The sequence below is a fragment of the Caballeronia sordidicola genome, assembly GCF_001544455.2.
Classification (GTDB): Bacteria; Pseudomonadota; Gammaproteobacteria; order Burkholderiales; family Burkholderiaceae; genus Caballeronia; species Caballeronia sordidicola.
In genome coordinates, this window is the sequence record NZ_FCOC02000002.1 from 401373 (window position 1) to 459043 (window position 57671).

General features: G+C 59.7%; 53 protein-coding genes, 2 tRNA genes and 1 pseudogene (2 of these 56 cut by a window edge). 26 read left to right on the forward strand and 30 right to left on the reverse strand.

Features of this window, described 5'->3' with window-relative positions:
• The 4 genes from AWB64_RS05035 to hslU form a co-directional block, all read left to right on the forward strand.
• Positions 1-961 carry the 3' portion of a CobW family GTP-binding protein gene (locus tag AWB64_RS05035; RefSeq protein WP_060817512.1) on the forward strand. 122 nt of this gene lie to the left of the window's left edge, so 961 of the gene's 1083 nt are visible here — the last part of the coding sequence; its start codon lies beyond the left edge, outside the window; the stop codon is at positions 959-961.
• A gap of 752 nt (positions 962-1713) precedes the next feature.
• Positions 1714-2133, forward strand: a complete 420-nt coding sequence (gene dksA / locus AWB64_RS05040) for an RNA polymerase-binding protein DksA (RefSeq protein WP_060817774.1) — start codon at positions 1714-1716, stop codon at positions 2131-2133.
• A 397-nt stretch (positions 2134-2530) separates the two neighbouring features.
• Positions 2531-3067 (forward strand): ATP-dependent protease subunit HslV, encoded by a 537-nt coding sequence (gene hslV, locus AWB64_RS05050; RefSeq protein WP_060817514.1) that lies wholly within the window; start codon positions 2531-2533, stop codon positions 3065-3067.
• Between the two features lie 16 nt (positions 3068-3083).
• Positions 3084-4421 carry an ATP-dependent protease ATPase subunit HslU gene (hslU, locus tag AWB64_RS05055; protein ID WP_060817515.1) on the forward strand — a complete coding sequence of 446 codons (1338 nt, stop codon included), beginning with the start codon at positions 3084-3086 and terminating at the stop codon, positions 4419-4421.
• A gap of 77 nt (positions 4422-4498) precedes the next feature.
• Here the strand turns inward: hslU and AWB64_RS05060 are convergent, their stop codons facing one another.
• Both AWB64_RS05060 and AWB64_RS05065 read right to left on the reverse strand, forming a co-directional pair.
• Positions 4499-5041 carry a response regulator transcription factor gene (locus AWB64_RS05060; protein ID WP_060817516.1) on the reverse strand — a complete coding sequence of 181 codons (543 nt, stop codon included), beginning with the start codon at positions 5039-5041 and terminating at the stop codon, positions 4499-4501.
• The gene (locus AWB64_RS05065; RefSeq protein WP_060817517.1) at positions 5038-6372 is read right to left on the reverse strand and encodes an ATP-binding protein; all 1335 of its coding nucleotides are present in this window, start codon (positions 6370-6372) and stop codon (positions 5038-5040) included. The genes AWB64_RS05060 and AWB64_RS05065 overlap by 4 nt, the downstream gene beginning before the upstream one ends.
• 108 nt (positions 6373-6480) lie before the next feature.
• On the opposite strand from AWB64_RS05065, the gene AWB64_RS05070 reads away from it, so the two are divergent.
• On the forward strand, positions 6481-8196 hold the full coding sequence (locus tag AWB64_RS05070) for a tetratricopeptide repeat protein (RefSeq protein ID WP_063493158.1): 1716 nt from the start codon (positions 6481-6483) through the stop codon (positions 8194-8196).
• A gap of 65 nt (positions 8197-8261) precedes the next feature.
• Here AWB64_RS05070 and AWB64_RS30775 read toward each other — a convergent pair whose 3' ends face one another.
• On the reverse strand, positions 8262-8456 hold the full coding sequence (locus AWB64_RS30775) for a cysteine-rich CWC family protein (RefSeq protein WP_075643250.1): 195 nt from the start codon (positions 8454-8456) through the stop codon (positions 8262-8264).
• Positions 8457-8670: 214 nt separating this feature from the next.
• Here AWB64_RS30775 and argB point away from each other — a divergent pair, with 214 nt between their 5' ends.
• From argB to AWB64_RS05110, 8 genes are all read left to right on the forward strand, one after another.
• On the forward strand, positions 8671-9570 hold the full coding sequence (gene argB, locus AWB64_RS05075) for an acetylglutamate kinase (RefSeq protein WP_060817518.1): 900 nt from the start codon (positions 8671-8673) through the stop codon (positions 9568-9570).
• A 53-nt stretch (positions 9571-9623) separates the two neighbouring features.
• Complete coding sequence (locus tag AWB64_RS05080) at positions 9624-10325, forward strand: pyrimidine 5'-nucleotidase (protein ID WP_082850384.1); 702 nt, start codon at positions 9624-9626, stop codon at positions 10323-10325.
• A 198-nt stretch (positions 10326-10523) separates the two neighbouring features.
• Positions 10524-11669 (forward strand): homoserine O-succinyltransferase MetX, encoded by a 1146-nt coding sequence (metX, locus tag AWB64_RS05085; protein WP_060817520.1) that lies wholly within the window; start codon positions 10524-10526, stop codon positions 11667-11669.
• Positions 11666-12274: a methionine biosynthesis protein MetW gene (gene metW / locus AWB64_RS05090; protein WP_060817521.1), complete on the forward strand. Its 609-nt coding sequence runs from the start codon at positions 11666-11668 to the stop codon at positions 12272-12274. The genes metX and metW overlap by 4 nt, the downstream gene beginning before the upstream one ends.
• A gap of 54 nt (positions 12275-12328) precedes the next feature.
• Positions 12329-13615, forward strand: coding sequence for an AmpG family muropeptide MFS transporter (locus AWB64_RS05095; RefSeq protein ID WP_060817522.1), 1287 nt, complete (start codon positions 12329-12331; stop codon positions 13613-13615).
• Between the two features lie 35 nt (positions 13616-13650).
• Positions 13651-14538 (forward strand): M48 family metalloprotease, encoded by an 888-nt coding sequence (locus AWB64_RS05100; RefSeq protein ID WP_099050491.1) that lies wholly within the window; start codon positions 13651-13653, stop codon positions 14536-14538.
• Positions 14539-14583: 45 nt separating this feature from the next.
• Positions 14584-15093 carry a hypothetical protein gene (locus tag AWB64_RS31485; RefSeq protein ID WP_157766589.1) on the forward strand — a complete coding sequence of 170 codons (510 nt, stop codon included), beginning with the start codon at positions 14584-14586 and terminating at the stop codon, positions 15091-15093.
• The gene (locus AWB64_RS05110; protein WP_075643239.1) at positions 15090-16622 is read left to right on the forward strand and encodes an ATP-binding protein; all 1533 of its coding nucleotides are present in this window, start codon (positions 15090-15092) and stop codon (positions 16620-16622) included. The genes AWB64_RS31485 and AWB64_RS05110 overlap by 4 nt, the downstream gene beginning before the upstream one ends.
• A 20-nt stretch (positions 16623-16642) precedes the next feature.
• Here AWB64_RS05110 and AWB64_RS05115 read toward each other — a convergent pair whose 3' ends face one another.
• The 5 genes and pseudogenes from AWB64_RS05115 to gatC all read right to left on the reverse strand — a co-directional run bounded on the left by AWB64_RS05115 (position 16643) and on the right by gatC (position 21832).
• Positions 16643-17422 (reverse strand): exodeoxyribonuclease III, encoded by a 780-nt coding sequence (locus AWB64_RS05115; RefSeq protein WP_060817526.1) that lies wholly within the window; start codon positions 17420-17422, stop codon positions 16643-16645.
• 24 nt (positions 17423-17446) lie between these two features.
• The gene (locus tag AWB64_RS05120) at positions 17447-18283 is read right to left on the reverse strand and encodes a PPK2 family polyphosphate kinase (RefSeq protein ID WP_060817527.1); all 837 of its coding nucleotides are present in this window, start codon (positions 18281-18283) and stop codon (positions 17447-17449) included.
• Positions 18284-18379: 96 nt separating this feature from the next.
• Positions 18380-19858, reverse strand: coding sequence for an Asp-tRNA(Asn)/Glu-tRNA(Gln) amidotransferase subunit GatB (gene gatB / locus AWB64_RS05125; RefSeq protein ID WP_060817528.1), 1479 nt, complete (start codon positions 19856-19858; stop codon positions 18380-18382).
• An 83-nt stretch (positions 19859-19941) separates the two neighbouring features.
• Positions 19942-21426 (reverse strand): annotated as a pseudogene (gatA, locus tag AWB64_RS05130) (Asp-tRNA(Asn)/Glu-tRNA(Gln) amidotransferase subunit GatA); the annotation flags it as partial.
• Between the two features lie 106 nt (positions 21427-21532).
• A complete protein-coding gene (gene gatC / locus AWB64_RS05135; protein ID WP_060817529.1) occupies positions 21533-21832 on the reverse strand; it encodes an Asp-tRNA(Asn)/Glu-tRNA(Gln) amidotransferase subunit GatC in 300 nt (99 codons plus the stop codon).
• 369 nt (positions 21833-22201) lie between these two features.
• Here gatC and AWB64_RS05140 point away from each other — a divergent pair, with 369 nt between their 5' ends.
• From AWB64_RS05140 to rodA, 5 genes are all read left to right on the forward strand, one after another.
• Positions 22202-23245, forward strand: coding sequence for a rod shape-determining protein (locus AWB64_RS05140; protein WP_017772379.1), 1044 nt, complete (start codon positions 22202-22204; stop codon positions 23243-23245).
• 199 nt (positions 23246-23444) lie between these two features.
• Positions 23445-24563 (forward strand): rod shape-determining protein MreC, encoded by a 1119-nt coding sequence (gene mreC / locus AWB64_RS05145; RefSeq protein WP_060817530.1) that lies wholly within the window; start codon positions 23445-23447, stop codon positions 24561-24563.
• Positions 24560-25072, forward strand: coding sequence for a rod shape-determining protein MreD (mreD, locus tag AWB64_RS05150; protein ID WP_060817531.1), 513 nt, complete (start codon positions 24560-24562; stop codon positions 25070-25072). The genes mreC and mreD overlap by 4 nt, the downstream gene beginning before the upstream one ends.
• Positions 25073-25150: 78 nt before the next feature.
• On the forward strand, positions 25151-27631 hold the full coding sequence (gene mrdA, locus AWB64_RS05155) for a penicillin-binding protein 2 (RefSeq protein WP_060817532.1): 2481 nt from the start codon (positions 25151-25153) through the stop codon (positions 27629-27631).
• A gap of 27 nt (positions 27632-27658) precedes the next feature.
• Positions 27659-28807 (forward strand): rod shape-determining protein RodA, encoded by a 1149-nt coding sequence (gene rodA / locus AWB64_RS05160; protein ID WP_060817777.1) that lies wholly within the window; start codon positions 27659-27661, stop codon positions 28805-28807.
• A gap of 66 nt (positions 28808-28873) precedes the next feature.
• On the opposite strand, the gene AWB64_RS05165 is transcribed toward rodA, so the two are convergent.
• From AWB64_RS05165 to def, 14 genes are all read right to left on the reverse strand, one after another.
• Entirely contained in the window at positions 28874-29548 is a 675-nt protein-coding gene (locus AWB64_RS05165; RefSeq protein ID WP_060817533.1) for a tetratricopeptide repeat protein, read from the reverse strand.
• Positions 29545-30327, reverse strand: coding sequence for an HpcH/HpaI aldolase family protein (locus AWB64_RS05170; RefSeq protein ID WP_060817534.1), 783 nt, complete (start codon positions 30325-30327; stop codon positions 29545-29547). The genes AWB64_RS05165 and AWB64_RS05170 overlap by 4 nt, the downstream gene beginning before the upstream one ends.
• Positions 30328-30503: 176 nt before the next feature.
• Positions 30504-30950 carry a 6-carboxytetrahydropterin synthase QueD gene (queD, locus tag AWB64_RS05175; protein ID WP_060817535.1) on the reverse strand — a complete coding sequence of 149 codons (447 nt, stop codon included), beginning with the start codon at positions 30948-30950 and terminating at the stop codon, positions 30504-30506.
• 25 nt (positions 30951-30975) lie between these two features.
• Complete coding sequence (gene queE, locus AWB64_RS05180; protein ID WP_060817536.1) at positions 30976-31608, reverse strand: 7-carboxy-7-deazaguanine synthase; 633 nt, start codon at positions 31606-31608, stop codon at positions 30976-30978.
• Positions 31609-31610: 2 nt separating this feature from the next.
• Positions 31611-32345 (reverse strand): 7-cyano-7-deazaguanine synthase QueC, encoded by a 735-nt coding sequence (gene queC, locus AWB64_RS05185; RefSeq protein WP_060817537.1) that lies wholly within the window; start codon positions 32343-32345, stop codon positions 31611-31613.
• Between the two features lie 172 nt (positions 32346-32517).
• Positions 32518-32593 (reverse strand) — tRNA-Phe (locus tag AWB64_RS05190).
• Between the two features lie 122 nt (positions 32594-32715).
• Positions 32716-33438: a response regulator transcription factor EsaR gene (gene esaR, locus AWB64_RS05195; protein ID WP_060817538.1), complete on the reverse strand. Its 723-nt coding sequence runs from the start codon at positions 33436-33438 to the stop codon at positions 32716-32718.
• The gene (locus tag AWB64_RS05200; RefSeq protein ID WP_208603243.1) at positions 33439-35868 is read right to left on the reverse strand and encodes a sensor histidine kinase; all 2430 of its coding nucleotides are present in this window, start codon (positions 35866-35868) and stop codon (positions 33439-33441) included.
• Positions 35858-36403 (reverse strand): DUF4390 domain-containing protein, encoded by a 546-nt coding sequence (locus AWB64_RS05205; protein ID WP_099050492.1) that lies wholly within the window; start codon positions 36401-36403, stop codon positions 35858-35860. Before AWB64_RS05205 ends, AWB64_RS05200 begins: the two co-directional genes overlap by 11 nt.
• Positions 36404-36486: 83 nt before the next feature.
• Positions 36487-37971, reverse strand: coding sequence for a 16S rRNA (cytosine(967)-C(5))-methyltransferase RsmB (rsmB, locus tag AWB64_RS05210; protein WP_060817779.1), 1485 nt, complete (start codon positions 37969-37971; stop codon positions 36487-36489).
• A gap of 212 nt (positions 37972-38183) precedes the next feature.
• Positions 38184-39041, reverse strand: coding sequence for a zinc metalloprotease HtpX (gene htpX / locus AWB64_RS05215; protein WP_056358639.1), 858 nt, complete (start codon positions 39039-39041; stop codon positions 38184-38186).
• Positions 39042-39171: 130 nt separating this feature from the next.
• Positions 39172-39825 carry a LysE family translocator gene (locus AWB64_RS05220; RefSeq protein WP_060817540.1) on the reverse strand — a complete coding sequence of 218 codons (654 nt, stop codon included), beginning with the start codon at positions 39823-39825 and terminating at the stop codon, positions 39172-39174.
• A 47-nt stretch (positions 39826-39872) separates the two neighbouring features.
• On the reverse strand, positions 39873-40865 hold the full coding sequence (fmt, locus tag AWB64_RS05225; protein WP_060817541.1) for a methionyl-tRNA formyltransferase: 993 nt from the start codon (positions 40863-40865) through the stop codon (positions 39873-39875).
• A gap of 49 nt (positions 40866-40914) precedes the next feature.
• Complete coding sequence (gene def, locus AWB64_RS05230; protein WP_060817542.1) at positions 40915-41418, reverse strand: peptide deformylase; 504 nt, start codon at positions 41416-41418, stop codon at positions 40915-40917.
• 213 nt (positions 41419-41631) lie between these two features.
• On the opposite strand from def, the gene dprA reads away from it, so the two are divergent.
• The 3 genes from dprA to AWB64_RS05245 all read left to right on the forward strand — a co-directional run bounded on the left by dprA (position 41632) and on the right by AWB64_RS05245 (position 46251).
• Positions 41632-42918, forward strand: coding sequence for a DNA-processing protein DprA (gene dprA, locus AWB64_RS05235; RefSeq protein WP_060817780.1), 1287 nt, complete (start codon positions 41632-41634; stop codon positions 42916-42918).
• 93 nt (positions 42919-43011) lie between these two features.
• On the forward strand, positions 43012-43389 hold the full coding sequence (locus tag AWB64_RS05240) for a thioredoxin family protein (protein WP_060817543.1): 378 nt from the start codon (positions 43012-43014) through the stop codon (positions 43387-43389).
• A gap of 213 nt (positions 43390-43602) precedes the next feature.
• Complete coding sequence (locus AWB64_RS05245) at positions 43603-46251, forward strand: DNA topoisomerase III (RefSeq protein ID WP_060817544.1); 2649 nt, start codon at positions 43603-43605, stop codon at positions 46249-46251.
• Between the two features lie 86 nt (positions 46252-46337).
• Here AWB64_RS05245 and AWB64_RS05250 read toward each other — a convergent pair whose 3' ends face one another.
• Positions 46338-47471, reverse strand: a complete 1134-nt coding sequence (locus tag AWB64_RS05250) for a LysR family transcriptional regulator (protein ID WP_060817545.1) — start codon at positions 47469-47471, stop codon at positions 46338-46340.
• 325 nt (positions 47472-47796) lie between these two features.
• Positions 47797-49647 (reverse strand): phosphoenolpyruvate carboxykinase (GTP), encoded by a 1851-nt coding sequence (locus AWB64_RS05255; protein WP_060817546.1) that lies wholly within the window; start codon positions 49645-49647, stop codon positions 47797-47799.
• Between the two features lie 496 nt (positions 49648-50143).
• Here AWB64_RS05255 and AWB64_RS05260 point away from each other — a divergent pair, with 496 nt between their 5' ends.
• Positions 50144-51157 (forward strand): D-2-hydroxyacid dehydrogenase family protein, encoded by a 1014-nt coding sequence (locus AWB64_RS05260; RefSeq protein WP_060817781.1) that lies wholly within the window; start codon positions 50144-50146, stop codon positions 51155-51157.
• A 1-nt stretch (position 51158) separates the two neighbouring features.
• Here the strand turns inward: AWB64_RS05260 and AWB64_RS05265 are convergent, their stop codons facing one another.
• From AWB64_RS05265 to AWB64_RS05275, 3 genes are read right to left on the reverse strand one after another with little or no spacing between them, the layout of a single operon-like run.
• Entirely contained in the window at positions 51159-51635 is a 477-nt protein-coding gene (locus AWB64_RS05265; protein WP_060817547.1) for an OsmC family protein, read from the reverse strand.
• 16 nt (positions 51636-51651) lie between these two features.
• Positions 51652-52536, reverse strand: coding sequence for a patatin-like phospholipase family protein (locus tag AWB64_RS05270; protein WP_060817548.1), 885 nt, complete (start codon positions 52534-52536; stop codon positions 51652-51654).
• Between the two features lie 6 nt (positions 52537-52542).
• On the reverse strand, positions 52543-52947 hold the full coding sequence (locus tag AWB64_RS05275; RefSeq protein WP_060817782.1) for a PaaI family thioesterase: 405 nt from the start codon (positions 52945-52947) through the stop codon (positions 52543-52545).
• 205 nt (positions 52948-53152) lie between these two features.
• On the opposite strand from AWB64_RS05275, the gene AWB64_RS05280 reads away from it, so the two are divergent.
• Together AWB64_RS05280 and AWB64_RS05285 are read left to right on the forward strand one after the other, a co-directional pair.
• Positions 53153-53228, forward strand: a tRNA-Lys gene (locus AWB64_RS05280).
• A gap of 181 nt (positions 53229-53409) precedes the next feature.
• On the forward strand, positions 53410-53649 hold the full coding sequence (locus AWB64_RS05285) for a hypothetical protein (protein WP_060817549.1): 240 nt from the start codon (positions 53410-53412) through the stop codon (positions 53647-53649).
• Between the two features lie 66 nt (positions 53650-53715).
• On the opposite strand, the gene AWB64_RS31865 is transcribed toward AWB64_RS05285, so the two are convergent.
• Together AWB64_RS31865 and AWB64_RS05290 are read right to left on the reverse strand one after the other, a co-directional pair.
• Positions 53716-53886 (reverse strand): hypothetical protein, encoded by a 171-nt coding sequence (locus AWB64_RS31865; protein WP_167353900.1) that lies wholly within the window; start codon positions 53884-53886, stop codon positions 53716-53718.
• A gap of 218 nt (positions 53887-54104) precedes the next feature.
• The gene (locus AWB64_RS05290; RefSeq protein ID WP_060817783.1) at positions 54105-54422 is read right to left on the reverse strand and encodes a DUF4148 domain-containing protein; all 318 of its coding nucleotides are present in this window, start codon (positions 54420-54422) and stop codon (positions 54105-54107) included.
• 246 nt (positions 54423-54668) lie between these two features.
• On the opposite strand from AWB64_RS05290, the gene AWB64_RS05295 reads away from it, so the two are divergent.
• On the forward strand, positions 54669-55601 hold the full coding sequence (locus AWB64_RS05295; protein ID WP_060817550.1) for a 2-hydroxyacid dehydrogenase: 933 nt from the start codon (positions 54669-54671) through the stop codon (positions 55599-55601).
• A 122-nt stretch (positions 55602-55723) separates the two neighbouring features.
• Positions 55724-57088 (forward strand): MFS transporter, encoded by a 1365-nt coding sequence (locus AWB64_RS05300; protein ID WP_060817551.1) that lies wholly within the window; start codon positions 55724-55726, stop codon positions 57086-57088.
• Positions 57089-57099: 11 nt separating this feature from the next.
• On the opposite strand, the gene AWB64_RS05305 is transcribed toward AWB64_RS05300, so the two are convergent.
• Positions 57100-57671 carry the final stretch of a tetratricopeptide repeat protein gene (locus AWB64_RS05305; protein WP_063493165.1) on the reverse strand. The gene runs 1180 nt beyond the window's last position, so only the last 572 of its 1752 coding nucleotides appear in the window; its start codon lies beyond the right edge, outside the window; the stop codon is at positions 57100-57102.

Consider the following 57671-nt stretch of genomic DNA (forward strand, 5'->3'; position numbering starts at 1 on the left):
AAACATCGACAACGAGATCCTTGTCCAGGAAACGAACGAGCAGATCATCCAGATGAGCAACGGCTGCATCTGCTGCACCATTCGCGGCGATCTGGCGCGCGCTTTGGAAGATCTCGCCGAGCGCAAGAAGGCTGGCACACTGAATTTCGACCGCGTGGTGATCGAGACAACGGGTCTCGCGAATCCGGGTCCGGTCGCGCAGACGTTCTTCATGGACAACACCATCGCCGACGAATTCCTGCTCGACGCCATCATCACACTGGTCGACGCCAAGCACGCCAACCATCAGCTCGACGAACACGAAGTCGTGCAGCGCCAGGTGGGTTTCGCTGACCGCCTGTTCATCACGAAGTCGGATCTCGTCGATGCCACCGCGCTCGAGGCACTCAAGCATCGGCTCGTGCACATGAACCCGCGCGCGGCCATCAAGGTGGTGAATTTCGGCGACGCGGATATCAAGGAAATCTTCGATTTGCGCGGCTTCAACCTGAATTCGAAGCTGGAAATCGATCCGGATTTCCTCGCGGAGGACGACCATGACCATGATCACGGTCACGACCATGCTCATGACGACGACCACGATCACGCAACCTGCGGCCACGACCACAGCCATGATCACGAGCACGGCCACGGGCACACGAACCACCACCACGCGCATCACGACGACAAGATCAAGTCGTTCGTATTTCGCAGTGACCGCGCGTTCGACCCGAACCGGCTCGAGGATTTTCTCGGCGGCATCCTGCAGATCTACGGCGAACGCCTGCTGCGTTACAAGGGCGTGCTCTATATGAAGGGCGTCGATCGCAAGGTCGTCTTCCAGGGCGTGCATCAGATGATGGGCAGTGACCTCGCCGCAAAATGGCAACCCATCGAAAAGAAGAACAGCAAGATGGTGTTTATCGGTATCGAATTGCCGCAGGATCTGATTATCGACGGGCTGACCGCCTGTCTGGTTTAATCCGCGTCAGTCCGGTCTGATTTGACATCGGCGCGAAGCCCTCATCCGGCTTTGCGCATTTTTTACAGATTCAATTCCGAAAACGCACGTTTTTGGCACCTTTCTCGCTATTTCTCGCCCGCAGCGCACCCAATTCACCGCATCGACGCGGCTAAAATCGCTGCGCCTCGGCAGCCACACCTGCGGCCGGCGATTTTTGGCGATGTCCTCGTTGCAATATGTGCTCGCAGCCATCAAGAACCATCGCTTTTTAAACGTCGCCGCGTTATATTTTTGAGATAACGAACGAATCGCCGGAGTGTTTTGCGCGAGCGTAGTGCGCGATTGCGATTCAGTTACAATACAGCCCCCACTGGCCCGGCCGGGGAAACGGTCCAGCATCGGATGTCAAGGGTTTGCCCGCACAAGGCTCACCCAGGCGCACGAAAGTGCCTCCGCTGACTGCACAAGCCGACGGCGATTTGACACGGCCAACCACCTGGCGCCCGGGCAAAAAGGTGGAAGTGCACAGTAGGTGTTGTTCCGAACATCGGACGGCGGGCGATTCGCTTGAAAATCAGTCCCAAGGGAATTGGCCGCAAGGTGCGTTTTGCACCGCAGAAGGTGCAGGCTTTTGGCCTGAGAGGTGACTGGAGTAGTTGTTGGCGAGTATCGCCGGAACCCGGGGAAATCCCGACAACGGCGGCGGCGAGCGCGGCGAGCGACCGCGAAGATGGCGAACGACATCGCCCCACATTGAAGAAGCAAGCCAGATGACGACGAATCGATTGTTGACCGAAGACGAAATCCTGAAGATGAGCGACAAGGATTACATGAACGACGATCAACTCGCGTTCTTCAGGGTCCGACTGGAGCAGTTGCAGGCCGATATTCTCAAGAATGCGGGCCAGACGACGGAAAACCTGCGGGAAACCGTCATTGTCCCGGACCCGGCGGATCGCGCGACGATCGAGGAAGAGCACGCCCTCGAACTGCGTACCCGCGACCGCGAGCGCAAGCTGCTGAAGAAAGTACAGCAGTCGCTGGCGCGCATCGAGTCCGGCGACTACGGCTGGTGCGAGGAAACCGGCGAACCCATCGGCATTCCGCGCCTGATCGCGCGGCCGACAGCAACGCTCTCGCTCGAAGCCCAGGAACGACGCGAATTGCGCCAGAAGTTATTCGGCGACTGAGACGCGAGGCCGGCGCGCGCTGCGGCTTCGACCGCGGCGGGAAACATGTCGGCTGTGAGAGTCGACTGGAAACGCCGACCGCAAGTTGCATCACGCTACCTGGAAGGTGGATAAAAGGCACACGAAAATCGTGTGCCTTTTTGTTTTGTCGCGCGCTTTCTGAGCGCGGCGACGCTTGTTTCGTAAGACATTCCGTTTGTCCAAAGCCATTGAACGCAAGATGCCGTCGGGCACCGCTTGATAATTCCTCCTGCGCCCTAAAATGAACAGGACGCGCTTTTGTAGCGCGGACGTGACGAGAGCGCCGTCGAGCGCAATGCCGCACGCGCCCGGCCTCTCCCGCGCTCCCAAGGATTCCGGCGGCTCCGGCGCCCACTCAGCTTTCAAAGGAATGCACATGGAACAATTTCACGGCACGACCATCGTCTCCGTGCGACGGGACGGCAAGGTCGCACTAGGCGGCGACGGTCAGGTGACGCTGGGCAACATCGTGATGAAAGGCGGCGCCAAGAAAGTGCGCCGTATCTATGGCGGCAAGGTTCTGGTTGGTTTCGCGGGCGGCACGGCCGACGCGTTTTCGCTGCTCGACCGCTTCGAGGCGAAGCTCGAAAAACATCAGGGCAATCTGACGCGCGCTGCCGTCGAACTTGCGAAAGACTGGCGCACGGACCGCATGTTGCGCCGGCTGGAAGCCATGCTGATCACCGCCGACGCACAAACCACGCTTGTCATCACCGGTAACGGCGACGTGCTCGATCCGGAAAACGGCATCTGCGCAATCGGCTCAGGCGGCGCTTACGCACAAGCTGCGGCGCAGGCGTTGACGGAAAACACCGAACTCTCGCCGCGCGATATCGTCGAAAAAGCGCTGACCATTGCCGGCGACATGTGTATTTACACGAACCACAATCGCGTCATCGAGACGATCGAGTAACAGACAAGGACCCACGATGACAACCATGACTCCCGCCGAAATCGTCTCGGAACTCGATAAACACATCATCGGCCAGGGCCGCGCGAAAAAGGCTGTTGCCGTCGCGTTGCGCAACCGGTGGCGCCGCCAGCAAGTCGCCGAGCCGTTGCGCCAGGAAATCACGCCGAAAAACATCCTGATGATTGGACCGACCGGTGTCGGCAAGACGGAAATTGCGCGGCGTCTCGCAAAACTCGCCGATGCCCCGTTCATCAAGATAGAAGCCACGAAGTTCACCGAAGTCGGCTATGTGGGCCGCGACGTGGACAGCATCGTGCGCGACCTGATCGAGATTTCGGTCAAGCAGACGCGTGAAACGGAAATGCGCAAGGTGCGTTCGCGGGCAATCGATCGCGCGGAAGACCGGATTCTCGACATCCTGCTGCCGAGCGCGCGCGCCGTGGGTTTTGGCGCCGGCGAATCGCACGATGACAGCGCGAACAGCACGCGCCAGACTTTCCGCAAACGCCTGCGCGAAGGACTGCTCGACGACAAGGAAGTCGAGGTCGACGTGGAAGCGCCGCAAGCGAGCATGGACATCATGGGGCCGCCGGGCATGGAAGAGATGACGGACCAGATCCGTTCCATGTTTGCGAATATCGGCGGCGGCAAGAAGACGCAGCGCAAGGTGAAGGTCAAGGAAGCGCTGAAACTGCTCACCGACGAGGAAGCCGGCAAGCTGCTCAACGACGAAGAGGTCAAGACGAAGGCGGTTCAGAACGTCGAGCAGAACGGTATTGTGTTTCTGGACGAGATCGACAAGATTGCGTCGCGCAGCGAAGCAGGCGGCGCGGAAGTATCGCGCGCGGGCGTGCAGCGCGATTTGCTGCCGCTGGTGGAAGGAACCACAATCAACACTAAATACGGGATGATCAAGACGGATCACATCTTGTTCATTGCGAGCGGCGCGTTTCATCTGGCCAAGCCGAGCGACCTGATTCCAGAATTGCAAGGACGTTTTCCGATTCGCGTTGAACTGGATTCGCTGTCGGTGGAAGACTTCGAAGCCATCCTCAATACCACCGACGCCAGCTTGGTCAAGCAATACACGGCGCTTTTGGCAACCGAAGATGTCCAGCTCGATTTCAGCCCCGAAGGTATTCGCCGGATGGCCGAAATTGCGTATTCAGTGAACGAGAAGACCGAGAATATCGGTGCACGGCGGCTTTATACCGTAATTGAAAAACTGCTGGAAGAAGTGTCGTTCGCGGCGGGTAATCACGCGGGACAGCCCGTGAAAATCGACGCAGCCTATGTCGATAAAGCCCTGAACGATGTGGCCGAAGACGAGGACCTGTCGCGCTACGTGCTGTAACCGGGCTCAGCAAGCAAAGGGCGGCACGCCATTTCGAAGTATCGAAGAGGCGTGCCGTCTTTTTTCATCACGCGCATTTACTGCCGGACCGGCTTCTTCGCCAACTTCCGCTGCAGCGTGCGCCGATGCATGTTCAGCGCACGGGCCGTCGCCGATATATTGCCGCTGTTTTCAGCCAGCACGCGTTGAATGTGCTCCCACTCCAGCCGCGCCACGGACAACAGCGCGGGGTGCTCGATCGCTTCTTCCGCCGTCTGCTCGCTGGCCTCTTCCTGCAGCGCGGACAGGATCGTCTCGACGTTCGCCGGCTTGGCAAGATAGTTGTCGGCGCCGTCTTTCACGGCCTGAACCGCCGTCGCGATGCTCGCGTATCCGGTCAGCACCAGAATCCGCGCATCGGGTTGCAGATCGCGCAACGGTGCGACGAGCGTCAACCCGGAATCGTTGCCAAGGTGCAGATCGACCGTGATTTGCCCGAATTTCTGCGTGTTCGCCAGACGCAACGCCGTGGCGGCGTCGTGCGCCTGATGCGGCGTATAGCCGCGCCGTGTCAGGCCGCGCGCGAGGATGCCCGAGAAAACTTCATCGTCGTCGATAACCAAAAAATTCTTGTCGCTCATGCTCTTTTCTCCGTGGAGACGGGAGTCGCGACGACGCCGCGATCCGTCCTTGCTGCTGTGTCACGCGATTCCGGGGCGCTTGTGTCGGCGAGACGCAGGATGGCGTGCGTGCCGCGAGGGCTTGCCGCTGTCAGCTCGATCGATCCGCCGAGCCGCGCTGCTGCTGAGAATGCCAGATACAAGCCAACGCCGTGACCGCCTTGCGTGCTGTCGACGGGCGCTGCGCCAAGCGAGCCGCGCAGCCCGGCGGGAATGCCGGGACCCTGGTCGCGTACATTGAATTGAATCACGGGTTCGCCTAGATGCCGCGCCGCCGATGTCGCGAGCGTCACCGAATCGCGGCTGGCCCGGGCCGCATTATCCAGCAGAATGGTCAGGATCTGGCCGACCGCGACTGGATCACTCAGGAATAAGCTGGCGCGCTTGTGTTCCTCGGCTTCAATCAGTTCGAAGCGCACGTGCGGATGCCGCAAGCGCCATTGTTCGACAAACCCATGCAGCCAGTCGTCCAGCGATTGCCGGGGCACGGGCTCGCTCGCGCGGCTGCGCAGGCGCGCGAGCGCGGACGTGCACAAGCTCATTTGCTGCTCGAGCAATTCGATGTCGGCGGCATACGGCGCGAGATGCGGGTCGTGACGCGCCGAATCGCGCAGTTCCTCGCCGAGCATGGCGATGGTGGATAACGGCGTCCCTATCTCGTGCGCGACGGTGGCTGCCTGAACACCCAGCGCCACGGCGCGCTCGTCGCGCAGAAGGCGCTCCTGGGCGTCGGCCAGGGCAAAATCTCGCGCGCGCAACGCCCGCGACATCCGCGCGACGAACCATCCGATCAAGCCCACGCTCACCATGAAGTTCACCCACAGCCCGGTCCGGAAATACTCGAACAGGTTCAGCGGATCTTCCATGTTCAGCGGCACATAACTCACGGTGAGGAGCGCATAACAAACCACGGCGAACAACGCCAGCCAGACCATGAGGTTCCACGGCAGCACAGCGGACGCAATGGCAAGCGACGGCAGATACAGCGTGACGAAGGGGTTTGTCGCGCCGCCGCTCAGGAACAGCAGCGCCGACAACGCCCCGAGATCAACCCAAAGTTGTCCGAACAATTCGAGGTTCGTTTCAGGCTGGGCGCGCATGACGCGAACCCACGTCATTGCGTTGAACATGACTTCGAGCGAAATGATGGTGAGCATTGCCGCCATTGGCAGATGCGCGCCATAAAAAGCCTGTACGACAGCAATCGTCACCAGTTGACCAATGATCGCAAGACTGCGAAGCCAGAAAAGATGACCGAGATTGACGCGTCCCGTGGTCGTGATTCGATGCATTTCAGTAATCGTCGCCCGTAATTTCAGAATAGTCTAATGGCCTCGATGGATGAATTGCCGCACCATCGGACGTTGTCTCGTACAAGGGCGGCTCGGCCGCACACTCATATGAACCGCAGCCAGTCGTCCCGTCCCGATACTCATCCCAAAAGAGCAACGCACGTTCAAGACGCCAATCAGGATTCCATTATCTCGCGTGTTCTGCCCGCGTTCCTGGAGAACGCCAGGATTGCCGATTCGCAGGGTCAGCAGGCCGAGTGCGCCGTCTGGCTGCACGCCGCTGCACTGCTTGAGCCCGCTCGCGTGGAAACCGTGCTGGAGCGTATTGACTCGCTGTTGAAGCAGCACCGCGTTGCCGAGGCCGTCAAGCTTGGCGCACAACTCGTCGATACCCATCCGCAGCATGCACTCGCACTTTGGTATCTGGGGTACGTGCTTCAGTGTGCGGGCCGTCACGCCGATGCAATCCCGTTCTACGAACGCGCGCATCGCATCAATGCAGCCGTCCCGTCGCTGCGCAACAATCTGGCGGTCGCCTACGAGCTGACGGGCCGGGCAACCGACGCGCTGAAGCTGCTGGAAGAAGCCGTAGCCGCAAATTCCGCCGATATTGAAGCGTGGACGAATCTGGCGCGCATGTATCCGCGCCGCTGGGAACTCGAGCATGCGCTCGCCGCGGGCAAGCGCGCCGTGCAGATCGATTCGTCCAATGCACTTGCGCTCTCGAACTACAGCCTGGCGCTCAAAGAGGCTCAGCGCTGGGAGGAATCCACCGCGGTGGCGGAATCAGCCGTGAACGTTGCGCCGCACATGGCGCGCCTTCCCTTCAACCTGTCCATTCTCGATCTCCTGCAAGGCAATTACGCGCGCGGCTGGGCGAACTTCGAATCGCGCTGGGACGGCTCAGGCGAACTGGTCAACTCACATCCCAAATTCAACGTGCCGCGCTGGAACGGCGAGTCGCTGAAAGGCAAGACTTTGCTGTTATGGGGCGAACAGGGTTTTGGCGACGCGCTGCAATTCTCGCGCTTCGTGCCCATGCTGGCGAAAAAGGTCAGCGCGCAGGGCGGCAAGCTCGTTTGGGCGGCGTTCAAGGCCGTGTATCCGCTGATGGCGCGCATGGCGCCGAAGTCCGTCGAATGCATCCCGCATGACGGCCCGTTGCCCGAATTCGACTTCCATTTTCCGATGCTGAGCTTGCCGCTGCACTTCGGCATTGAAGAGGACACCATTCCGTCGAAACGCGCGTATCTGTCCACCGATACCGATCTCGCCGCTGAATGGCGCACCGAATTCGCATCCGACAAACGCCTGCGTGTCGGTCTCGTATGGAGCGGCAGCGAGAGCCATCAACGCAATATGTTCCGCAGCGTAGGCATTGAACGGTATGCGCAGGCGTTCAAGGGCATCGAAAACGTCGCGTTTTTCTCGCTGCAGAAGGAAGCGTCGGGCGCGGTATCGACGGCTCGCGACGGCGGATTCGAAATCGCCGATCGCACGGGCAAGTTCGAAACATTCGATGACACTGCGGCGTTCATCGATTCGCTGGATCTCGTGATTACCGTGTGCACGAGCGTGGCGCATCTGGCGGCCGCGCTCGGCAAGCCGACGTGGATTTTGCTCGATGTCAACCCGCATTGGGTCTGGCAACTGGAGCGCACGGACAGCCCGTGGTATCCGACCGCCAGGTTGTATCGGCAGAAAAACTTCGGGCAGTGGGAGCCGGTCATGACCGACGTTGCGCGCGATCTGGCCATGCTCGCGGCCACGCACACCGGCGCGGCACCGCGCAAGCGTGCCGCAGCGAAGAAAACCGCCGTGTAAGTTAAAGCGTCGCGCGGCTTTGATCCGCGCGCAAACGGCGATCCGGTCAACCGGATCGCCGTTTTTTATTTGGGGGCAGCGCGCTCGGTGTCCTCGCGAAGGCACGCGGGACATAGACACGCCAAATCAGGCTCCAGCCGCGTAACCGGCAAGGGAGGCAAAAGCGTGCACCAGCATGCGGCGTCGCCTGCTTGCTGGCCGCAATGAAATTGCGCGCCGCAGCGAGCGCAATTTTGCCGTTCAACCGATCTGGAAAGCATGTCTGTCACGATCACGATGAAACTTCATTGAAAGCACGTCGCGCATCTGCGCGAACATTATTATTTCACGCACCAATCCCATACTGGAGCGAGCGCGCATCGCCTTGCACCCGTTGCAGGAATGCAATGATGAATACAACGCCAAACGCCTGATGCAGCGCGTCAGTCCTGTACAATTCCGCCTGTTTAAACTGCTCCTCGCCCCTTCGCCGCCATGTCCGAGCTTCCCGACCTTACGCAGATCGCGCCGACCCTGAAAGCCGAAATCCTGGCTGAGGCGTTGCCCTATATCAAGCAGTATCACGGCAAGACCATCGTGATCAAATACGGCGGCAACGCGATGACCGAGGAGCGCCTGAAACAAGGCTTCGCTCGCGACGTGATCCTGCTGAAACTGGTCGGCATCAATCCGGTGATCGTGCACGGCGGCGGTCCGCAGATCGATCAGGCGCTCAAGAAAATCGGCAAGCAGGGCACGTTCATTCAAGGCATGCGCGTCACCGACGAAGAGACCATGGAAGTGGTCGAGTGGGTGCTGGGCGGGGAAGTGCAACAGGACATCGTTACGCTGATCAATCATTTCGGCGGTCAGGCGGTCGGTCTGACAGGCAAGGACGGCGGGCTGATCCACGCACGCAAGCTGCAGATGCCGGATCGCGACAATCCGGGCGAATTCATCGATATTGGACAGGTGGGCGAAGTCGAAGCCATCAACCCCGCCGTGGTAAAGGCGCTGCAGGACGACGCGTTTATTCCGGTGATCTCGCCTATTGGCTTTGGCGAAGACGGTTTGTCGTACAACATCAACGCGGATCTGGTCGCGGGCAAGCTTGCCGTGGTGCTCAACGCCGAGAAACTGGTCATGATGACCAATATTCCGGGCGTCATGGACAAGGAAGGCAATTTGCTGACCGACCTGTCGGCGCGCGAAATCGACGCGCTTTTCGCCGATGGCACCATTTCCGGCGGCATGCTTCCGAAGATTTCGTCGGCTCTGGATGCCGCGAAGAGCGGCGTGCGCTCGGTTCACATCATCGACGGGCGGATCGAGCATTCCGTGTTGCTCGAAATTCTGACCGAACAGCCGTTCGGGACAATGATCCGCTCGCATTAAACGTGGATTCAGCGAGTACACGCGTTATCTCAGCGCGTTCCAGCCGCCGCCGCGTGACCACGCGCGGCGCGCCCGTCTGGCTTTTCGATCTCGACAACACCTTGCATCACGCGTCGCACGAGATTTTTCCGGCGATCAATCGCGGGATGACGCAGTACATCATCGACCGGCTGGGCGTCGACATTGACGAAGCAAACCGCCTGCGCACCGGCTACACGCAACGATACGGCGCCACGCTGCTCGGCCTGGTGCGCCATCATCCGGTCGATGCCGCCGATTTTCTCCACGTCGTGCATACCTTCACGGATTTGGCTTCCATGGTTCGCGCCGAACGCGGCCTCGCGCGCATGATTCGCAGATTACCCGGGCGCAAGATCGTGCTGACGAACGCGCCGTCCATCTACGCGCGCGCGGTGCTGTCGGAACTGGGTATCGGCAAGCTGTTCGAGCGCGTCATTGCCATCGAGGACATGCAGGACCGCAGCGGCTATTGGCGCGCCAAGCCCGATGCCGTCATGCTCCGGCGTGCAATGCGCCGCGCGCATGTGGCGCTTGCCGACGCGGTTCTGGTCGAAGACACGCGCGGGCACCTGAAAAGCTATAAACGCCTGGGAATCCGCACCGTCTGGATTACCGGGCATTTGCCGGCCGTCCTGAATGCGAGCGGCGCACGATCTGTTCAGACGCACAGCGGCCGGCCACATTATGTCGACTTGAAGATTCGCTCCCTGAGACGCCTGAACGAACTGCGCTAAGAGAACCACTTCACAAAATCCGATATACTTATTCGCTTATCTTGTTTTATCGCGCCGATTTGCTGACTCGATTGCGGGCGCGCGAACCCTGACCCGGTTCACTATAAATGCGGCTAAAGAGGTTGTCAGCCGCGCTGCTTTTCTCTCACGCGCACCGCCGACGCCGTTTAGCCGCCCTTGTTTTCTCCAGGCGGATGAATGGAATCAATCGGTATCGTCACTCCCCAGACACTGCATTTCACCGAGCCGCTGCGCATGCAGAACGGCAGCTTGCTTGGTGACTACGATCTCGTCGTCGAAACCTACGGCACACTCAATGCCGCGCGCTCCAACGCCGTACTCGTTTGTCACGCGCTGAACGCGTCGCACCACGTGGCAGGCGTGTATGCCGACGACCCCAAGAACATCGGCTGGTGGGACAACATGGTCGGGCCGGGCAAGCCGCTCGATACCAACACGTTCTTTGTCATCGGCATCAATAATCTGGGATCGTGCTTCGGCTCGACCGGGCCCATGAGCATCAACGCCGCCACCGGGAAGCCCTACGGCGCGAGTTTTCCCGTGGTCACCGTCGAAGACTGGGTGCATGCCCAGGCGCGCGTGGCGGATCTCTACGGCATCGAAAAATTCGCGGCCGTCATGGGCGGCAGCCTTGGCGGCATGCAGGCGCTGGCGTGGAGCATGTTGTATCCGGCGCGCGTGGCGCATTGCATCGTGGTGGCCTCCACACCGAAGCTCTCCGCGCAGAACATCGCGTTCAATGAAGTCGCGCGCTCCGCGATTCTCTCCGATCCCGATTTCCACGGCGGCGACTACTACGCGCATGGCGTGAAACCGCGCCGGGGCCTGCGCGTGGCGCGCATGATCGGCCACATCACCTATCTTTCCGACGACGACATGGCCGCCAAGTTCGGCCGCGCGTTGCGCCGGGCGGAAGGCGCGCTCGACGCGTACAACTTCAATTTCGACGTCGAGTTCGAAGTCGAGTCGTACCTGCGGTATCAGGGCGACAAATTCGCCGAATACTTCGACGCCAACACGTACTTGCTCATCACGCGCGCGCTCGATTACTTCGATCCCGCCAAAGCCTTCGACGGCGACCTGACCAAGTCGCTTGCCCACACCACGGCGAAATATCTGATCGCGAGTTTCTCCACGGACTGGCGTTTTGCCCCGGCCCGTTCGCGCGAGCTCGTGAAAGCGCTGCTGGATCACAAACGCACGGTGAGCTATGCGGAAATCGATGCTCCGCACGGCCACGACGCTTTCCTGCTCGACGACGCCCGCTATCACAACCTGATGCGTGCCTATTACGAACGCATTGCCGCCGAGGTGCGCGCATGAATCAAATCACGCTGGATTCTCTTGCTTTGCGCTCGGACTTTCGTGCAATCGCGCGCTGGGTTGAACCGAACGCATCGGTGCTGGATCTGGGCTGCGGCGACGGGTCGCTGCTCTCACTGCTCGGCGAGGAACTCGATGTAACCGGCTACGGCATCGAGATAAATGACGCTGGCGTGCTCGCCTGCGCGCAAAAAGGGGTGAACGTCATCCAGCAGAATCTGGAAGACGGGCTGCGCCTTTTCGAAGACGAGAGTTTCGACTTCGCCATTCTTTCGCAGACCCTTCAAACGATCCATCAAACCGCGGCGATCCTGCGCGAAACCGTGCGTGTCGGGCGGGAATGCATCGTCTCGTTCCCGAACTTCGGTTACTGGCAGCACAGGCTGACTGTGCTGCAGGGACGCATGCCGGTATCGAAGACATTGCCTTATCAGTGGCACAACACGCCGAACGTGCGCGTTCTCACTATCCGGGATTTCGAGGCGCTGGCGCCGGAAGTGGGTATCGAAATCCTTGATCGCGTGGTGCTGCATGGCGGGCAGTCGATCCGTTGGGGCGCGAACTGGCGTGGTAGCCTTGCGGTCTATCGCGTAAAGCGTAGCTGAACTGATCGCCAGCACGCCGCCCGCGCGTCGCCCACCGCATCAAACCGATTTCATATGTCCAACTCGCCACACGAGGCGCCCGCTCTAACCGCTCACGAAGATCACCCCGGATGGCGTGCGTTTATCAACAAACGCATGCTGATTTGCGTGTTCCTTGGCTTCACGTCGGGGTTGCCGCTCTTCACGCTCATCTATCTGGTTCAGGCGTGGCTGCGTACCGAAGGCGTGAATCTCAAGGAAATCGGCCTCTTTGCGCTGATCCAGTTCCCGTACACCTGGAAATTCATCTGGGCGCCGCTGATGGACCGCTACGTGCCGCATCTGCCCGGCTGGCGGCCTGGGCGGCGGCGTGGCTGGATGATCGTCACGCAATTGCTGGTGGGCGTGGCGATTGGCGCGCTGGGATTCATATCGCCGAAACAGGAAATCTGGACCGTCGCGGCGCTGACCGCGCTTGTCGCGTTTTTCGGGGCAAGCCAGGATATTGCAATCGATGCCTATCGCCGCGAACTGCTCGCCGATACCGAACAGGGCCTCGGCAACGCCGTCTTCGTGAACGCGTACAAGATCGCGGCGCTGATTCCCGGCTCGCTCGGGCTGATTCTTGCCGATCATTTGCCGTGGTCCACGGTGTTCATTGTGACGGCGGCGTTCATGTTGCCGGGCGTCGTGCTGACGCTGGTGGTCAAGGAACCCGAAGTGCACGGCTCGCCGCCCAAGAATCTGCGCGATGCCATCATCGACCCGTTTCGCGAATTTATTGGGCGTGACGGCTGGCGCACAGCGCTTCTGATCCTCGGTTTTATCTTTCTCTACAAGCTCGGCGACACGATGGCGACCACGCTTTCCACGTCGTTTTTCCTGGATATCGGCTTCAACAAGACGCAAATTGGCGTGATTGCCAAGACAGTGGCGTTCTGGGCGAGCATTGCGGGCGGGATTGTTGGCGGCATGTGGCTGGTGAAGATCGGCATTGGGCGCGGCTTGTGGATCTTCGGCGTCTTGCAGATCGTATCCACGCTCGGCTTTGCATGGCTCGCCAGGATTGGCCCGTCGCCCGTGGCGCTGGCCACGCTCTATGGTTTGGAGACCTTCGCGACGGGCCTGACGACGGCGGCGTTCGTTGCGTACATTGCGAGCACGACCGATCCGCGCTACACGGCCACGCAATTTGCGCTGTTCACCAGTCTGGCTTCGGTGCCGCGCACGCTGGCCTCGGCATCGAGCGGTTTTGTGGTCGCGCAGACGGGCTGGTTCGAGTACTTCATGATTTGCGCGGCGTTGTCGATTCCCGGCATGTTACTGTTGCCGAAAATCGCGCCCTGGAGACCTGTCCAATGAAGGTGCACGCGTTAATCCGCGCCACGGCCTGCGCCATGACGCTTCACGCCGGCGTGACCTTCGCGGCGTCCGATGCGGCCTCACAACCCGCGGCTTCTGCTCCGCAGCAGCCTTACTCGGCGGCGAGCGGCCAGATTCGCTTTGGCAATGCAGCGTTGTTCCGCAACTTGATTCCATCGGCAACGCTGGAACAGCAATCCGCCGACGAGTACCTGCAAATCCTCCACGAAGCCCAGCGCACAAAGCATCTTCTTGGCGACGACAACGCGCTCGTCAAACGCGCCCGCGACATCACGAATCGCGAGATTCCGTTTGCGCTGAAATGGAATGACCGCTCGAAAAACTGGAAGTGGCAGATCAATGTTGTGCGTTCCACCGAAATCCGCATGTACTGCCTGCCGGGCGGCAAGATTGTGATTTACAGCGGCTTGATCGAGCGGCTGCGGCTCAACGACAACGAACTCGGCATGATGATTGGCCATGAAATCGCGCACGCGTTGCGCGAGCACGCGCGTGACCGCCTGGGCCGTCAGCAGGCCGCGCAATTGACTACGGGCACTATTCCGCCGCTGTTCGGTTTCGCCGATATCACGTCGGCACCGTTGGGTATCGGAGAGCAGTTGCTGGCCATGCGTTATACGCCAGCCGATGAAACCGAAGCCGATGTGATCGGCAGCGAGATTGCTTCCCGTGCGGGATACGATCCGCGCGCCGCCGTGACGTTATGGAAGAAGATCGATTCGGCGACGCGGCGCACGCCGAACGGGTTTATCTGGATGCATCCGTTTGGTTCGGACCGCGTTCATGATCTTATGAAGCGGTTGCCCGACATGATGCCGTTGTACGCCAAGGCGCTTGGCCGGACGGTGGACCAATTGCCGAATTATGCCGGAATGGGACGGTTCAAGAAGCCACGTTCATAACGAGAACATACGCTAAACGTTACAACAAAGCTAAGCGGGGAAAAATTGCACAAAAGCCTGAAAGAACCTCATCTATTCAATGCGGCAACTAACCCGCTGAAGATGATGCGGAATTTAGCCGGAATCTTACGAGATGCCGAGCTTGAAAAGATTCGACGCGAAATAGATCGCAATGTCGTTTTACTCTTCCGATTAGGTGAGTCCCATTTTTTATTTTCGAAGACCGTTCATTCGAACGAATGGCGCCAAAAAATATCTAGATTGTATTACGGTGCATATAATATTCGTCGAGCAGTCATGCTAAAGCACGATGGAAGCTTTACTACTGAATCAAGTGATCACCAGAAAGTCGATATCGTGCCAGAAGCGCTTGAAAATCATAGTCTGTACAAGGTGAAGTTGAAAAATCTCAGAGACGATCGTAACCTCGCGGATTACAGCCACGATGCAGTCGCAAGTGATCTGATACTCGGAATAGATGAAGCAGAAGCACTAGTTGGCAGCTTATTTAGGGACGTAAAAATTTTTATGATGGCACACGGAATCGAATTATGAACACAAATCCGCATCAAACGGATGCTGATGTTGTAGTGAGAAGTCTATCGGGTGCGCTATCCGGGACGGAACCTTCATACCATATAAAAACACGACCGGATGGCGATTTTTTAATACTCGAATTTGCATTCCTAAGCCCGCGCTTCTACGCTCTCGTAGATCAGATTAACGACGCTCTTCCTGAGGCTAACGTCTTTAAGGATCGAATGGGCGTTAGCGTTCGACCAAGTAAGCCCGCCAACGTTTTATCGATGCCGGAAACAGCTTTACTACAAAGAGAGCTAGCTGCAAGTCTCACTGTCGATAAAAATACGTTCGGTGCGGATTTTTTGAATCGATATACCCCATCGGTCACCAATTTAGAAAAAGAGGTGGTGGTATCTGCCAATCATGTGGTATACGGACGAAGAGGCTCGGGAAAATCAAGCCTTTTAGCGTATGCAATGCATCAATTGCGGATACAGGGATTTCCATACTGTTGGATCGCCATGCAGACGTATGCTGCACGTAGCGACAAACAAGCGATCGCAAGCGTTCTCGCTGAAGTGTTTTCAGAGTCTGCGCAGTACGCTTCATCAGCCGCGGAATTTCACGCTATATCAACGGAGCTGTTGCTCCTTGGCGAAATTGAGGACGAAGCGACTGCCGGGGTAAAGCTTACGCGGATGATTCCTAGGCTTAGAAAAGCTATATCCACAGTCTCGTCAGATACGAGGATGTTTACCATTTTTCTGGATGATTTACATGTCTTAGATCAAAGACTTCAACCAGAGGTTCTGGCCTGCATCTACTCACTAACGCGTGGCAATAGCGCGTTTATAAAAGTATCTGGCATAGAACAACTGACTAACCTATGGGATGGAGAGATAAAACGTGGAATGGAATCTCCCCACGATATTCAAACCTTAAAACTCGACCACAATCTGACAAGTCCTGATCAGTCCAAAAACCATATAAGCAGTATCCTAGACAAGCATGCTAAATATTGCGGCTTACCCGATATTGGTTATTTGGCGTCGGACGAATATATGGATCGCTTAGTATTATCTGCTGCCGCGGTGCCGCGAGACGCATTAAGTCTATTTTCCAAGTCGATATCCCGTTCATTACTAAAAGGTCAAAAAAGCGTTTCGATTACAAGTTTAAATGCAGCCGCGTCCGATGCGATCGAAGAAAAACTTAAAGATGTTCAACAGGACCTGTTTAACAAAAGCGGAAACGACATCTCTGAGTATCTTGACAAAGTAAAAGCCTTTTGCTCAAAGCAAAAGAAAAATGCTTTTTTAGTTAAAATATCAAACAAAAACGTAAGCTATTTTAATGTCCAGAAATTGGTGGCCTTGCGCTTCGTCCATGTCTTGCATGAAGGGATTACTCCTCACAAAGCAGGGGAACGCTACGTCGCGCTCATGCTTGATTACGGATTTTATGTTGGCATACGGACTGCGCGAAGTATGACGCTAATCCCCGACAAACCACGACAACTGATCGTCAAGGAATTAAGGACATTACCAATCTTGCCTACATAGCTTGCCATCCTGCGCGGCGCTCAGCCGCGCACCTTCCAGTCGTAATCGATAATCAACGGCGCATGATCGCTGAACTTTATCTCGCGGAAAACCGAGGTCGCGGTCGCGGTATCGGCAACGCCCTTGGTCGCGATCTGATAATCGATCCGCCACCCCACGTTCTTCGCGTACGCCTGTCCCCGATTACTCCACCACGTATATTGCTCGGGCCGCTGATCGAGCGTCCTGAACACATCCACGTAGGATTTTTCATCGAATAACTGGGTGAGCCATGCGCGCTCTTCCGGCAGGCAACCGGAATTCTTCTGGTTGCTTTTCCAGTTCTTGATATCGATTTCCTTGTGCACGATATTCACGTCGCCACACAGGATCACCTCACGGGTCGCCGCCAGTTTCTCGAGATGCGGCATGAACTCGGCCATGAACCGGTACTTTGCCTGCTGCCGCTCTTCACCGCTGGAGCCTGAAGGCACATAAACCGAAATCACGGACAAATCGCCGAAACGCGCTTCCACATAACGCCCTTCGGGATCGAATTCCGTACTGCCAAATCCGATGATCACTTCATCCGGTTCGTGCTTCGTATAAAGCCCCGCGCCGGAGTAGCCCTTCTTCACGGCATGCTGGAAATATCCCTGGAATCCGTGCGGTGCCAGAAATTCCGGGGTCAGGTCGTCCTGCGAGCACTTGATTTCCTGTACGCACACAACGTCTGCGTCCTGTTGACCGAACCAGTCGAAAAATCCTTTCTTCGCAGCCGAACGAATACCGTTCAAATTCGCGGTGATGACACGAAACATGAAGCGTCCTTATATGTTGGTAAACTACTCGACCTTGATTCCCTTCAGCGATTCTTTCGCTGGCGGATATTCGAGCTTCAAATCCTGCAGGGTCCGCGTGATCAATTCCGCGACCATGACATTACGATGCGTTTTTGAATCAGCGGGAATGACAAACCATGGCGCAAATTCGGTCGACGTAGCGCCGAGCGCGTCCGCATAAGCTTGCTGATAATCGTCCCATTGCTTTCGTGCTTCGAGATCGGCCGGATCGAATCTCCAATGCTTTTCCGGATTATCGATGCGCGCCTGCAAGCGCGCTTTCTGCTCGTCCTTCGAAATATGCAAAAGGCATTTCACGATAGTCGTGCCGTTATCGGCTAAAAGCGCTTCAAAGTTGCGTATATGCGCGTATCGCCGCTCACATTCGGCTTTGTCGATTTGTTTCAGCACCCGCGGCACGAGCACATCTTCATACTGGCTGCGATTAAATACGGTCAGTTCGCCCGCAGCCGGCGCCTGCGAATGAACGCGCCACAAAAAATCATGCGCCGCTTCAACTTCGGAAGGCGCCTTGAACGGCACAATTCGTAATCCGAGCGGATCGACGTCCTGGAAAATGCCGCGAATGGTGCCATCCTTGCCGCTTGTATCCATGCCCTGCAAGATCAGCAAGACGCGTTGCTTGCGCTGCGTGTGCAACTTGTCCTGCAATGTGTCGAGCGCCGCGTTCAACTCGCTCAAACGCGCGCGATCTTCGTCTTTCGATCCCAACGAAAATGGCTTCGATGCGGAGTCAATAGAAGCAAGATCAAAGGCTTTCGGCTTCTTTGAATCGAAATAAGGCACGCGATAATCGTCGAGATCAGGTTTCTTGGCCACGCACGCGCTCCCGCTTACCACCGTTCTTAAAACAAAGGGTTGCTGCCAGACCAGCCCAGCAGCAACCCACGAGTACTTCAGCCGTCAGTCATTGAATCAAGAGGATAATTTCTTCTTCAAAAGTTCGTTGACTTGCTGCGGATTCGCCTTGCCTTTCGTCGCTTTCATTGCCTGGCCAATCAGCGCGTTGAACGCCTTTTCCTTGCCCGAGCGATATTCATCGACCGACTTCTGATTGGCGGCCATCACTTCGTCAATAATCGCTTCCAGCGCGCCCGAATCCGAAATCTGCTTCAACCCCTTCGCTTCGATAATCCGGTCGGCCGCCGCTTCGTCGGTGGCTTTCTCTTCCCAGATCGCCTGGACAATATCCTTCGCGATCTTGTTCGAGATAGTGCCGTCTGCAATGCGCTGGATCACGAGTGCAAGCTGCGCGGGAGAAACGGGCGAGTTACCAATATCCAGCGATTCGCGATTCAGTTGCGACGATACTTCGCCCATCAACCAGTTTGCCGCGAGCTTGGCGTTCGCGTCGCCGGTTTTGGCGACCACCGCTTCGAAGTAAGCAGACATGGCTTGCGACGACGTCAGTCCGACCGCGTCGTACGGCGTAACGCCGTACTCCAGGACAAACCGCGTCTGCATGGCTTCCGGCAACTCCGGCAACTCACTGCGAACGCGCGCAATCCACGCTTCGTCTATCACCAAAGGCATCAGATCCGGATCAGGGAAATAGCGGTAATCGTGCGCGTCTTCCTTGCTGCGCATGGATCGCGTTTCGCGCTTGTCCGGATCGTACAGACGCGTTTCCTGCACAACCGTGCCGCCGTCTTCAATCAACTCAATCTGCCGGCGCACTTCATATTGAATCGCTTCTTCGAGAAAACGGAACGAATTCAGGTTCTTGATCTCGGCGCGCGTGCCGAACTCGGCCTGGCCGACCGGACGCACCGACACGTTCGCGTCGCAGCGGAACGATCCTTCCTGCATGTTGCCATCGCAAATGCCGAGCCATTGCACGAGCGTATGCAAGCTCTTTGCATACGCCACGGCTTCGGCGGCGCTGCGCATTTCCGGCTCCGTCACGATCTCGAGCAACGGCGTGCCCGCGCGATTCAAATCAATACCGGTCATGCCCGCGAAGTCTTCATGCAACGACTTGCCCGCGTCTTCTTCCAGATGCGCGCGCGTCAGGTTGACGGTTTTATCGTATGCGGCCTTGCCGGTTTTCTCGTTCGCCGGAACGTGAATCGTGACGCTGCCGCCCTGCACGACCGGAATCTCGAACTGGCTGATCTGATAGCCCTTCGGCAGATCGGGATAGAAATAGTTTTTACGCGCGAAAATGCTGCGCGGCGCGATCGTCGCGCCTATCGCAAGGCCCAGGCGAATCGCGCGCTCCACGGCGCCGCGGTTCATTACAGGCAAGGAACCGGGCAAGGCCAGATCGACCGGACAGGCTTGCGTGTTCGGCTCGGCGCCGAATTGCGTGGCGGCGCCCGAGAAAATCTTGGAGACCGTCGACAACTGCGCGTGCGTCTCAAGACCAATCACAACTTCCCACTGCATATTCATGCCTCCCGCCGAGCCGCCTCAAGGGAGGCATGCGCTCCCCCGGGGGACAGCGAATCAGTTGAGCGTGGGGACAGTTCCTCCCACGCCGGTGATTTCAAATGCCAGTCAGTCGCGCGCTGAAATGCGTCGGCGACCTGCAGCAACCGGGCTTCGTTGAAATAGTTGCCGATGATCTGCAAGCCAACCGGCCGCGTGGCATGCGCCGAGCCCGCGGCGCCAAAGCCGCACGGCACGCTCATGCCCGGCAAGCCGGCGAGACTGATCGACAACGTGTAGATATCGGCGAGATACATCTGGACGGGATCGTCGGTTTTCTCGCCGAGATTCCATGCAACCGATGGAGCGACTGGTCCCATGATGACATCGCAATGTTTGAATGCTTCCTGGAAATCCTGAGCGATGATGCGGCGGATTTTCTGCGCCTGCAGGTAATACGCGTCGTAGTAGCCGTGCGACAACACGTAAGCGCCGACCAGAATCCGGCGCTTCACTTCCGGGCCGAAACCTTCGGCGCGCGACTTCTTGTACATATCGAGCAGGTCGGTGTACCCGGCCGCGCGATGGCCATAACGCACGCCATCGAAACGCGACAGATTAGAAGACGCTTCCGCCGGCGCGATGATGTAGTACACAGGAATGGACAACTCGGTCTTCGGCAACGAAACATCGACGAGCGTTGCGCCTAGCGCCTCGTATTGCTTCAGCGCGGCGTCCACGGCGCTGCGGACTTCGGCGCTGAGTCCTTCGCCAAAAAACTCTTTCGGCAAGCCGATGCGCAAGCCCGCAAGCGGTTTGTTCGCGTCATGACCGGACCACGGCTGGCCGAGATAGCGTGTGTAGTCCTCGTCGTCACGTTCGAGGCTGGTAGAGTCGCGCGGATCGAACGATGCAATCGCGTTGAGCAGCACGCCGCAATCGGCGGCGCTGCGGGCCATCGGTCCGCCCTGATCCAGCGACGAGGCGAACGCAATCATGCCGTAACGCGAAACGCGTCCATACGTGGGCTTGATTCCGGTAATGCCGGTGAACGATGCCGGCTGGCGAATCGAGCCGCCCGTATCCGTGCCGGTGGCAGCGGGCGCGAGCCGCGCGGCGACCGCCGCGGCCGAGCCGCCCGACGATCCGCCCGGCACGGCTTTCAGGTCCCACGGATTCTTTACAGCGCCGAAGTACGAGTTCTCGTTCGACGAACCCATCGCGAATTCGTCCATGTTGGTCTTGCCGAGCGTCACCACGCCCGCGCTCTTCAAGCGCTCGACAACGGTGGCATCGAACGGGCTCGTGTAGTTTTCGAGCATCTTCGATCCCGCCGTCGACGTCCAGCCGCGCGTGACGAACACGTCCTTGTGCGCGATCGGCAGGCCGGTGAGCGGACCTGCTTCGCCTTTGGCAATAAGCGCGTCGGCCGCTTTGGCTTGCTCGAGGGTGAGATCGTGATCGACGCTGATGAACGCGTTGAGATCACAGGCGGCGTCGATACGCTGCAGAAACACCTGCGCGAGTTCGACGGCAGAGATGGTTTTTGCGTCGAGTGCCGCGCGCAGTTCGGTCAAGCTTTTCTGATGCATTGCGTTCTTCCTGATAGACGCCATGTGCCGCGCCTTTTAATTTTCGTGCGATGTTGCGTTGCTGTGTCGTTGCCGTTGCGTTGCCGTTGCAATTCGGCCGCGCCGCCTATTCGATCACTTTCGGCACGAGATACAAGCCGTCGCGCACGGCGGGCGCGGGCCGCTGGAACTCTTCCCGGTTTACACGCTCTGTAACAGCGTCGTTTCGCAAACGCAGTTCGACTTGCTGGATCTGTTCGATCGGATGAGCAAGCGGTTCGATTCCTGTGGTGTCCACAGCTTGCATCTGCTCCACGAGACCGAAGAAATCATTCAGGCGCGCGAGAGTCGGTTCGGCTTCGTGCTCGGGCAACTCCAGCCGCGCGAGGTGCGCAATGCGTTTTACATCGGTCAGGGTCAGAGACATATGTTTCACCGGTCTATTTTTACGACTTTCGCACTAAAAACAGCGCGACTTCAATTCGAGATAAGGAGCCTTAGAAAGCAGGCCTGACGATGGCAAAATGTACCGTCCTTTTCCTTCGAATACCCCAAAATTATAAGGTATCATTACGCGTTCGACCCAAATCCGGATCGACTTGCCAGCGGCCTTTTCTTTGTTACAGGTTTTTAAGAGAAATGTGCGCCTGGTTTGCTTGCATCCTCCGGTAGATTTTCTTCGCAGTCTTGCAATGTTCGCGACCAGTTAAGTCCGGCTGCAGGCTGTCATTTTTTTCCGCTGCCGTCCTTTGGCGCTCGAAGCGAGGCACGGCTCCCAGCGAGACAGGATTTTTGAATGTTCGGTTTTTTGCGCAGCTACTTTTCAAACGATCTGGCGATTGATCTCGGCACCGCCAACACGCTGATTTACATGCGTGGCAAGGGCATCGTTCTTGACGAGCCATCGGTGGTTTCCATCCGCCAGGAAGGCGGTCCGAATGGCAAGAAAACCATTCAGGCTGTCGGCCGCGAAGCGAAGCAAATGCTCGGCAAGGTGCCGGGTAACATTGAAGCCATCCGGCCCATGAAGGACGGCGTGATCGCCGACTTCACGGTCACCGAGCAGATGATCAAGCAGTTCATCAAGACGGCTCACGAGTCGCGCATGTTCTCGCCCTCGCCGCGCATCATCATCTGCGTGCCCTGCGGTTCGACCCAGGTCGAACGCCGCGCGATCAAGGAAGCGGCTCATGGCGCCGGCGCGTCGCAGGTCTATCTGATCGAAGAACCCATGGCGGCTGCCATCGGCGCCGGCCTGCCGGTTTCGGAAGCTACGGGCTCCATGGTTGTCGACATCGGCGGCGGCACAACCGAAGTGGGCGTGATCTCGCTTGGCGGTATCGTGTACAAGGGTTCGGTGCGCGTGGGCGGTGACAAGTTCGACGAAGCTATCGTCAATTACATTCGCCGCAACTACGGCATGTTGATCGGCGAGCAAACGGCTGAGGCCATCAAGAAGGAAATCGGTTCGGCATTCCCTGGCTCCGAAGTCAAGGAGATGGAAGTCAAGGGCCGTAATCTTTCAGAAGGCATTCCGCGCAGTTTCACCATTTCGAGCAACGAAATTCTTGAAGCGCTGACCGATCCGCTGAACCAGATCGTTTCGTCGGTGAAAATCGCGCTGGAACAGACGCCGCCGGAACTGGGCGCCGACATTGCCGAACGCGGCATGATGCTGACCGGCGGTGGCGCGTTGCTGCGCGACCTGGACCGGCTGCTTGCAGAAGAGACCGGCCTGCCGGTGCTCGTTGCTGAAGATCCGCTGACGTGCGTCGTACGCGGTTCGGGCATGGCGCTCGAACGCATGGACAAGCTCGGCAGCATCTTCTCCTACGAGTAAGCCTTGACGCCTTTTACGAAGGCGCCCACAGCACGCACTCGCTCAATGGAACAACTGCGACGTGCGCGAGGTATGCGACTTGCGCAAGCGTTCATGTGGCCCGGTCTTACCCGGGCTGCAACGCGCTGCGCCGGGCAGGGCCGCCGCTCCACGCGGGCCCGCAGCATCGATTTAACTGCTCACGCCCTCGGCGCCGACCATGGAATACAGTCCGCCGCCACTCTTTAAGCAAGGTCCATCCGCTCTCGCGCGATTGATCTTCTTCGTGGTGCTCGCTATCGCCTTGCTGATCTCCGACGCACGTTTCAACACGCTTGAAATCGTGCGCGGCGTGCTGGGCGCGGGGTTATACCCGTTGCAGCGCGCCGCGCTCGTGCCGCGCGACATCTTCATGGGCGCCGCCGATCTGGCGGTGACCAGCGCAAACCTGCGTACCGAAAATTCGAAGCTGAAGGAAAAGAACCTGGAGTTGTCGGTGAAAGCGGGCGACGCGTCTCAGCTCAACGTCGAGAATGCGCATTTGCGTTCGCTGTTGCAGCTTCAAGCGCGCGCTGTCACGCAAACCATTCCTGTTGAAGTGCAATACGACACGCGCGATCCCTTCACGCAGAAAGTCGTGATTGGCAAGGGTTCGCAGCAAGGCATTCAGGACGGCGCGCCGGTTGTCAACGAAGACGGCGTGATCGGCCAGATCACACGTGTGTTCCCGCTGCAATCCGAAGTCACGCTGCTTTCCGACAAGGACCAGGCTGTGCCCGTGCAGATAGTGCGCACCGGATTGCGCAGCGTGATTTATGGCACGCCGAAGGGCGACACGCTCGACCTGCGTTTCGTGCCCATCAGCGCCGACGTACAAACCGGCGACCAGCTCGTGACAAGTGGCCTGGACGGAATCTATCCGCCGGGGTTGCCGGTGGCGAAGGTCGTGCGCGTCGATAAACAAGCCGATACCGCGTTCGCTCGCGTTGTCTGCCTGCCCATTGCGCCAGTGCGCGGCGCGCGCCAGTTGCTCGTGCTGCATTACGAGGTCAACCAGCCGCCGAATCCTGAAGAGATAGAGGCCGCGGCCGCCGCGAAGGAAGCGAAGGAAAACAAAGGCAAGAAAAAGGCGTCGCCCGCGAAAAGCGGCAGCGCGCCGGCCGCGGCAAATCCGGCTCCTGCCTCAACGCCGGCGGCGCCGGCCGCAACCGCATCCGACGCTGCCGCGAACAAGGCGGAAGCCGCTGCCGTGAAGAAACCCGAGCCCAGGGTAAGCAGGAAATCCGAGCACGCCAGGAAAGAGCCTGTCCGCAAGCCCGCGCCCGGAGTCACGCCATGAGCCGCCCGCAATACATCCTGCAGCCGGTCAATCCGTACTTCATTACTTTCAGCCTCGCCGCTGCGTTCCTGCTCAACCTGATGCCGTGGGGCCGGATGTTCGGCGTGCCTGATTTCGTGGCTGTGGTCTTGTTGTTCTGGAACGTTCACCAGCCGCGTCGTGTCGGAATGGGCATCGCGTTTTTGCTCGGCATGTTGATGGACGTTCACAATGCAAGTCTGCTCGGTGAGCATGCACTCGCGTATACGCTGCTGTCGTACGGCGCCATTACCATTCACAGGCGCGTATTGTGGATGTCGTTGCCGGTGCAGACGTTCGTGGTCGCGCCATTGCTGATTGGCGCGCAGATCGTTCCGTTCGTGATTCGCCTCTTGACCGGCGCGGCGTTTCCCGGCTGGGGTTATCTGATCGATGGATTCGTGGAAGCCATTTTGTGGCCGCTCGCCAGTTTCTTGCTGCTGATTCCGCAGCGCCGCGCCACCGATCCCGACGACACACGTCCCATCTGAGTTGATTCAAGCGCCTGTCCGCGTGTCTGCCAAGCCGCACACCACAGTCGCCATACACGCGGTCCCCGCGAAGATTGCATGACCGAATTTCAGAACGCCGAACAACAGTTATCGAAGTTTCGCCTGCGCGTGGCAGCCGCCGGCCTGTTCGTGTTCGTCTGCTTTGGGCTGATTGGCCTGCGCTTCCTGTACCTGCAGGTCTGGCATTTCAGCAAATACTCACTGCAAGCCGACGAAAACCGCATCTCGGTCGCGCCCATCGTGCCGAACCGCGGGATCATCACGGACCGCAACGGCGTCGTGCTCGCCAAGAATTATTCGGCGTACACGCTGGAAATCACGCCGTCGAAGATCAACACCACGCTCGACGATGAAATCGACCGCATCGGGACCGTGATTCCCGTCGATGCGCGCGACCGGCGGCGCTTCAAGAAGCTGCTGGAAGACTCGAAGAACTTCGAGAGCCTACCTATCCGCACCCGTCTCACCGACGAAGAGGTCGCCCGTTTCACTGCGCAGCGTTTTCGCTTCCCCGGCGTGGAAGTGCGCGCGCGGCTGTTCCGGCAATATCCGCTGGGGCCGACGGCGGCGCACGTGATCGGGTATATCGGGCGGATTTCGCAACGCGACCAGGAGCGTATCGACGAAGCGAGCGACCAGAACGACGCCGATACCGATCACTACGATCCGCGCCTGGACGCGAACAATTACAAGGGCACCGATTACATGGGCAAGATCGGTGTCGAGCAAAGCTACGAGACCGAGTTGCATGGGCTGACGGGCTTCGAGGAAGTGGAAGTGACGGCGGGCGGCCGGCCGGTCCGCACGATGTCGCGTACGCAAGCCACGCCGGGGAACAACCTGGTGCTGTCGCTGGATATCGGTTTGCAGCAGGTCGCCGAGCAAGCGTTCGCGGGCAAGCGTGGCGCGCTGGTGGCAATCGAACCTTCGACGGGCGACGTGCTCGCGTTCGTGTCGGCGCCGAGCTTCGACCCAAATTCGTTTGTCGATGGTATCGACCAGCAGACCTGGGATTCGCTCAACAATTCGCCCGATCACCCGCTGTTGAATCGCCCGCTGCACGGCACGTATCCGCCGGGTTCGACCTACAAGCCGTTCATGGCGCTGGCCGCGCTGACGCTGCACAAACGCACGCCGGGCTGGGGTTTCCAGGATCCGGGCTCGTACACGTTCGGCGGCCACACCTTCCGCAACGACGTGCGCGCGGGTCAGGGCTGGGTCGACATGAATCGCGCGATCGTGGTCTCCAACGACACGTATTTCTACATGCTGGCCCACGATCTCGGCGTGAACGCGATGGCCGGTTTCATGAAACCATGGGGCTTCGGGCAGATCACGGGTATTGATATCAACGGCGAAGCGCGCGGCATTCTTCCGTCCACGGAATGGAAGAAGAAGGCATATCGCAAGCCCGAACAGCAGCGCTGGTATGAAGGCGAGACGATCAGCCTCGGGATTGGGCAAGGGTACAACTCGTTCACCATTTTGCAGCTCGCGCACGCCACGGCGACACTCGCCAATGACGGTGTGGTGATGAAGCCGCACCTGGTTAAGGAAGTAGAGAACCCCATCTCGAAGGCCGTGCGTCTCACGGTGCGCGCGCCCAGCGACAAGATTTCCGTGAAACAGGCCGACATCGACTTCGTCAAGCGGGCAATGGAAGGCGTGGTGACCAACGGCACCGCGGTAAAGATCTTCCGCGGCGCGCCTTATCTGTCGGCTGGCAAGACGGGAACCGCGCAGGTCTATTCGTTGCAGGGCGCGAATTATTCGGGTCACGCGACCGCCGAGCATTTGCGCGACCACGCGTTGTATATCGCGTTTGCACCGGCTGAGCATCCGACTATCGCGATTGCGCTGATTGTCGAAAACGGCGGCTGGGGCGCGGAATCGGCAGGCCCGATTGCACGGAGAGTGCTCGATTATTACCTCGTCGACCGGCTGAAACCTGGCGCGGAAGCGGCGGCCGTGGCGGCGGCGGCTTCGGCGACGGAAGGCGCTACGGCGCCCGTGATTGGCGGCTCGCAGTCGGCAGTGGACGCGGCGTTGCCGGCATCGGTGGCGGCTGCATCGCCGGCGTTCAATCCGGCGGCGGCGTCGGCGCCTGTTGCGGCATCGAATGCGGCAGCGGCTTCACCGGCTGTGGCGGGTTCATCGGCTTCATCGGCTTCAGCTTTGGCGGCGTCATCGGCTTCTTCTGCCGAAGCAGGCAGCGCGGCTTCGGCTGCGGCGCCCGCAGCGCCGGTCGCGCCTCCGTCGCCGGCTGCAATGATGCTGCGCGCGCTCGCAACACCCCATGCACCTATCCTGCCCGTCGCAACCGAAGCGCGCGAAACGCCGCGCGCCGGCGGCAACGCAAGCAATGGACAAAAGGAAACAGCGCCGGTATCGAATGCGAAGGAAGCGCGCAAGGCGTCGCCCGCGCCCGTACCCGCGCCCAAACCGCCGAAGGAACCTGCGCCCACTGCGGCGATTCCTCGCAATAACGGCAAGAACCTCATTCAAACGTTGACGCCATCTGGCGGCATCGACGAGTAGACGAGAAGGAGAACCGCCATGCAAGCGATGCAGTTCGACAAGCGCGCCTGGCTGGACCGCACGAAGCGCATGTTCGCGGGTTTCGACAAACCGCTCGCGCTGATTGTGTTCCTGCTGCTGTGCGTTGGAATCGTGACGCTGTACAGCGCGAGTCTGGATGTGCCCGGGCGCGTCGAGGACCAGTTGCGCAACATCATGCTGACGTTCGGGCTGATGTGGATTCTCGCCAACGTCCCGCCGCCCACGCTGATGCGTTTCGCCGTGCCGCTCTACACGTTCGGCATGGCGTTGCTGATTGCGGTCGCCATGTTCGGGCTGACGCGAAAAGGCGCGAAACGCTGGCTGAATGTGGGCGTTGTCATCCAGCCGTCCGAGATCATGAAGATCGCCATGCCACTCATGCTCGCGTGGTATTTCCAGCGGCGCGAAGGGCAGATACGGTGGTGGGATTACATCGTCGGCTTTCTGATCTTGCTGTTGCCGGTAGCGATCATCGCGAAACAGCCCGATCTCGGAACGGCCGTGCTCGTGTTCGCAGCGGGCATATTCGTGATCTACTTCGCCGGTTTGAGCTTCAAATTGATCGTGCCGGTGCTGATTGCAGCGGTGCTGGTGGTGGCGAGTATCGGCGTATTCCAGGAGCGGATTTGCCAGCCGGAAGTGAACTGGCCGCTCATGCACGATTATCAAAAGCACCGCATCTGCACGCTGCTTGATCCGACTTCCGATCCGCTTGGGAAAGGCTTTCACACCATTCAGGCGGTGATCGCCATTGGATCGGGCGGAACGTTCGGCAAAGGCTGGTTGAAGGGCACGCAAGCGCATCTGGAGTTCATTCCGGAGAAACATACCGACTTTATCTTCGCGGTGTTTTCAGAGGAGTTCGGGCTTGCCGGCGGCCTTGTGCTGCTCTTTCTCTACATGGCGTTGATTGCGCGCGGATTGTTTATCGCGGCGAACGGGGCGACGCTGTTCGGCCGATTGTTGGCCGGGTCGCTGACCATGGCGTTCTTCACCTACGCGTTCGTGAACATTGGCATGGTGAGCGGGATCTTGCCGGTGGTCGGCGTGCCGCTGCCATTCATGAGTTACGGCGGTACGGCGCTGACCACGCTTGGGGTCGCGGTCGGCCTGATCATGAGCGTGTCGCGACAGAAGCGATTGATGAAAGCGTAACCGTTCTGTTGATGCGAAAAGCCCGCGACGTCGATTGATGAGAGTCGAGCGTCGCGGGCTTTTGTTTTACTGCGGCCGTTCGTGGGAAAGCTCTGCGCTCAGTTGCTGATACTTCAACTTTGCCGCTGGATCGCCCTGCGCGGCCGCCGCCGCGTAATACGCACGCGCCACGTTGATGTTCTTCTGCACGCCGTCGCCGCCGCGTTCATAGAACGATCCCGCCACGTATTGCGCGGTCATGTCGCCGCCTTCGGCCGCCTTCTTGTACCAGGCGAAGGCCTGGGCGTTATCGCGCGGGGTGCCGCGGCCATCGAGGAACTGATTCGCCAACGCAAGCTCCGCTTGCACGTGTCCCTGGTTCGCCGCACGCAGAAACCAGCGATGCGCCTCAGCCGGATCACGATCCACAAACTGGCCGTCGTCGAACATCTTGCCGTAGACGAACTGCGCTTGCGTCATGTTGGCATCGGCGGCTTTGCGCAGCCATTTCTTGCCTTCGGCGACATCAGCAGGGCCGCCCTCGCCGTTCACCAGCATCATGGCGTAATTGAATTCGGCGAGACGGCTGCCCTTCTTGGCCGCGCGAAGAAACTCCGAGCGCGCCGCACCGAAATTGCCGGCGTTGTAATCGGCGACGGCGTTTTGCGTAGCCATGTCGCTGCCCTTCACCGTCTGTGCGTTTGCCGCGCTATATGTCAGCATCAACGCTACACAAACCGCGCCCAATAATCCGGGTTTCATGCCCTCGCCTCCTGCAACGCCTGACGCGTCGCCTTTAACAACCAGCTCACATCCGACGACAGCGCAATCACCTTCACGCCAGCCTCTGCGTATTGCCGCGCGCTCGCGGCATCGAGCGCAAAAATTCCGCTCGCAATGCCAGCGGTTTTCGCTGTATCGATAATCTTCGCGATCACCTTCTGCACGTCGGGATGTTTCGAATCACCGAGATACCCGAGGCTCGCGGCAAGATCCGCCGGCCCGATAAACAGGCAATCGACGCCAGGTGTCGCGGCAATCGCTTCGACGTTCGCGAGCGCGAGTTCCGACTCGATCTGCACGATGGTCGATATCTGCGCATTCGCCGACGTCACATAGTCGCGCCGAACGCCATAAGCCGCCGCGCGCACCATGCCGGCCGCGCCACGCAGGCCGTCGCGCGCATCGGCGTTCGGATATTGCGTCAGCCGCACGGCGTGAGCCGCCTCTTGCGCCGTCTCCACATTCGGGAACATCAGCGTGCGCGCGCCGGCGTCGAGTACGCGCTTGACCAGCCAGCCATCATGCGCGGGCACGCGGACAATCGGTTCGGTCGGAAGATGCGCTGCAGCAATCGCGCGGAGTTGCGAAACGACGTCCTGGCTGTCGTTTGGAGAATGCTCCATATCGATGCAAAGCCAGTCGAAGCCCGCGTGCGCGACGGCTTCGGCAACGTCCGCGCAACCGAGCGACAACCACATGCCGTATAGCGTGCCGGGCTCGCTGAAACGTTGTTTGAGAAGATTGGTGTAGGTGCTCATGGCGTGATCCTCGCTGGATCAGCCGTGGCGGAAGCATTCGCTGGCATGTCTCGCTCCGTTAGCCTGTCGCTGAGATGCGCCGCAGCAAAGCGCGCGCGGCGTGTTCAACATCTTCAACGATCATACCGTGACAAAAGCGAAGCCGCGGAGAGCGGCGGCGTTGCGACCGAACCGCGTCAGACGCCTTCGACGTCAGCCCAGCAATTCGGCGTTTCGTACAGGCGGATGCGTTTGAGTTTCAGATTGACGCCGTAATGGGCGTCGTAGACGCCGGAGAGAATCCGGAACGCCTCGGCCGCGAGATTTTCGACCGTGGGAATGCGGTCGAGCACAACGGTCTTGTGATCCGCCATTTGCTCGAGGAAGCCGCGCACGATTTCGTCGCGTGCATACACAATGAACGCATGGTCCCATTTGTTGACCAGGTGTTCCATGGCGAGCGCCTTGACGTCGGCGAAGTCCATCACCATGCCGCGATCCGGCGCGCCTTCGGTTTCGACGAGTTCACCCTGCAGCGTGATTTCCAGCACATACCGATGACCGTGCAGATTACGGCACTGGCTGCGGTGATCGGGGATGCGGTGGCCCGCATCGAATTCGAGTTTTCGGGTAATCGTCTGCACGTCGGCTCAGCTTGGGTGATTCGCGTTAGGGGATGTTGAGGTATTTGTGTGTCTGCATGGACAGTCGCCATTGCGGATGCCGCTTGCACCAGTCTATGGCGAGCTTCGTGTTCATGTCGCGCGAAGGACCGTCCATGGGCTGCACGAGGAAATAGTCGAAGTCGAGCTTCGCGTAATCGGCGAGCGGCTGGTTGTCTTGCGGCACCACGACCTTCAACTCGTTGCCCTTGGTCACAACCAGCGGCGCGCCCGCTTTCGGGCTCACGCAAATCCAGTCGATGCTGTCCAGCACCGGCAGCGATCCATTCGTTTCGATCGCCATTTCAAAGCCCGCGGCGTGCAGTGCATCCACAAAAGACTGATCGATTTGCAGCATGGGTTCGCCGCCCGTGCAGACCACGAACTTGTGTGCTTCGCCCTGCGGCCACTGCGACGAAATCACTGCCACCAGATCAGCCGGCGTCTTGTATTTGCCGCCGTTCTCGCCGTCCGTGCCCACAAAATCCGTATCGCAAAACTGGCAGGCCGCTTCCGCGCGATCTTCCTCGCGGCCGGACCAGAGGTTGCATCCGGCGAAGCGGCAGAACACGGCGGGGCGGCCGGCATTCGCGCCTTCGCCCTGCAACGTGTAGAAGATTTCCTTTACTGCATACGTCATGATCAGACTGGTTCCGTGGTGACTTGCTCACCCGATTGATAGGCCTCGAAGCCGCGCTTGCGCAGCTTGCACGCCGGACATTGGCCGCAGCCAAAACCCCACGCGTGCAACTCGGCGCGCTCGCCGACGTAACACGTGTGCGTTTCCACCCGCACGAGTTCTACCAGTGCTTCGCCGCCGAGCTGTTCGGCCAGACGCCAGGTGTCGGCTTTATCGAGCCACATGAGCGGCGTTTCGAGCAGGAAGCGGCTATCCATGCCGAGATTGAGCGCGACTTGCAGCGCCTTCATGGTGTCGTCGCGGCAATCCGGATAGCCCGAAAAATCCGTTTCGCACATGCCGCCCACCAGCACTTTCAATCCTCGCCGATACGCAATGGCCGCCGCGATCGTCATGAACATGAGGTTGCGTCCTGGCACGAACGTGTTGGGCAAACCATTCGCGGTCGCTTCGATCTCGATCTCGCGTGTCATGGCTGTGTCGCTGATGGCGCCGAGCACGGACAGGTCGATGGTGTGATCGTCGCCGAGCCGGTCGGCCCACTTCGGGAACTGCTGTTTAAGCGATGCCCGGAAGCCCTCGCGACATTCGAGTTCCACGCGATGCCGCTGCCCGTAGTCGAACCCGAGCGTCTCGACGGTTGAAAAGCGGTCGAGCGCCCAGGCGAGACATGTGGCCGAATCCTGGCCGCCGGAAAACAGCACCAGCGCGCTGTCTTTAGCGTCTGTTCGAGTCACCGTGAAACTCCTGGTTGGTTGCGCATGACCTGGCTAACGATCAAAGTTCATTGCACATCAGCCAAGTCCTTGAAGAACCAAGGATTTTAGCATGTCGCTGTTTCGACGGCATTGTCGGCGCGCAATGGAAAAGGCCCGGAAACCTTTCGGTTTCCGGGCCTTTTTGCAACTGTGGTGGCCTGGGACGGAATCGAACCATCGACACGCGGATTTTCAATCCGCTGCTCTACCAACTGAGCTACCGGGCCACGAAGAACGAAAGTATATCAAAGGGGATTATGTCGCTCAAGCGCTTTTGCCTATTTTTTTCGTGAAACGGTCGCCAGACCTTTTCAGGCGCCCGCTCTGGAAACCTTGCTGAGCATGCTCTTCAAGCTTCGCTCTTGTTCTTGCCAAGGTCCACGCCAAGCTGTTTCAGCTTCCGGTAAAGGTGCGTGCGCTCAAGTCCCGTCTTCTCCGCGACGCGCGTCATGCTGCCGTTTTCACGCGCGAGGTGATACTCGAAGTACGCACGCTCGAAGGCGTCGCGTGCATCGCGTAACGGGATGTCGAAGGAGATGGAAGCAGTCGCGCCCGCCGGATTCGCCACCGGGCTTGGAGCCACGCCATTGCCGTCGCCGCCCAGATTCAGCGACGACGCCACCGGCAATGCCGCCGACGCCGGCACCGCTGTTGCGCCCGATGGCAGCGGCGGCCGCAACGGGGTCGAAGCCACCGGCGCTGGCGCATTGCCGCGCGCGAGACCCTGCTCTACCGCCTTCAGCAACTTCTGCAGGGCAATCGGCTTCTCCAGGAAATTGAGCGCACCGATCTTCGTGGCTTCAACAGCCGTATCGATGGTCGCGTGGCCCGACATCATGATCACCGGCATGGTGAGCTTGCCCTGCGCCGCCCACTCTTTGAGCAGCGTCACGCCGTCGGTATCGGGCATCCAGATGTCCAGCAGCACGAGATCCGGCGCCTGCCGCAACCGGTACTCCCGCGCATGCTGCGCATTTTCCGCCGTCTCCACCACGTGACCTTCGTCGCTCAGGATTTCCGAGAGCAATTCCCGGATGCCCATTTCGTCGTCTACCACCAGGATGGTTGCCATTTACGCTGCCCTTGTCTGCACTAATGCTTTTGCCGTTCCATGACCCGCCGCCGCCGTGGGCGGCGGTGCGCCCGGTTCGGCGGTATCGTCCGCGAGTTGCAGGAACAAAATCGAGATCTGCGCGCCTTCGATCACGTCCGCAGTCTTCGAACGATTGCGGATGTCGATGCGGGCGCCATGCTCGTCGACGATCTTCTTCACCGTTGCAAGACCCAGACCCGTGCCCTTTGCCTTCGTGGTGACATAGGGCTCGAATGCACGCGAGAGAATTCGCGCTGGAAAACCAGGACCGTTGTCCGATACCGTCAGCCGCACCGCCACGCGGGCATGTCCGGAAGCATCGGGGTCGCCATATTCTACTGTCTTCGTTTCAAGCAGCACGCGCGGCTCGGCAACATCGGCGACCGCGTCCTGTGCGTTTTGCAACAGGTTGTGAATCACCTGTCGCAGTTGCGTGGCGTCGCCGCGAATCACGGGCAGTTTTGTCAGCTCGACATTGATCGGGCTCTTGCCTTCTTCAATGCCATACAGCGTCAGCACTTCGGCCACGAGGTCATTGAGCTGCAGATTGCCCAGCACCGCTGGCGGCGTGCGCGCGTATTCGCGGAAGTCGTCGACCATCTGCTTCATGGCCTGAACCTGATTCACGATGGTCGTGGCGCCCCGCTTGAGCACGTCGGCGTCGGCGGGCGCGAGTTTATCGGCGAGCTTCATTTGCAGGCGTTCCGCCGATAGCTGGATCGGCGTGAGCGGATTCTTGATCTCGTGCGCAAGCCGCCGCGCGACTTCGCCCCACGCGACAGAACGCTGCGCCGAGATGACGTCCGAGATGTCGTCGAATACGACTACGTAGCCGGTGGTTTCGGCGTCGTCGGCATCGCTTTCGGTCAATGTCAGCAATTGCGTGCCCCGGACCAGCAAGGTCAGCGGATCGGTCTCGCCCGGCACGGGAACCGCAAGTTGTTGCTGCCAATGTCCGCGATCGCCGATAGGCCTGCCGCTACCGCTCGCGGCTGCATCGCGATCCGCGAAAGCCTTGCGCACCATCGCGCCAAATTCGGCCAGCACGCCAATCTGCTCCAGCGGCAAGTTCAGCGAGCCGCTGAACGGCTGCCGGAAAATGCGCTCCGCGCCGCGATTGGCCGTGGTCAGGCGGAATTGGCGATCGAACACGAACACACCCGCCGTCAGGTTCGCAAGAATGCTTTCGAGGTATGCCTTCGAATGCTCCAGCGCGATCCGGTTGTTCTCCACGGCCGCGCGCGCTTCGGACAATTGCCGCGTCATGGCGTTGAACGACTGCGTGAGAAAACCCAGTTCATCGCGCGATTTCACTTCGCGCTTCGGCGTATAGTCGCCCTCGGCCACTTCCTTCGTGCCTTGCGCCAGAAGGAACAACGGCCGCGCGAGCTGATTGCCGAGCGCGAGCGCAAGCATCATTGCGATGAAGGTCGCGAGAAACAGCGCCAGCGTCAGCGTGCCGATATACATCTTGCGCAAACCGGTACGCCCGAGCGCCTTTTCCTGATATTCACGATATGCACGCTGCACAGCGTCGGCGTTGCGTGCGAGCGCGGTACTGACCGGTTGCTCGATTTGCAGGAAGCGCTCGGCCGGCTGAAGTTCGGCCGTCGAGCTATCCGGAATCTTCACGATCACGCGAAGCCTCAGCGCGCCCTTGGGCCCGGTAAGGCTCGAATCACCATCGACTTCACCTTCAATGGCGCCGTACGGACGCCCACGCGCCTGATTGAGTTGCAGCGGCGTTGGCAGGTTGTCGGGCACGAGCGCGGCGAAATTGCTCGATGCCTGCGCGACCACGCGGACGTCGGGCGCGGTGCCGGAACCGCTTCGGGCCGGTTCGACAATTGTCGCGTCCTGCACGTTGAACTGATCGCGCAGCCGCAGCAGCGTGAGCGTGAGGCTGGTTGGATCGGCGCTCGCAAGCTGGTCGCTCATCAGGCGGCCCTTGTTCTGCAGATCCGACAACGACGCATCGAGCATGCCGCGCCCGAGATTCAGGCCGGACGTGAGCGCGGTTTCCACGTTCACGTCGAACCATGATTCGATGCTTCGCGACACGAACTGATACGACACCACATAGATGATCCCGCCGGGCACCACGCCCACGAGCGCGAAGATGAACGCGAGCTTGGCGAGCAGCCGCGTGCCGAACTTGCCCTGCCTGACGCGCGTGACAATGATCAGCACGAGTCCGATCACGATCAGTATCAGCACGACCGCAACCGCGAGATTCGCGGCATAGAGCCACTGATAATAGCGATCGAAAAACTCGGTGTTCGCGCTGGCGAGCGCCAGCATGACGAGCAGCAGGATGGCGGTCAGCGCGACCGTGACCACGAGCGCGCGGACCACGATGCTCGTCATGTTCGTGCGGCGCAGCGGCCGGCGGCGGAGCTTATTTAGCATTGGGCGCCGCCGTGAAAGTGAACCGCTTCCAGTCGGAGGAGAGATTCCAGTCGCGGTTGTTGACCGCATCGATCTGGAACGGCTTGGGCATCAACGCAATATCCAGTTGCATGCGCACCGACGCCGTGTACGTCTCGCCGGGCCTGACCTGATTGCGATCGATCACATGCCACGATGTCACGTGCTTGATCACCGCGAGCGCTTCGGCAAGCGTGCTGAAGCCGAGCTGCAAACCACCCGTTGACACACGATACTCGCGTGTCAACGGCTGGAACGACAGCCGGATGCTTTGCGACACGCTGACCGGTTCCTCGTCGAACCAATACCAGCGTGGCCGCGCCAGGTCGAAATCAGTCGTGAAGTAGAGCGGCACACCTTTGTTCACGGCATCTTCCAGACTGCTGTTGAGATCGAAATCAAAACGCGCGTCGAGACTCCAGCCCGTGCCGTCAGCCTGCAGCGACGCGCGCTGCACGGCAATAGGATCAGCCTGCGCCGCCTCGACTGGCAGGAACGACAGCGCGAGACTCAACATGAAGCTCAGCGCAAGGCTCAACAATAGGGCCGGCAGAGTCTGGCCGGCGAGCGCGCGTCGCAGCGGAAAAAAGCGTTTGATCGTCACCGTTTCTGAAAGCGCGCGTAGAAGAATCCGTCGTGGTCCGCAAAGGCCTCCGTGTCCCGCGTCGATGTTGAACGGGTACGTTGCGCCTCGCCTGAATTGTCCGTCAGCGAGTTCGTGACCGGGTCCGGTGAATTTTGCAACAGAGCCGCGCTGGCATGGCTGGCTGTCGGCAATAATTGCCCCGGCGCGTCCAATCGTACCGCATCTTCATGCGCCTCTCCAAACCACCGCGCCTGCAACTCGCCCTCTTCGGGAAAGATTGAGCACGTCACGTAGAGCAACTCGCCGCCGGTGGCGACCAGCGGCCAGAGCGCCGCGAGGATGCGGCGCTGTTCTTCGACAAGTGCGGCAATGTCCGACGGACGCCGCAACCAGCGGATATCCGGATGACGCCGCACGATGCCCGAAGCCGAGCACGGGACGTCGGCGAGAATACGGTCGAACGGATCGCCGTCGGACCAGTCGGCGGGATTGCCTGCATCGCCGACACGAATCTCGGCTTGCACATTCAGACGCTGCAAGTTTTCGCCAATGCGCCGTGCGCGGCCCGCGTCGCTTTCGACCGCGATCATTTCAACATTCGCCAGCTCCAGCACGTGGCCGGTCTTGCCGCCGGGCGCGGCGCACGCGTCGAGCACGCGCATGCCGTCGCGCACGTTCAGCAGCTGCGCGGCGAGTTGCGCGCCTGCGTCCTGGACGGAGACCACGCCGTCTGCGAAACCGGGGATCTTGTCCACGGCCATTGGCGTCTTCAGACGTACGGCATGAAGGCCGGCGGCTTCGGCTTCGATGTGCTCGCCTTTCAGGACATCGAGATAGCGCTCGACGCTCATGCGCCGCGCGTTCACGCGCAAGGTCAACGGGCCTTGCCGATTGCCCGCCTCGAGGATGTTTTCCCACTCGTCCGGCTGGCCGCGCTTTACCGCGTCGATCCACCACGCCGGATAGTTGAAGCGCGCCACCGGATCGCGCTGCACTTCGGCGAGCAAGGTCTCGCGTTCGCGCAGAAAGGTGCGCAGGACGGCGTTGACCAGACCCTTTGCAAACGCGAACTCGCGCCGCGCGGCAATGGCGTTCACGGCCTGATCGACAACAGTGAACGGCGTGTAGGCCGCGTGGGCTTCGTCGTCCACGAGCAGCGCAAACGCGCACGCCATCACATTCGATACATGCGGCGGCGGCGCCTTGCGCACCAGCTTGGCGAGCAGCGCGTCAGCAACGCCAAGGCGACGCAAGGTGCGATACGCAATGTCCTGCGTGGCGCCGCGCGATACGGCCACGTGCGTCGCGGCGATTACCGTCTGCAATGCGGCGGGCAGTGCGGAGCCGGCGCGCACAGCGCCGACGGCTTGCGCGGCGGCGTCAAGCGCGAACGCCAGTGAATCAGGGGCAAGGTGAAGCGTGGCGAGGCGGGCGTCGGACGACGCACGGATGTTATCCGCGGGCGATACGGCGCGGCGTCGGGAAGGCTTTTCGGTCATGTCGGGGCGAAGGCGTTCGAGCCGGCCAATGCCGGTCCGCACAAACGAAGCATTGTAGCCCGTGAGCGATGCTGGCCCGAGATCGGCGAGAGCGACATTGGCCGAACGGACAAGGCCAGGGACTTCGAAGAATAAAACGACTTAAAAGATCGGGCCCGCTGCCAGATTCGTGGCAACGGGCCCGATCAGATGCAGCCTCGGACAAAAAGCGATCACTCCATCCGGCCGGTCCGCGCCATTTCCATCAACCGGGCGACACGTTCTTCCGTAGCCGGGTGTGTGGAAAACAGATTCGCGATACCGCCGCCCGCGAGCGGATTCATGATCATCATCTGCGCGGTTGCGGGATGCTGCTCAGCCGTGGGAAACGGCGTTCCGGACGCATACGCATGAATCTTCTCCAGCGCACTCGCGAGCGCTTGCGGATCGCCCGAAATCTGCGCGCCGCCACGATCGGCTTCAAATTCACGCGCCCGCGATATCGCCATCTGGATCAGCGCGCCGGCTATCGGCGCAAGAATGGCCACCGCAATACTCGCGATCGGATTCGACGGACGTCCTTCCGAATCGCGTCCGCCGAAGAACATTGCAAAGTTCGCGAGCGCGGAAATGGCGCCGGCCATGGTCGCCGAAACCGTCGAAATCAGAATGTCGCGGTGCTTCACGTGTGCCAGCTCGTGCGCCATCACGCCCCGCAATTCGCGCTCTGACAACACACGCAAAATGCCGGTGGTCGCCGCAACCGCCGCGTGCTCCGGATTACGGCCCGTTGCAAAGGCGTTCGGCGCGGCTTCGTCGATCAGATAGACCTTTGGCATCGGCAATTGTGCGCGCGTGGCCAGTTCCCGGATCATCCGGTAGAACTGCGGTGCGGTTGCTTCGTCGACTTCCTGCGCGTTGTACATCTTCAACACGAGCTTGTCCGAGAACCAGTACGAGAAAAAATTCATCGCAAGGGCGACGACCAGCGCGAGCGCCATACCCTTGCTGCCGCCGATCATCCCGCCGATCACGACAAAAAGGGCCGTGATCGCTGCCATCAGCATCGCAGTTTTGACCCAATTGAACATGTCTGAACTCCTCACCCAAATATCAATGCGCGTTTAGCGCGAGCGGCCCTATCGGCCCATTTGCCTGACCAAATCTACCGGCCATGATTGTAAGCAAAATGTTAGATATGGGCGCTGCGGAAAAATTCAATCACCTGTGCGAAGTTGCGAGTTTGATACCTAGTCCGACGAACGCGCTGCCGACCACCCGGTCCAGCCACAGCTTGACACCCGGCTTGCCGGAAAATCTCTCGGTCACGCTGCCGGCGATCCACGCCACGATGGTGTTCCAGAACGTACTGATGACAACAAACACGCACCCGAGCGCAAGAAACGCGAGTGTCTTGTGCGGACTGCCGGCCGCAACGAACTGCGGAATGAACGAGACGAAAAACAACACCACTTTCGGGTTCAACACATTCGTGACGAAACCTTGCATGAAAACTTGCCGCAGCGACTTCGGCTCGCGTTTCACGCGTGATTCAGGAACTCCGGGTCCGGCAGCCACGGTCGTGGCCGGTTTGCTGAAGATCAGTCTCACGCCAAGGTAGATCAGGTAAATCGCGCCGGCAAACTTGACGATAGTGAACGCCGTAGCGGAAGCCGCCAGCAACGCCGTCAGGCCAAATGCGCAAGCCATCGTATGCACGAGACAGCCCGCCGCAATGCCCAGCGCCGACACCACGCCCGCCCCGCGTCCCTGCGCCACGCTTCTTCCGACGACATATGCCGTGTCCGGACCCGGCGTCACGCTCAAAAGCACAACCGCCAGAATAAACAGAGTGAAACCGGTGATGCCGAGCATTGCGGGAGACCTTTGAAAAACGACAGAAAGTTGCAATCGAACTTGATTCAGGCGCCCGGCGCGACTTCCCGAAGCTCGAAGCGCTGCCCTTTCACAATAGGCGATCCAGCCAGGAATTCGCGCACCGGCAAGCGCTTGCCGCCCGGTTTTTGCAATTGCGTAAGGCGTAGCGCGCCCCGACCGCAAGCCACGACCAAACCCTCAGCATCGCTTTCCAGGATTACACCCGCCTCTGCGTCTGCCTTCAACTCGACAGGTTCAGCGGCCCAGATCTTCACCGCAACGCCCCCGATGGTCCCGAACGCGCCGGGAAACGGATCGAAGGCGCGAATTTGCCGCGCCAGCGCACTCGCCGGACGACGCCAGTCGAGCGCCGCTTCGTGTTTCGCGATCTTTTCTGCGTAAGTTGCGCCATCTTGTGGCTGTGGCGTTGAAGGCAGAGCGCCGTCGCGCTCCAGATCGCGCAGGGTGCCGACTATGAGATCCGCGCCCAGTTGCGCCATGCGGTCGTGCAGCGTCGCAGTTGTGTCCTGCGCCTCGATGCCAATGCGCCCTTCGCGGATCATGGCGCCGGTGTCGAGGCCGGCGTCCATCTGCATGATCGTGATGCCGGTCTCGGTGTCCCCCGCTTCAATTGCGCGATGAATCGGCGCGGCGCCCCGCCAGCGCGGCAAAAGCGAACCGTGGATGTTGATTGCGCCGAACCGTGGTATGTCGATAACTTCCTGCGGCAGGATCAGGCCGTATGCCGCGACCACCATGACGTCGTACGGCGTCTTCTTCAGCCGCTCAATAGCGGCAACCGCCTCTTCCGGATACTTGCCGTTACGACGCAAAGACGTCGGTTGCGCGACTTCCAGGCCGTGCTCGAGCGCAAACCTCTTCACCGGACTCGCGGCCAGTTTCATGCCACGCCCAGCCGGCCGGTCGGGTTGCGTCAATACGAGCGGCACATGAAAACCGGCAGCATGAATAGCAGCCAACGCAGCAGCCGCAAATTCAGGCGTTCCTGCAAACACGACACGCAGCTTTTGAGTCATCGATCCACCAACCTGCAAATTCCCGCATCAAACTTCATGAATCGACACGTCACAGCGCCTTTTCGAGCTTTTTCATCTTGCCGCGAATCCGCGTCTGCTTGAGCGACGACAGGTATTCAACAAACACACGTCCCATCAGGTGATCCATCTCATGCTGGATACACACGGCCAGCAAACCTTCGCAGTCAATCTCGAAGGTTTCACCCTTCTCGTTCAGCGCCCGCACGCGGACCTTTTCCGGCCGCTCGACAAAGTCGTAGATGCCCGGAACTGACAGGCAGCCTTCCTCATGATCTTTCTTCTCGTCGCTCGACCAGATGATTTCAGGGTTGATGAACGCCTGAAGCTGGTCATGCGTGTCCGAGACGTCGATCACGATCACGCGTTCGTGTGCGTCCACCTGCGTTGCGGCCAGGCCGACGCCGGGCGCGGCGTACATGGTTTCGGCCATGTCGGCGACGAGCTTGCGAATCCGGTCGTCGACGACTTCTACGGGTTTCGCGACCTTGTGCAGCCGCTTGTCCGGGTAGGTGAGTATGTGTAGCAGAGCCATGATTCAGATTATCGATGCACGCCGTGGCGCGCGATAGTCGGCCATTCGGCCAGGTTGTAAAAGATTGCCGGTATCCGGAAGATGATTGGGCTGAATGAACGTACTTCAACGCCCGTTCAGCGCCGCGAATTTTGCGGCAACGCCCTGGTCCCGCGCGCCCTGAATGTGGTCGCCCGGCCAAGCTTTTTTATTTCGGTATATGAAAATTTTAACATGACGCCTTTCCTGTTGCCGACGGCCGACGCCGCGCCCCGCCTGGGCGCAACCGACCCGGAGGACGTTTCAGCCTGGCTGCGGCTCGCAAACGCGAGCGGTTTGCCGCCCATTGCATTGCGCGCGCTGCTTGCGGAATTCGGCAGTCCGCACGCTGTGCTTAATCAATCGTTCGGTGCGCTTGCGGGTATCGCCGGCGAGAAAGCGGCGCGCGCCGTGCTCGCGCCGCCGCCCGGTTCGGAACTCGGCTCCTTCGAGGAATGCCTCGCGCGCACGCTCGAATGGGCGTCCATCAAAGGTAATGCAATCGTCACGCTTGCCGATACCGCTTATCCACCGGCGCTCCTGACCATGCCCGATCCGCCGCCCTTGCTATATGTAAAGGGACGGCTGGACTTGCTGCAATCGCGGGCGGTGGCGATTGTCGGCAGCCGGAGCGCGACACCACAAGGTATTGAAGACGCAAAGCGCTTCGCTCAAGCGCTTTCCAATGCGGCGCTCGCCATTGTGTCGGGGCTTGCGCTCGGAATTGACGGCGCCGCGCATCGCGGCGGCTTGAGCGGACCGGGCAGCACGATTGCCGTGATCGGAACCGGCGCGGATCTGGTTTATCCGTCGCTGCATCACGCGCTCGCGCATGAAATCGCGGAAAACGGCGTAATTGTCTCCGAGTGGCCGCTCGGAACACCCGCACGGTCAGCGAATTTTCCACAGCGCAACCGGCTGATTGCCGGACTTTCGAGCGGCGTGTTGATTGTCGAAGCGGCCATGCGTTCGGGGTCGCTGATCACCGCGCGGCTCGCGAACGAAATGGGACGCGATGTGTTCGCCATACCCGGATCGATCCATGCGCCGCTTTCGCGCGGGTGTCATCGGATGATCAAGCAAGGGGCGAAGCTCGTTGAAACGCCCGAGGACATTCTTGAAGAGTTTGGCATTCACGTGACGACTGAAACTGAAACCACGGCGGCCCCGCGAAAACGCGGCAAGACGCGCGTGGTGAAAAACGTCAGTGAGCGCGAACCAAACGAAGACGAGTTCGCGTTGGAACTGCAAAGCGCCAGGATCAACCGGCCGGCGACCGCGTCGTGGGCATCGGCGAAAGTTGAAAATCCCGACGCCGACCGTCTGCTCGACGCCCTCGGCCATTCGCCCGCCACGCTTGAAATTCTCGGTCAACGCACCGAAATGGATGGCGCAACGTTACAAAGCCTGCTGCTGCAACTTGAAATGTCGGGGCGGATCGGCGCGTTGCCAGGCGGCCGATTTATCCGCGTCGAGCGCTGATCTTTTGGCGTCATGCTACATTCGCCACAAAATCAGCCGTTTGCTACGCCGCACCAAACGCCCAGGACAACGACGCAAGGACCAAAAGGAATCATGCCCGCGCTGAATCTCGACACCGACGCCGACCAGATCGCCGAGCGCATGGCCAGCGCCGGCACGCTGCTCGTCGCCTGCCTGTGCGCCGAGTGGTGCGGGACGTGCCGGGATTATCGGGAAGGTTTCGACAAGCTTGCAGATGCCCATCCGGACATCTGTTTTGCGTGGATCGATATTGAAAATCAGGCGGACCGGTTCGACGACCTCGACGTGGAGAACTTCCCGACCATATTGATCGAGGACGCTGTGACCACGTGGTTTTTCGGCACCGTTTTGCCGCAAACGTCCATTGTTGCGAGGATGTTGACGGACCTGAGCGCATTGCCGAGCATGACCGGGGCACCCAAAATACGGCCCGCGCTGGTCACCGCATAGACTCCGCTCAAGAAAAACGCACCCGCCAAGTGAAACGTCTTTGACGGTTGGATCACGAAGCGCCCACATTCACCGTTCGGCAGCGCGCGTTTCGCTAAAAGCCAAACCGCGCGCCGCACGCCATATGCTATAAAGCGGACGTTAACGAGCCCGAACCCCGCGAACCAAGCCGCGGAAACCGGCCTCATGCCAGTCCCTAACTAGAATCGAGTCATGTCCAAAGCCCTGATCATTGCTGAAAAGCCTTCTGTCGCGAACGACATCGCGCGCGCTTTGGGCGGTTTCACAAAGCATGACGAATATTACGAGAGCGACGACTACGTACTGTCGTCGGCGGTGGGCCATTTGCTGGAAATCGCCGCGCCCGAGGAATACGACGTCAAGCGCGGCAAGTGGAGTTTCGCCAATCTGCCGGTCATTCCGCCGCATTTCGACCTGAATCCGATCGCAAAAAGCGAATCGCGCCTGAAGGTGCTGACCAAGCTGCTCAAGCGCAAGGACATTGACCGGCTGATCAACGCCTGCGACGCGGGGCGCGAAGGCGAGCTGATTTTTCGCCTGATCGCGCAGCATGCGAAGGCCAAACAGCCGGTGCAGCGCCTTTGGCTCCAGTCCATGACGGCCGGTTCCATTCGCGAAGGTTTCGCGAACCTGCGCAGCGACGCCGACATGCAGCCTCTTGCCGATGCCGCCCGTTGCCGCTCTGAAGCCGACTGGCTGGTGGGCATCAACGGCACGCGCGCAATGACCGCGTTCAACAGCAAGGGCGGCGGTTTCTTCCTGACCACCGTTGGCCGTGTTCAGACGCCAACGTTGTCTATTGTCGTGGAACGCGAAGAAAAGATTCGCCGGTTCGTGCCGCGCGATTACTGGGAAGTGCGCGCTGAATTCATCGCAGCGAAAGGGATTTACGAAGGACGCTGGTTCGACCCGAAATTCAAGCGCGTCGAAGGCGATCCGGAACAGCGCGATTCGCGGCTATGGAGCTTGCCCGCCGCCGAATCGATTGTTGCGGCTTGCCGTGGCAAGACCGGCACCGTTACGGAAGAAGCCAAGCCGTCCACGCAGATGTCGCCCTTGCTGTTCGACTTGACGAGCCTGCAGCGCGAGGCCAACGGCCGCTTTGGTTTTTCGGCGAAGAACACGCTCGGCCTGGCCCAGGCGTTGTATGAAAAGCACAAGGTCCTTACCTACCCGCGTACCGACGCACGCGCGCTGCCCGAGGACTACATTCCGACGGTAAAAGACACGCTTGCCATGCTGAAGGAGAGCAACAACTATTTGCCGCACGCGAAACAGGTCCTGGACAAGGGCTGGGTGAAGCCGAACAAGCGCATCTTCGATAACTCCAAGATCAGCGATCACTTCGCCATCATCCCGACTCTGCAGGCGCCGAAATCCTTGTCGGAACCGGAGCAAAAGCTGTACGACCTCGTCGTGAAGCGTTTCCTCGCGGTGTTTTTCCCGGCGGCCGAATACCTGGTCACCACGCGGATCACCGAAGTCGCGGGTCATCACTTCAAGACTGAAGGCAAGGTGCTGGTCGAGCCGGGCTGGCTGCAGGTCTATGGCAAGGAAGTCAGCGGCGACGACGACAACCTCGTGCAAGTCCAGAAGGACGAGAAGGTCGACGTCGAAAAGGTCGCGGCGCATGGCCTCGTGACGAAACCGCCCGCTCGATACAACGAGGCGTCGTTGCTCTCGGCCATGGAAGGCGCGGGCAAGCTCGTGGAAGACGAAGAGTTGCGCGAGGCAATGGCGGCGAAGGGACTGGGAACGCCAGCCACGCGGGCGGCGATCATTGAAGGGCTGCTGGGCGAGAAGTACATGGTGCGCGAAGGCCGCGAGCTGATTCCAACGGCCAAGGCGTTCCAGTTGATGACCTTGCTGCGCGGCCTGGGCGTAGAGGAACTGACGGCGCCGGAGCTGACCGGCGAGTGGGAGCACAAGCTGTCGCAGATGGAACGCGGCAATCTTCCGCGCGACGAATTCATGCAGGAAATCGCGCGCATGACGCAGACCATCGTGAAGCGCGCGAAGGAATACGACTCGGACACCATTCCCGGCGACTATGCAACGCTGGAAACACCGTGCCCGAATTGCGGCAGCCAGATCAAGGAGAACTATCGGCGATTCGCCTGTACGAAGTGCGAATTCTCGATGTCCAAGATTCCTGGCGGACGGCAGTTCGAGATTCCCGAAGTCGAGCAGTTGATCAGGGACAAGACCATTGGGCCGCTGTCCGGTTTCCGCAGCAAGATGGGCCGGCCGTTCTCGGCAATCCTGAAGCTCGCTTTCGACGACGAAATCAAGAACTGGAAGCTAGAGTTCGACTTCGGTCAGGACTCCGGTGGCGAAGATGGCGAACCCGTGGATTTCTCGGACCAAACCCCGGTTGGCGCTTGCCCGAAATGTCAATCGAAAGTGTACGAACACGGCATGAGCTATGTCTGCGAAAACTCGGTCGCGAATCCGAAAACCTGCGATTTCCGCTCGGGCAAGGTGATTCTGCAGCAGGAAATGTCGCGCGAGCAGATGACGAAGTTGCTCGAAGAAGGACGCACGGACCTGCTCACTGGCTTCAAGTCGTCGCGTACCGGCCGCAACTTCAAGGCGTTCCTTGTGAAGCAGCCGGACGGCAAGATTGGCTTCGAGTTTGAGAAGAAGGAGCCGAAGCCGGGCGCGAAGACCGCCGTTAAACGCGGTGCGGCGGCGCCAGAAGCAGAAGACGAGGGCGACGGCGACGTAGCTGTCGCGGCGAAGACTGTCGCGGCGAAGAAAACGGTTGCAAAGGCTGCGGCGAAGAAAGCGCCTGCGAAGAAAGTTGCAGCGAAGAAGGCGGCGGCTCGGAAGACGGGTTAATTTCCCTGAGGCCGGCACCAATCGAAAAAGCCCGCGATTCGCGGGCTTTTTCTTTCATACAGTGACGCACGGCAAAGTCCTCTCCATCAGAACGGCGACGGCATGGATAGCGGCGAACGCGTGCGCGACTTGACCGGCTTGCCATTGAGCTTGCTGTCATCGGAAGGGGCGTTAGCAGCGTCAGTGGGACGGGATTCAAAACGCGAGCCGCCTTCCGCCTCCGCATATGCCGCATGAGCAACCAAAGGCTCGCTGTCGTCGTCGTTGATGGCGGGAGAACCCGGCTGCAGCGCGCCGTCCTTTACCCACTGCTCGCCAAGCTGGTGATTCGGCGTCTTGCTGAAATACTCAACAAGATGATCGATAAACGTGCGCACCTTCGCCGGCAAATGGCGGCGGCTGGGATATGCCACGTTGATCTCGACCTGCGGCAGCTTGTAGTCGCCCAAGAGCCTCACCAGCTTGCCACGCGTGGTGTCGTTGCCGATCAGGTAGCTCGGCAGGATCGCGATGCCCATGCCAAGCAGCGCGAACTGCCGCAGCATCTCGGTATTGTTCGCCACGATCACGTTCGTCGGCCGCACGCGCACTTCGCCTTCGGGACCGGTGAACACGCGCTCATCGCCGAAATATTCCGATGGCAAACTGAGCGACGGATGTTCAGCCAGATCTTCAGGCCGTGAGGGCACGCCGTGCTTTTCAAGATACGCGGGCGTGGCGCAGACGGTCAGGCAGCCGGTCGTCAGGCGTCGCGTGACAATGCTCGCGCTGCGCATCTGGCGCGCGATCACAATACCCACGTCGAAACCTTCTTCAACCAGATCGACCTGCCGGTCGACCAGCGTCACGTCGGGCACCACCTTCGGATAGCGCTGCGCATACGTCTGCAAAACCGGCGCAAGGTTATGCAAGCCAAACACGACGGGTGCGACAATTCGTAGCGATCCAACTGGCTCGTGGTTGCGTGCCACGACCATCTGTTCGACGTCTTCGAGTTCATCGAGGATCTGCCGCGCGCGTTCCAGATAGACCTGACCCGATTCGGTCAGCGAGAGGCTGCGCGTCGTGCGGTTGAGCAGACGCGTGCCGAGCCGCCCTTCCAGATCCGCAATATGGCGCGTCGCCACGGCGTTCGAGATATCCATGGCGCCGGCTGCGCGGGCAAAACTGCCAAGATCCGCCACTCGGACGAATACTTTCATCGACTGCAAATGATCCATGAGACTACTCCTGCTGCTAGACGGCCTCTTTTAAATTCCTGAAGCAATTCGGAATTATCCTAGGACTCGCGTTTTCGTGCAGAAGTTGCCGGAAATCTCACTTTTCCCGATAAAAGATTTCGACTTTACCAAGCAGTAAGGTGAAAGAAGATCGATTGTTGCTGAATCCGGAACACCCACGCCCGAAAAGTATTCACGACCCAATTTTGAAAAGCTGGCTCAGGCAATTTTGACGCAGTAAAGCAGGGAAATGACGGAATGCCGCCTACATGACGACTTGTCGTTGATTATGTCGACTTCCGTCACTAATCCCGCACTCGAATTATTACGCCGACAGGCGTTGCTCGATGCCCAGCTTGGTTTCGGCGAGTTCTTGCGGGAGCCCTTGAGCCAGTTTTTTGAATAATTCGTCGTGAAGTTCCAGTTCCGCACGCCATGCGGAGTCCTGCACCGAGATCACCCGCTCAAATTGCTCATGCGAGAAATCGAGCTTGCCCCAGTCGATGTCGCCATAGCCCGGCGAAAATCCGAACGCATGTTCTTCCCCGTTCGTCGTGCCATCTATACGCCCAATCATCCACGTCAGGACGCGCATGTTGTCGCCAAAACCGGGCCACGCAAACTTACCGTCCGCGCCCTTGCGGAACCAGTTCACGCAGAAAAACTTTGGCAGCTTCGCGTTGAGCTGCGTGAGCCGCTCGCCCATTTTGAGCCAATGCCCGAAGTAATCGCTCATGTTGTAGCCGCAGAACGGCAGCATGGCGAACGGATCACGCCGCACGACGCCTTGCTGTCCGGCCGCGGCCGCCGTGGTTTCGGATCCCATGGTCGCGGCCATGTAGACGCCCTCGCGCCAGTTGCGCGCCTCCGTCACGAGCGGCACCGTGTCCGAACGGCGTCCCCCGAAAATGAACGCATCGATAGCCACGCCCGCGGGATTTTCCCAATCGGGATCGATGGAAGGACACTGCGCCGCCGGGGCCGTGAACCGCGCGTTCGGATGCGCGGCTTTCGTGCCGGACTCAGGCGTCCAGTCCTTGCCCTGCCAGTCGATCAGATGCGCCGGCGGCGTGTCCGTCATGCCTTCCCACCAGATATCGCCGTCGTCGGTCAGCGCCACGTTCGTGAAAATGACGTTTTCCTTGAGCATTGCCATGGCGTTGAAGTTGGTCTTCTCGCTCGTGCCTGGCGCCACGCCGAAGTAGCCGGCCTCGGGATTGATCGCGTAAAGACGGCCGTCGCGTCCTGGCTTGATCCACGCAATGTCGTCGCCAATCGTCGATACCTTCCAGCCCGACATATCGTGCGGCGGAATCAGCATGGCGAAGTTGGTCTTGCCGCAAGCCGAGGGGAACGCCGCCGCGACGTGATATTTGCGCCCTTCCGGCGATGTCACGCCGAGAATCAGCATGTGCTCGGCGAGCCAGCCTTCGTCGCGGCCCATTGTGGATGCAATCCGTAGCGCGAAGCATTTCTTGCCGAGCAGCGCGTTGCCGCCATAACCCGACCCGAAGCTCCAGATCTCGCGGCTTTCCGGAAAATGGACGATGTACTTCGTGTCATTGCACGGCCACGGCACGTCCTTTTGCTCCGCTCGCAACGGCGCGCCGACCGAATGCACGCACGGCACGAATTCGCCGTCCGTGCCCAGCACACCGTACACGGCGCTGCCCATGCGCGTCATGATGCGCATGTTCGTCACCACGTATGGGCTGTCCGTCAGTTCCACGCCAATATGCGCGATGGGCGAACCGAGCGGCCCCATGGAAAACGGCACGACATACATCGTGCGTCCGCGCATGCAGCCGTCGAACAGGCCGTTCAGTGTGCCCCGCATTTCCTTCGGATCGATCCAGTTGTTCGTTGGACCAGCCTCCTCAGAGCGCGCCGAACATATATACGTGCGGTCCTCGACGCGCGCGACGTCAGACGGATCGGAACACGCCAGGTAGGAATTCGGTCTTTTTGCGGGATTGAGGCGCTTGAGGGTTCCTGCGTCGACCATCTGCTGGGATAAACGATCGTATTCCTCCTCCGATCCGTCGCACCATTCAATCCTGTCCGGCCTGGTAAGCGCCGCGATCCGCTGTACCCAGTCGATGAGCTTGCGGTTCTTGACATACGCTGGCGCGTCACTGCCGGCGACATTTTGGTCCACCACTGCGGGCTGGTTCATCGAGCACACTCCGTTCTTGGAAGAGAAAACGGTTGCAACCCGCCGGCGCTGCTCGCGAGAGGCGCATTTCACGTCGCCGGATGCTCTGCACGGCGGAACTCACGCGCTGGTGGCGACACAAAACCAAGGCTGGCGTCGGGAGTTGACGGGTCTGGCGCCGACTGCCGTCTGAATCGCGGCTTGCGTCGGCACGGAACAAACTGTTAAAAAGAGATAGGAATGTCTCCATCGATTGCCGGTTTTCCGGCTTTGGCGATGCGTGAATGAGCCAATGAGTCGCTGGACGGCTCGCTGCGCATTCGAAACGCATTCGATATTCGTTCATTAGCTGTTGGCGGCCGGCAATTACCACGACAGCGCAATAGCAGCTTAACAAGACGCGATGCCTGGATTTCGGTGAATTTATACGTAATTACCCGAACTTAGCTCGTCGTTTCCTGTCCATCTTCGAATTTCTGCAGCACGTTTGATGCCTATCAAAAGCCAATCCATGCCAATCAAAATTGCCATTCTCGACGACTACCAAGACGCCGTTCGTAAGCTTGATTGCTTCAATCTGCTTGCAGATCACGAAGTCAAGGTCTTCAATAACACGGTGCGCGGGCTCGGACAGTTGGCTAGCAGACTTTCGGAAGTCGAAGCCCTGGTTTTGATCCGGGAGCGCACCCGAATCAGCTCCCAGCTGCTCGATAAATTGCCGCGGCTGCGCATGATCAGCCAGACCGGCAAGGTGGGCGGCCACATTGAACTCGACGCTTGTACGGAGCGCGGGATTGCCGTTCTGGAAGGCACCGGGTCGCCGATCGCTCCAGCCGAATTGACGTGGGCGCTGATCATGGCGGCGCAGCGGCGCATTCCGCAGTACGTCGCCAATCTAAAACAAGGCGCGTGGCAGCAGTCCGGACTGAAGACATCCGCGTTGCCGCCCAATTTCGGACTCGGGCAAGTGCTGCGCGGCCAGACGCTCGGCATCTGGGGTTACGGCAAGATCGGCCAGCTACTTGCGGGCTATGGCAAGGCGTTCGGCATGAAGGTGGTGGTGTGGGGGCGCGAGCATTCGCAAGCCGCCGCGCGCGCCGACGGCATCGACGTTGCCGAAAGCCGCGAGGCATTGTTCGAGCAAAGCGACGTGCTCTCGCTGCATCTGCGTCTGAACGACGAAACCCGCGGCATTGTCACGGCAGCGGATCTGATGCGCATGAAACCGACCGCGTTGTTTGTGAATACAAGCCGGGCCGAGTTGCTTGAGGAAAACGCGCTGCTCAATGCGCTGCATCACAACCGGCCGGGCATGGTTGCTATCGATGTGTACGAGAGCGAGCCGATCCTGCAGGGTTACAGCCTGCTGCGCATGGAAAACGTCATTTGCACGCCGCACATTGGCTATGTGGAACGTGAAAGCTACGAGCTGTATTTTTCGGCGGCGTTCAAGAACATTCTGGCCTTCGACGCCGGCGACACATCCAGCGTCGTCAATCCGGAAGCACTGGTTGGTGGACGCCGGCGATAATTCAGATCGTCGAAATTTCGATGGACGGTTCACATCGGACAACAAAGTTCACCGAGTTCGCGAGAAAGCAGAACGCATGCGCTTCCTCGTGCAGGCGTTCCGCCAGCTTCAGGTCGCCGCCCGCGCCTATGAGCACTTGCGGGCGCAAAAGAACGTCGGTGAAACGGCCGCTTCCCTGCTTCGTTTCTTCCATTGTGCCGATGGGATCGTCCACGTAGCCCGTCACCACAACGCCGTTCACGGCGCACAGATGCAGATACCAGAGCATGTGGCACGACGAGAGCGACGCGACGAAAAGCTCCTCCGGATTGTGGCGCGTGGCATCGCCGCGAAAGGCCGGATCGCTCGATGCTTCAATGGCAGGCTTGTTCGCCGCGCGCACCAGATGGTCGCGCGAGTAGGCGTCGTAGCTCGACGTGCCTGAACCCTGATCGCCGGTCCAGGCGACTTGCAGCGTGTACTTGTGCTGTTTGGTCATCGTTCGACACTCCCGTTCAGTGTTGCGCCGCGGCGCTCAGCACGTCGGGCAAGCGCATGAGAAATTGCTCGCCGTCGGCGCGTCCCAGATCGTACGCCGGCCGCATCAGCGCCGGACTCGTGTAGTCCCACGATGAAATCGGCACCTTCCGCGACGGCTGCACATAGACACGGCGCTGGTCGCGGTGCTTCCCATGTTCGCCGTGCTCGACCATGAACATCTGCGGGCGCGGATACACGCGCGTCACCATCACCAGAACCAGTCCCGGCGATGCATCCAGCGCGCCCACCGGCACATTGTCGACCATGCCGCCATCGAGCACGGGCCGCCCCTGCCGGCGCAGAATCGGCGTGAACGGCGGCGTGCTCGACGATTGCAGGATCAGATCGGCGAGATCCTCGACCGTCGCGCACTCTTGCGCCTTCACGAATTCCGGATGAAAACCGAGCGCTTGCCCAAGTGTCGGATGCAACTTCTTGCGCACGTATTTCTCGATGTTATAGGCGATCAGTCCCGCCGCCACCGCACTGCGTGCGCCGAGCCAACGCGGCAAATGCGACACACCGATACGAATTTCCGGCGCGGCCTTCAACGTTTGAAACCGGTCGCCATAGATATCCAGCAATGCCTGCCGGTATATCCGATAGTGCGGAAACACCGATTCGCTGCGCAGCAAATTGCCCCAATACGCGTTCTTCGAGTTATCGCGCAGCACGTGGGAGTAATAGTCCATCACCCATTCCGAGTGATTCGTGTAAAGCATGCACGCCGTGGCCGCGCCTGCCGAGATGCTGGTGATGACGCGCGGACGCAGCTTCAGTTCCGGCTGGACGACGTCCCAGAAACCGGCCTGCCACCAGCAGCGGTTGCCGCCGCCGGCGAATACGACTTGATCGAACATGGTTTTTTAGGCGAGAAGCATGACAGTGGTGGTCGCGTGCGCGGCGAGCGCACCGGTTTCATCGTGGAGTTCGATTTCGCCGAAGACCAGATTGCGGCCGCGACGCAGAATGACCGCGGTGACAAGGACATCGCCGGCTTTCACGGGACGCAGGAAACTCGTGGTCAGGGAAACGGTGGTCATCGGCTGGAAACCGCCGAGTGCGTGCGAAATGGCAACGATCATGGCGGTATCGGCGGCCGCCATGAAAACCTGGCCGCAGATCACGCCGCCAGCATGGCGCAGCTTGTCGGCATGCGGCAGGCGGAGCGTGACGCGCTCGTCCGAAGCGCTTTCCAGCGATAACCCCAGGTCACGAATCCACGGCGCGAAGGTGGTTTCGAGCAAAGTGCGGATAGCGGAATCGTCCATGATGTCTGGCTGTTTTAAGCACGGCCGTTCGCCGCTCGAACGCCATGATAACGGTTCCCGCATTCAATTTTCGAGATAACGGATGAACGGCCGCGCCATATGCGCCCACGCTTTCGGCTGTCATTGGGAGGGAATTCCGGATTTTGTAGCGCCGATAGTTGCGCAACTCGAGAAAACGTCGCTATAATTCGGATTCAGTTTTTCCGGGGCGTTAGCTCAGCTGGTAGAGCAGCGGACTCTTAATCCGTAGGTCGACAGTTCGAATCTGTCACGCCCCACCAAGTATTTGAAAGGCCGGTTAGCAAAAAAGCTAACCGGCCTTTTGTTTGTGCGCGCTTCCATCAGAAGAATAATCATTCCGCACGCGCTGTTTCCCTTTTTTGCAATTCCTCACAATGGCAAATGCCGAAAGCCCCCAGAATTACACGCTCGAGATTCTGGATTTGTTCAGCGGGAGGCCGAATGCATGCCATTCCAGTAAGTTATAACGACCACGTTCTGATGCCGCTTGCCGCAGGCGAGCGCGGCAGTTTTGCATCGATGATCATCGTCACCAAGCCTGATGGCGCGCGCTGGGCGTCTGGCGTGCTCGGCTACTTCAACGAACCGGACGACGCGTGCCGCTTTGCAATTGAATACGGAAAGGCGGAAGCGGATGGACGAAAGCCTCCAAGAAACCTGAAACCGGCCGGTCACGCGTAGCGGCTGTTCGCACGAATAAAAAGACGAAGCCCGCGGAATCGCGGGCTTCGTGTTTTTTAGAGCGCGTCAGTGTTTGTGATGCAGCCAGCTCATGTGATGCGTATCGAGCCACTCACGCATCTTCGCCGGGCCGTCCGAATTCTCGGGATGATCCCGCCTATACCGCCGCCCTAGCACCGCCGCCATTACGATCAAAACCGCAAGACCTACAACAAAGCCGATCATTGACTCAGTCACGGGCGCCTCCTTCAAATGCCTCGCCGGTTATTACAGTGTAGGTCACGCTTATCGAAACACGAAACCGGCGTAAAAAAGCCCAGACAATGAAGCTGGGCAAATCCACCGGGCGGCCCGGTGGAGGAGGTTCTTATCCGGGCTTAAAAAGAAGCGAACTGCTTAGCGCACGGCAGTAGAAATGATATGAAAAGAAATTCTATTGCCAGATCCCGATAAGATTAGTGACCCATATAGACGGAACGGACACTGTCGCCTGTCGCGGAATGAACATTTGAACCGGAATCGGACGTACCGCTCGATACACCGCCGTAACCCGTTTGGGCGGCATTCTGCGCCGCTACCCGCGCTTCTGCAGCCTGAATGTTCGCAGGGTAGTCGTAATCATTTGCAGTGGCAGGGTTATAGCCGGCGGCTTCGATCTGAACCAGTTCCGCCTTTACTTGAGCGCGGGTAAGCGGTTGATTCGACTGAGCAAAGCTTACTGCTGGGACAGCCAGGACCGCGGCAACCACAACGGCTTGAATAAGTGACTTCATGATGCTTACCTCCGACTTTTGTTTTCCCGCGATCAACGTTGATCGCGTTCTATGGATACAGTCTAGGTAAGCCAAGTCCGAAAATTAAGCCCTAAGCAGGCAAGAGATTATTGTGAATTTAGGTGTAAACCCTAAATACTTTCGATCTCGGTTGATACGCTTACAAATAAAATATCGGATGTCCGTGGCACGCGAAAAAAAATAGAAGGTGGGACACTGAGCGCTCGCTCCTTTGACCTTGATGACATGCTTCCCACCGTTCTCGTATTGATCCCACTTCAGGCCGACAGCTACGCAACCGTATCGGCGGCTTTCAAGCTCATTAACGCCCTCGATCAAACAAAACTCGATTACGCACTCACGCACCACTCCGATGAAATCCGCGCCGTGCTGACCAATGGCACCGTGGGCCTGGATGCGGCATCGATCGCCCGGTTGCCGAAACTCGAACTGATCGGCGCGTTGGGCGCGGGCTACGAGAACATCGCGCGGGACGCCGCGCGGGCACGCAATATCGTAGTAGTGAACGGCGCGGGCACGAACGACGATTGCGTCGCCGATCACGCATTTGCGCTGCTCCTCGGCGTGGTTCGGCAGATCCCGGCGCTCGACCGCGCGTGCCGCGAAGGCGTCTGGCGTGACGAACTGCCGTTTCAACCGAACTTTTCGGGCAAAAAACTCGGTGTGATCGGCCTGGGTAATATCGGCAGGAAGGTCGCAAAACGCGCGCTTGGATTCGATATTGAAGTCGGTTATCACAATCGGCAACCGAACGCGGACGTGAACTACACATATTTCGATTCGGCAACCGCGCTTGCGCAATGGGCCGATTACCTCGTGGTCGCGACGCCGGGTGGCGCGGGAACAAAACATCTGATCGACGCCAACGTGCTCGCCGCGTTAGGCGCGCGCGGATATCTCGTGAACGTGGCGCGCGGCAGCGTCGTGGATACCGCCGCGCTTGCCGATGCTCTTGAACGCGGCGTGATCGCGGGCGCGGGGCTGGACGTGTACGAGGGCGAACCAGCGCCGCCAGCCTTGCTGACCGGCTCGGAGCGCGTGGTCCTCACGCCGCACGTGGGCGGCCGGTCGCCGGAAGCCGTGGCGGCGTCGGTGCAGATGTTCGTCGATAACGCCACCTGCCACTTCGCCGGCATGCCTGTACTGACACCTGTTTGAAAGCTCGCGCGGGGTCGCCCGGCGAGCTTTGCCGCGATCCCGTATCGTGTCGGTCTTGCCGCCGATCTCGCTTCCATCTCAAAACCGTGCCCGACCCAACCACGCTTCTCCCCGATGCCCCCATGACCGCGCAGCAACGCCGCGGCATGGCGGCCATGCTGCTGGCCGTATCGCTTGCCACGCTCGATACCGCCATCGCAAACACGGCGCTTCCCGCCATCGCCCACGATCTTCACGCGACGCCGGCCGCTTCCGTCTGGATCATCAACGCGTATCAGCTCGCGATGGTCGCCACGCTCTTGCCGTTCGCGGCGCTCGGCGGGATTGTCGGCCATCGGAAAATCTATCTGGGCGGCTTGATCCTGTTTCTCGTGGCGTCGCTGACCTGCGCGTTGTCGTGGTCGCTGCCCACGCTCACCGCCGCCCGGTTGCTGCAGGGAATTGGCGCGAGCGCGGTCATGAGCGTGAACACGGCGCTGATCAGCGCGATTTATCCTCATCACCGGCTCGGGCGTGGACTCGGGCTGAATGCGTTGATTGTGGGGATATCGTTCGCGGTCGGGCCAACGGTTGCATCGATAGTCCTTTCGCTTGGCACGTGGCCCTGGCTGTTCGCAGTGAATCTGCCTATTGGCTTGACGGCATTGTTTATCGGCTGGTCTGCGTTGCCTGAAACGCCGCGCACCACACACGGTTTCGATCGCGTGGCGGCCGGCTTGAATGTGGTGACCTTCGCCGCGCTGGTGTTCGCGCTCGGCGAGGCGGCGCAGCGCGCGCCCACGCATATTGTGTTGATGGCGTTCGGCGTAACCGTGGTCGCGGGCGCCCTGATGTTGCGTCGAGAACGCGGTCACCCCGCGCCGATGCTTCCCGTCGATCTGTTCAAACGGCCGATGTTCGCGTTATCGACGGCTACCGCCGTTTGCTCATTCGCGGCGCAAGGGCTCGCGTTCGTGTCGCTACCGTTCTATTTCGAAAGCGTGCTCGGGCGCAGCCAGGTCGAAACGGGTTTCCTCATGACGCCGTGGTCCGTGATGGTCGCGCTGCTCGCGCCGGTGGCCGGCCGCTTGTCGGATCGGCACCCGCCTGGCTTGCTTGGCGGCGTTGGCTTGGCGGTCATGTGCGCGGGAATGGCTTCGCTGGCGCTGTTGCCGGTACATCCCCACGCATTCGATATCTGCATTCGCATGGCGATTTGCGGCGCGGGTTTCGGGTTCTTCCAGTCGCCGAACCTGAAAGCGCTGATGGCGAGCGCGCCGCGCGAGCGAAGCGGCGGCGCGAGCGGCGTGGTCGCGACGGCGCGGCTGGTCGGCCAGGCGACCGGGGCCGCACTGGTAGCACTCAGCTTCGGCATTGCAGGTCATCGCGGACCGGCGCTGGCGCTCGCGCTTGGCGCGGGGTTCGCGGGCGTGGCAAGTATTGCGAGCGGCTTGCGCCTGATTACCCGCGACAAACCCAGCGAACCGATGCAAACCGCAACCAAATAAGCGGCGCTTTTTTACTTCGCCATCAGCGCCGCTTTTGCCTTGGCCACGGGCTCGGTCCAGTCACCGAGCGTGGTCTGCTTGAACAACCGCGCGCTCGGATACCACACGCTGTCGTCGCGATTCATCATCCAGCGCCAGTCGTTGTTCGCCGGCAAGAACACCCACACGGGCTTGCCGAGCGCACCCGTCACATGCGCAACGGAGGTATCGACCGTGATCACCAGATCAAGTTGTTCAATAAGCGCGGCGGTATCGGCGAAATCGTGGAGATCTTCAGTTAGATCGTACGGTTTCAGAGCGCAATCCGGACTCGAAAGCTGATCGCGCGCCGCGCCCTTTTGCAGCGAAAACCACGCAACATCCGGCACATCCGCCAAAGGCGAAAGCGCGGAGAACGGCATGGAACGGAATTGATCGTTGCCGAAAGTCGGACTGCCCGCCCATACAATCCCAATTTTCCTGCGGCCGGCGGCCAGCTTGTCTACGCGGGTTGGGCCCATGCCAATCCGTTCCGCGCTCACGCTCATGTACGGGATGTCAGCAAGCGCGCCGGGAACGAGATGCGACACATGATGCGGCACGC

Excerpts from the sequence above, each read along its gene's own strand:
- dksA (WP_060817774.1), top strand. The coding sequence starts at position 1,714 with ATGACGACGAATCGATTGTTGACCGAAGACGAAATCCTGAAGATGAGC.
- hslV (WP_060817514.1), top strand. The coding sequence starts at position 2,531 with ATGGAACAATTTCACGGCACGACCATCGTCTCCGTGCGACGGGACGGC.
- hslU (WP_060817515.1), top strand. The coding sequence starts at position 3,084 with ATGACAACCATGACTCCCGCCGAAATCGTCTCGGAACTCGATAAACAC.
- AWB64_RS05060 (WP_060817516.1), bottom strand. The coding sequence starts at position 5,041 with ATGAGCGACAAGAATTTTTTGGTTATCGACGACGATGAAGTTTTCTCG.
- AWB64_RS05065 (WP_060817517.1), bottom strand. The coding sequence starts at position 6,372 with ATGCATCGAATCACGACCACGGGACGCGTCAATCTCGGTCATCTTTTC.
- AWB64_RS05070 (WP_063493158.1), top strand. The coding sequence starts at position 6,481 with ATGAACCGCAGCCAGTCGTCCCGTCCCGATACTCATCCCAAAAGAGCA.
- AWB64_RS30775 (WP_075643250.1), bottom strand. The coding sequence starts at position 8,456 with ATGCTTTCCAGATCGGTTGAACGGCAAAATTGCGCTCGCTGCGGCGCG.
- argB (WP_060817518.1), top strand. The coding sequence starts at position 8,671 with ATGTCCGAGCTTCCCGACCTTACGCAGATCGCGCCGACCCTGAAAGCC.
- metX (WP_060817520.1), top strand. The coding sequence starts at position 10,524 with ATGGAATCAATCGGTATCGTCACTCCCCAGACACTGCATTTCACCGAG.
- metW (WP_060817521.1), top strand. The coding sequence starts at position 11,666 with ATGAATCAAATCACGCTGGATTCTCTTGCTTTGCGCTCGGACTTTCGT.
- AWB64_RS05095 (WP_060817522.1), top strand. The coding sequence starts at position 12,329 with ATGTCCAACTCGCCACACGAGGCGCCCGCTCTAACCGCTCACGAAGAT.
- AWB64_RS05100 (WP_099050491.1), top strand. The coding sequence starts at position 13,651 with ATGACGCTTCACGCCGGCGTGACCTTCGCGGCGTCCGATGCGGCCTCA.
- AWB64_RS05110 (WP_075643239.1), top strand. The coding sequence starts at position 15,090 with ATGAACACAAATCCGCATCAAACGGATGCTGATGTTGTAGTGAGAAGT.
- AWB64_RS05115 (WP_060817526.1), bottom strand. The coding sequence starts at position 17,422 with ATGTTTCGTGTCATCACCGCGAATTTGAACGGTATTCGTTCGGCTGCG.
- gatB (WP_060817528.1), bottom strand. The coding sequence starts at position 19,858 with ATGAATATGCAGTGGGAAGTTGTGATTGGTCTTGAGACGCACGCGCAG.
- gatC (WP_060817529.1), bottom strand. The coding sequence starts at position 21,832 with ATGTCTCTGACCCTGACCGATGTAAAACGCATTGCGCACCTCGCGCGG.
- AWB64_RS05140 (WP_017772379.1), top strand. The coding sequence starts at position 22,202 with ATGTTCGGTTTTTTGCGCAGCTACTTTTCAAACGATCTGGCGATTGAT.
- mreC (WP_060817530.1), top strand. The coding sequence starts at position 23,445 with ATGGAATACAGTCCGCCGCCACTCTTTAAGCAAGGTCCATCCGCTCTC.
- mreD (WP_060817531.1), top strand. The coding sequence starts at position 24,560 with ATGAGCCGCCCGCAATACATCCTGCAGCCGGTCAATCCGTACTTCATT.
- mrdA (WP_060817532.1), top strand. The coding sequence starts at position 25,151 with ATGACCGAATTTCAGAACGCCGAACAACAGTTATCGAAGTTTCGCCTG.
- rodA (WP_060817777.1), top strand. The coding sequence starts at position 27,659 with ATGCAGTTCGACAAGCGCGCCTGGCTGGACCGCACGAAGCGCATGTTC.
- AWB64_RS05165 (WP_060817533.1), bottom strand. The coding sequence starts at position 29,548 with ATGAAACCCGGATTATTGGGCGCGGTTTGTGTAGCGTTGATGCTGACA.
- AWB64_RS05170 (WP_060817534.1), bottom strand. The coding sequence starts at position 30,327 with ATGAGCACCTACACCAATCTTCTCAAACAACGTTTCAGCGAGCCCGGC.
- queE (WP_060817536.1), bottom strand. The coding sequence starts at position 31,608 with ATGACGTATGCAGTAAAGGAAATCTTCTACACGTTGCAGGGCGAAGGC.
- esaR (WP_060817538.1), bottom strand. The coding sequence starts at position 33,438 with ATGGCAACCATCCTGGTGGTAGACGACGAAATGGGCATCCGGGAATTG.
- AWB64_RS05200 (WP_208603243.1), bottom strand. The coding sequence starts at position 35,868 with ATGCTAAATAAGCTCCGCCGCCGGCCGCTGCGCCGCACGAACATGACG.
- AWB64_RS05205 (WP_099050492.1), bottom strand. The coding sequence starts at position 36,403 with ATGTTGAGTCTCGCGCTGTCGTTCCTGCCAGTCGAGGCGGCGCAGGCT.
- rsmB (WP_060817779.1), bottom strand. The coding sequence starts at position 37,971 with ATGACCGAAAAGCCTTCCCGACGCCGCGCCGTATCGCCCGCGGATAAC.
- htpX (WP_056358639.1), bottom strand. The coding sequence starts at position 39,041 with ATGTTCAATTGGGTCAAAACTGCGATGCTGATGGCAGCGATCACGGCC.
- AWB64_RS05220 (WP_060817540.1), bottom strand. The coding sequence starts at position 39,825 with ATGCTCGGCATCACCGGTTTCACTCTGTTTATTCTGGCGGTTGTGCTT.
- fmt (WP_060817541.1), bottom strand. The coding sequence starts at position 40,865 with ATGACTCAAAAGCTGCGTGTCGTGTTTGCAGGAACGCCTGAATTTGCG.
- def (WP_060817542.1), bottom strand. The coding sequence starts at position 41,418 with ATGGCTCTGCTACACATACTCACCTACCCGGACAAGCGGCTGCACAAG.
- dprA (WP_060817780.1), top strand. The coding sequence starts at position 41,632 with ATGACGCCTTTCCTGTTGCCGACGGCCGACGCCGCGCCCCGCCTGGGC.
- AWB64_RS05240 (WP_060817543.1), top strand. The coding sequence starts at position 43,012 with ATGCCCGCGCTGAATCTCGACACCGACGCCGACCAGATCGCCGAGCGC.
- AWB64_RS05245 (WP_060817544.1), top strand. The coding sequence starts at position 43,603 with ATGTCCAAAGCCCTGATCATTGCTGAAAAGCCTTCTGTCGCGAACGAC.
- AWB64_RS05250 (WP_060817545.1), bottom strand. The coding sequence starts at position 47,471 with ATGGATCATTTGCAGTCGATGAAAGTATTCGTCCGAGTGGCGGATCTT.
- AWB64_RS05255 (WP_060817546.1), bottom strand. The coding sequence starts at position 49,647 with ATGAACCAGCCCGCAGTGGTGGACCAAAATGTCGCCGGCAGTGACGCG.
- AWB64_RS05265 (WP_060817547.1), bottom strand. The coding sequence starts at position 51,635 with ATGACCAAACAGCACAAGTACACGCTGCAAGTCGCCTGGACCGGCGAT.
- AWB64_RS05270 (WP_060817548.1), bottom strand. The coding sequence starts at position 52,536 with ATGTTCGATCAAGTCGTATTCGCCGGCGGCGGCAACCGCTGCTGGTGG.
- AWB64_RS05275 (WP_060817782.1), bottom strand. The coding sequence starts at position 52,947 with ATGGACGATTCCGCTATCCGCACTTTGCTCGAAACCACCTTCGCGCCG.
- AWB64_RS05285 (WP_060817549.1), top strand. The coding sequence starts at position 53,410 with ATGCATGCCATTCCAGTAAGTTATAACGACCACGTTCTGATGCCGCTT.
- AWB64_RS05290 (WP_060817783.1), bottom strand. The coding sequence starts at position 54,422 with ATGAAGTCACTTATTCAAGCCGTTGTGGTTGCCGCGGTCCTGGCTGTC.
- AWB64_RS05295 (WP_060817550.1), top strand. The coding sequence starts at position 54,669 with ATGCTTCCCACCGTTCTCGTATTGATCCCACTTCAGGCCGACAGCTAC.
- AWB64_RS05300 (WP_060817551.1), top strand. The coding sequence starts at position 55,724 with ATGACCGCGCAGCAACGCCGCGGCATGGCGGCCATGCTGCTGGCCGTA.